The organism is Streptomyces hebeiensis, assembly GCF_052983195.1.
Map to the genome: position 1 here is coordinate 1 of NZ_JBRKBE010000002.1, position 52,743 is coordinate 52,743.

Annotated in this window: 76 protein-coding genes and 3 pseudogenes (1 of these 79 only partly in view); 31 read left to right on the forward strand and 48 right to left on the reverse strand. The window is 69.7% G+C overall.

Translation table 11 applies throughout. The features are described from left to right. The 5 genes and pseudogenes from ACU6P3_RS32315 to ACU6P3_RS32335 form a co-directional block, all read left to right on the forward strand. Window positions 1-519 (forward strand): annotated as a pseudogene (locus ACU6P3_RS32315) (hypothetical protein); the annotation flags it as partial. Further along, complete coding sequence (locus tag ACU6P3_RS32320; protein WP_447198207.1) at window positions 519-722, forward strand: hypothetical protein; 204 nt, start codon at window positions 519-521, stop codon at window positions 720-722. The pseudogene ACU6P3_RS32315 and the gene ACU6P3_RS32320, both read left to right, overlap by 1 nt. 259 nt (window positions 723-981) lie before the next feature. Then, window positions 982-1,395: a hypothetical protein gene (locus ACU6P3_RS32325; RefSeq protein ID WP_447198208.1), complete on the forward strand. Its 414-nt coding sequence runs from the start codon at window positions 982-984 to the stop codon at window positions 1,393-1,395. Then, entirely contained in the window at window positions 1,392-2,924 is a 1,533-nt protein-coding gene (locus ACU6P3_RS32330) for a 3'-5' exonuclease (protein ID WP_447198209.1), read from the forward strand. Before ACU6P3_RS32325 ends, ACU6P3_RS32330 begins: the two co-directional genes overlap by 4 nt. Window positions 2,925-2,934: 10 nt before the next feature. Further along, window positions 2,935-3,231, forward strand: a complete 297-nt coding sequence (locus ACU6P3_RS32335) for a hypothetical protein (RefSeq protein ID WP_447198210.1) — start codon at window positions 2,935-2,937, stop codon at window positions 3,229-3,231. Between the two features lie 71 nt (window positions 3,232-3,302). On the opposite strand, the gene ACU6P3_RS32340 is transcribed toward ACU6P3_RS32335, so the two are convergent. Both ACU6P3_RS32340 and ACU6P3_RS32345 read right to left on the reverse strand, forming a co-directional pair. Then, window positions 3,303-3,524: a hypothetical protein gene (locus ACU6P3_RS32340; RefSeq protein ID WP_447198211.1), complete on the reverse strand. Its 222-nt coding sequence runs from the start codon at window positions 3,522-3,524 to the stop codon at window positions 3,303-3,305. A gap of 164 nt (window positions 3,525-3,688) precedes the next feature. Beyond that, entirely contained in the window at window positions 3,689-3,973 is a 285-nt protein-coding gene (locus ACU6P3_RS32345) for a hypothetical protein (protein WP_447198212.1), read from the reverse strand. 183 nt (window positions 3,974-4,156) lie between these two features. Between ACU6P3_RS32345 and ACU6P3_RS32350 the strand changes: the two genes are divergently transcribed. The 16 genes and pseudogenes from ACU6P3_RS32350 (at window position 4,157) to ACU6P3_RS32425 (ending at window position 13,199) form a co-directional block, all read left to right on the forward strand. Then, window positions 4,157-4,396 (forward strand): hypothetical protein, encoded by a 240-nt coding sequence (locus ACU6P3_RS32350; RefSeq protein ID WP_447198213.1) that lies wholly within the window; start codon window positions 4,157-4,159, stop codon window positions 4,394-4,396. A gap of 253 nt (window positions 4,397-4,649) precedes the next feature. Further along, window positions 4,650-5,104 (forward strand): annotated as a pseudogene (locus ACU6P3_RS32355) (XF1762 family protein); the annotation flags it as partial. A gap of 90 nt (window positions 5,105-5,194) precedes the next feature. Further along, window positions 5,195-5,707, forward strand: coding sequence for a hypothetical protein (locus ACU6P3_RS32360; protein ID WP_447198329.1), 513 nt, complete (start codon window positions 5,195-5,197; stop codon window positions 5,705-5,707). A gap of 74 nt (window positions 5,708-5,781) precedes the next feature. After that, window positions 5,782-6,606, forward strand: coding sequence for a DNA adenine methylase (locus ACU6P3_RS32365; RefSeq protein ID WP_447198214.1), 825 nt, complete (start codon window positions 5,782-5,784; stop codon window positions 6,604-6,606). Window positions 6,607-6,691: 85 nt separating this feature from the next. Continuing rightward, window positions 6,692-7,837: a hypothetical protein gene (locus ACU6P3_RS32370; RefSeq protein WP_447198215.1), complete on the forward strand. Its 1,146-nt coding sequence runs from the start codon at window positions 6,692-6,694 to the stop codon at window positions 7,835-7,837. A gap of 134 nt (window positions 7,838-7,971) precedes the next feature. Continuing rightward, entirely contained in the window at window positions 7,972-8,334 is a 363-nt protein-coding gene (locus tag ACU6P3_RS32375; RefSeq protein ID WP_447198216.1) for a hypothetical protein, read from the forward strand. Next, complete coding sequence (locus ACU6P3_RS32380; protein ID WP_447198217.1) at window positions 8,331-8,597, forward strand: hypothetical protein; 267 nt, start codon at window positions 8,331-8,333, stop codon at window positions 8,595-8,597. Before ACU6P3_RS32375 ends, ACU6P3_RS32380 begins: the two co-directional genes overlap by 4 nt. Then, entirely contained in the window at window positions 8,594-8,986 is a 393-nt protein-coding gene (locus ACU6P3_RS32385; RefSeq protein WP_447198218.1) for a hypothetical protein, read from the forward strand. Before ACU6P3_RS32380 ends, ACU6P3_RS32385 begins: the two co-directional genes overlap by 4 nt. A gap of 126 nt (window positions 8,987-9,112) precedes the next feature. Continuing rightward, window positions 9,113-9,373, forward strand: a complete 261-nt coding sequence (locus ACU6P3_RS32390) for a hypothetical protein (RefSeq protein WP_447198219.1) — start codon at window positions 9,113-9,115, stop codon at window positions 9,371-9,373. A 235-nt stretch (window positions 9,374-9,608) separates the two neighbouring features. Further along, on the forward strand, window positions 9,609-10,022 hold the full coding sequence (locus tag ACU6P3_RS32395; RefSeq protein ID WP_447198220.1) for a hypothetical protein: 414 nt from the start codon (window positions 9,609-9,611) through the stop codon (window positions 10,020-10,022). Continuing rightward, a complete protein-coding gene (locus ACU6P3_RS32400; RefSeq protein WP_447198221.1) occupies window positions 10,019-10,366 on the forward strand; it encodes a hypothetical protein in 348 nt (115 codons plus the stop codon). The genes ACU6P3_RS32395 and ACU6P3_RS32400 overlap by 4 nt, the downstream gene beginning before the upstream one ends. Next, window positions 10,363-10,557 carry a hypothetical protein gene (locus tag ACU6P3_RS32405; RefSeq protein WP_447198222.1) on the forward strand — a complete coding sequence of 65 codons (195 nt, stop codon included), beginning with the start codon at window positions 10,363-10,365 and terminating at the stop codon, window positions 10,555-10,557. The genes ACU6P3_RS32400 and ACU6P3_RS32405 overlap by 4 nt, the downstream gene beginning before the upstream one ends. Before the next feature lie 268 nt (window positions 10,558-10,825). Continuing rightward, a complete protein-coding gene (locus ACU6P3_RS32410) occupies window positions 10,826-11,110 on the forward strand; it encodes a hypothetical protein (RefSeq protein WP_447198223.1) in 285 nt (94 codons plus the stop codon). After that, window positions 11,100-11,330: a hypothetical protein gene (locus tag ACU6P3_RS32415; protein WP_447198224.1), complete on the forward strand. Its 231-nt coding sequence runs from the start codon at window positions 11,100-11,102 to the stop codon at window positions 11,328-11,330. Before ACU6P3_RS32410 ends, ACU6P3_RS32415 begins: the two co-directional genes overlap by 11 nt. Further along, the gene (locus tag ACU6P3_RS32420) at window positions 11,323-11,964 is read left to right on the forward strand and encodes a hypothetical protein (protein WP_447198225.1); all 642 of its coding nucleotides are present in this window, start codon (window positions 11,323-11,325) and stop codon (window positions 11,962-11,964) included. The genes ACU6P3_RS32415 and ACU6P3_RS32420 overlap by 8 nt, the downstream gene beginning before the upstream one ends. 422 nt (window positions 11,965-12,386) lie before the next feature. Next, window positions 12,387-13,199 carry an MmyB family transcriptional regulator gene (locus ACU6P3_RS32425; RefSeq protein WP_447198226.1) on the forward strand — a complete coding sequence of 271 codons (813 nt, stop codon included), beginning with the start codon at window positions 12,387-12,389 and terminating at the stop codon, window positions 13,197-13,199. A 122-nt stretch (window positions 13,200-13,321) separates the two neighbouring features. Here the strand turns inward: ACU6P3_RS32425 and ACU6P3_RS32430 are convergent, their stop codons facing one another. Beyond that, entirely contained in the window at window positions 13,322-13,660 is a 339-nt protein-coding gene (locus ACU6P3_RS32430; protein WP_447198227.1) for a hypothetical protein, read from the reverse strand. 212 nt (window positions 13,661-13,872) lie between these two features. Between ACU6P3_RS32430 and ACU6P3_RS32435 the strand changes: the two genes are divergently transcribed. Beyond that, window positions 13,873-14,916, forward strand: coding sequence for a type III polyketide synthase (locus tag ACU6P3_RS32435; protein ID WP_447198228.1), 1,044 nt, complete (start codon window positions 13,873-13,875; stop codon window positions 14,914-14,916). 249 nt (window positions 14,917-15,165) lie between these two features. Continuing rightward, complete coding sequence (locus ACU6P3_RS32440; RefSeq protein ID WP_447198229.1) at window positions 15,166-15,411, forward strand: hypothetical protein; 246 nt, start codon at window positions 15,166-15,168, stop codon at window positions 15,409-15,411. Window positions 15,412-15,488: 77 nt separating this feature from the next. On the opposite strand, the gene ACU6P3_RS32445 is transcribed toward ACU6P3_RS32440, so the two are convergent. The 36 genes and pseudogenes from ACU6P3_RS32445 to ACU6P3_RS32620 form a co-directional block, all read right to left on the reverse strand. Beyond that, a complete protein-coding gene (locus ACU6P3_RS32445; RefSeq protein ID WP_447198230.1) occupies window positions 15,489-16,145 on the reverse strand; it encodes a nuclease-related domain-containing protein in 657 nt (218 codons plus the stop codon). Beyond that, window positions 16,142-16,576, reverse strand: a complete 435-nt coding sequence (locus ACU6P3_RS32450; RefSeq protein ID WP_447198231.1) for a hypothetical protein — start codon at window positions 16,574-16,576, stop codon at window positions 16,142-16,144. The genes ACU6P3_RS32445 and ACU6P3_RS32450 overlap by 4 nt, the downstream gene beginning before the upstream one ends. Then, window positions 16,573-16,959: a hypothetical protein gene (locus ACU6P3_RS32455; RefSeq protein WP_447198232.1), complete on the reverse strand. Its 387-nt coding sequence runs from the start codon at window positions 16,957-16,959 to the stop codon at window positions 16,573-16,575. Before ACU6P3_RS32455 ends, ACU6P3_RS32450 begins: the two co-directional genes overlap by 4 nt. A 31-nt stretch (window positions 16,960-16,990) precedes the next feature. Next, window positions 16,991-17,353 carry a response regulator transcription factor gene (locus tag ACU6P3_RS32460; protein WP_447198233.1) on the reverse strand — a complete coding sequence of 121 codons (363 nt, stop codon included), beginning with the start codon at window positions 17,351-17,353 and terminating at the stop codon, window positions 16,991-16,993. A gap of 53 nt (window positions 17,354-17,406) precedes the next feature. Further along, on the reverse strand, window positions 17,407-18,063 hold the full coding sequence (locus ACU6P3_RS32465) for a hypothetical protein (RefSeq protein WP_447198234.1): 657 nt from the start codon (window positions 18,061-18,063) through the stop codon (window positions 17,407-17,409). Window positions 18,064-18,211: 148 nt separating this feature from the next. Then, complete coding sequence (locus ACU6P3_RS32470; protein ID WP_447198235.1) at window positions 18,212-18,409, reverse strand: hypothetical protein; 198 nt, start codon at window positions 18,407-18,409, stop codon at window positions 18,212-18,214. Window positions 18,410-18,436: 27 nt separating this feature from the next. Then, entirely contained in the window at window positions 18,437-18,610 is a 174-nt protein-coding gene (locus tag ACU6P3_RS32475; RefSeq protein ID WP_447198236.1) for a hypothetical protein, read from the reverse strand. Window positions 18,611-18,761: 151 nt separating this feature from the next. Beyond that, entirely contained in the window at window positions 18,762-19,268 is a 507-nt protein-coding gene (locus ACU6P3_RS32480) for a single-stranded DNA-binding protein (protein WP_447198237.1), read from the reverse strand. Further along, window positions 19,268-19,870: a hypothetical protein gene (locus tag ACU6P3_RS32485; protein WP_447198238.1), complete on the reverse strand. Its 603-nt coding sequence runs from the start codon at window positions 19,868-19,870 to the stop codon at window positions 19,268-19,270. Before ACU6P3_RS32485 ends, ACU6P3_RS32480 begins: the two co-directional genes overlap by 1 nt. 521 nt (window positions 19,871-20,391) lie before the next feature. Continuing rightward, window positions 20,392-20,640: pseudogene (locus ACU6P3_RS32490) on the reverse strand (WhiB family transcriptional regulator); the annotation flags it as partial. Window positions 20,641-20,684: 44 nt separating this feature from the next. After that, complete coding sequence (locus ACU6P3_RS32495) at window positions 20,685-21,200, reverse strand: RusA family crossover junction endodeoxyribonuclease (RefSeq protein ID WP_447198239.1); 516 nt, start codon at window positions 21,198-21,200, stop codon at window positions 20,685-20,687. After that, a complete protein-coding gene (locus ACU6P3_RS32500; RefSeq protein WP_447198240.1) occupies window positions 21,197-21,421 on the reverse strand; it encodes a coiled-coil domain-containing protein in 225 nt (74 codons plus the stop codon). The genes ACU6P3_RS32495 and ACU6P3_RS32500 overlap by 4 nt, the downstream gene beginning before the upstream one ends. Before the next feature lie 214 nt (window positions 21,422-21,635). Continuing rightward, window positions 21,636-22,640 (reverse strand): DUF5131 family protein, encoded by a 1,005-nt coding sequence (locus ACU6P3_RS32505; RefSeq protein WP_447198241.1) that lies wholly within the window; start codon window positions 22,638-22,640, stop codon window positions 21,636-21,638. Beyond that, on the reverse strand, window positions 22,633-23,253 hold the full coding sequence (locus ACU6P3_RS32510; protein ID WP_447198242.1) for a 3'-5' exonuclease: 621 nt from the start codon (window positions 23,251-23,253) through the stop codon (window positions 22,633-22,635). Before ACU6P3_RS32510 ends, ACU6P3_RS32505 begins: the two co-directional genes overlap by 8 nt. Further along, window positions 23,250-23,747 carry a hypothetical protein gene (locus tag ACU6P3_RS32515; RefSeq protein WP_447198243.1) on the reverse strand — a complete coding sequence of 166 codons (498 nt, stop codon included), beginning with the start codon at window positions 23,745-23,747 and terminating at the stop codon, window positions 23,250-23,252. The genes ACU6P3_RS32510 and ACU6P3_RS32515 overlap by 4 nt, the downstream gene beginning before the upstream one ends. 124 nt (window positions 23,748-23,871) lie before the next feature. Next, window positions 23,872-24,099 (reverse strand): hypothetical protein, encoded by a 228-nt coding sequence (locus ACU6P3_RS32520; RefSeq protein WP_447198244.1) that lies wholly within the window; start codon window positions 24,097-24,099, stop codon window positions 23,872-23,874. Window positions 24,100-24,241: 142 nt separating this feature from the next. Next, window positions 24,242-24,481: a hypothetical protein gene (locus ACU6P3_RS32525; RefSeq protein WP_447198245.1), complete on the reverse strand. Its 240-nt coding sequence runs from the start codon at window positions 24,479-24,481 to the stop codon at window positions 24,242-24,244. Between the two features lie 54 nt (window positions 24,482-24,535). Beyond that, a complete protein-coding gene (locus ACU6P3_RS32530; protein WP_447198246.1) occupies window positions 24,536-24,871 on the reverse strand; it encodes a hypothetical protein in 336 nt (111 codons plus the stop codon). Window positions 24,872-24,933: 62 nt separating this feature from the next. Further along, the gene (locus ACU6P3_RS32535; RefSeq protein ID WP_447198247.1) at window positions 24,934-25,368 is read right to left on the reverse strand and encodes a DUF6197 family protein; all 435 of its coding nucleotides are present in this window, start codon (window positions 25,366-25,368) and stop codon (window positions 24,934-24,936) included. A gap of 110 nt (window positions 25,369-25,478) precedes the next feature. Then, window positions 25,479-25,814, reverse strand: a complete 336-nt coding sequence (locus ACU6P3_RS32540; protein WP_447198248.1) for a hypothetical protein — start codon at window positions 25,812-25,814, stop codon at window positions 25,479-25,481. 183 nt (window positions 25,815-25,997) lie between these two features. Further along, on the reverse strand, window positions 25,998-26,345 hold the full coding sequence (locus tag ACU6P3_RS32545; protein WP_447198249.1) for a hypothetical protein: 348 nt from the start codon (window positions 26,343-26,345) through the stop codon (window positions 25,998-26,000). A 9-nt stretch (window positions 26,346-26,354) separates the two neighbouring features. After that, complete coding sequence (locus tag ACU6P3_RS32550; RefSeq protein ID WP_447198250.1) at window positions 26,355-26,891, reverse strand: hypothetical protein; 537 nt, start codon at window positions 26,889-26,891, stop codon at window positions 26,355-26,357. A 222-nt stretch (window positions 26,892-27,113) separates the two neighbouring features. Then, the gene (locus ACU6P3_RS32555; RefSeq protein WP_447198251.1) at window positions 27,114-27,512 is read right to left on the reverse strand and encodes a hypothetical protein; all 399 of its coding nucleotides are present in this window, start codon (window positions 27,510-27,512) and stop codon (window positions 27,114-27,116) included. Between the two features lie 395 nt (window positions 27,513-27,907). Further along, window positions 27,908-28,987, reverse strand: a complete 1,080-nt coding sequence (locus ACU6P3_RS32560) for a ParB/RepB/Spo0J family partition protein (protein ID WP_447198252.1) — start codon at window positions 28,985-28,987, stop codon at window positions 27,908-27,910. After that, on the reverse strand, window positions 28,984-30,147 hold the full coding sequence (locus ACU6P3_RS32565) for a ParA family protein (RefSeq protein WP_447198253.1): 1,164 nt from the start codon (window positions 30,145-30,147) through the stop codon (window positions 28,984-28,986). The genes ACU6P3_RS32560 and ACU6P3_RS32565 overlap by 4 nt, the downstream gene beginning before the upstream one ends. A gap of 112 nt (window positions 30,148-30,259) precedes the next feature. Beyond that, entirely contained in the window at window positions 30,260-31,060 is an 801-nt protein-coding gene (locus ACU6P3_RS32570; RefSeq protein WP_447198254.1) for a DciA family protein, read from the reverse strand. Further along, window positions 31,053-32,519, reverse strand: coding sequence for a helix-turn-helix domain-containing protein (locus tag ACU6P3_RS32575; RefSeq protein ID WP_447198255.1), 1,467 nt, complete (start codon window positions 32,517-32,519; stop codon window positions 31,053-31,055). Before ACU6P3_RS32575 ends, ACU6P3_RS32570 begins: the two co-directional genes overlap by 8 nt. Window positions 32,520-32,812: 293 nt before the next feature. Further along, window positions 32,813-33,661 carry a DNA adenine methylase gene (locus ACU6P3_RS32580; protein WP_447198256.1) on the reverse strand — a complete coding sequence of 283 codons (849 nt, stop codon included), beginning with the start codon at window positions 33,659-33,661 and terminating at the stop codon, window positions 32,813-32,815. A gap of 423 nt (window positions 33,662-34,084) precedes the next feature. After that, complete coding sequence (locus ACU6P3_RS32585; protein ID WP_447198257.1) at window positions 34,085-34,513, reverse strand: hypothetical protein; 429 nt, start codon at window positions 34,511-34,513, stop codon at window positions 34,085-34,087. Further along, complete coding sequence (locus ACU6P3_RS32590; RefSeq protein WP_447198258.1) at window positions 34,510-34,989, reverse strand: hypothetical protein; 480 nt, start codon at window positions 34,987-34,989, stop codon at window positions 34,510-34,512. The genes ACU6P3_RS32585 and ACU6P3_RS32590 overlap by 4 nt, the downstream gene beginning before the upstream one ends. Beyond that, on the reverse strand, window positions 34,986-35,897 hold the full coding sequence (locus ACU6P3_RS32595; RefSeq protein ID WP_447198259.1) for a WhiB family transcriptional regulator: 912 nt from the start codon (window positions 35,895-35,897) through the stop codon (window positions 34,986-34,988). The genes ACU6P3_RS32590 and ACU6P3_RS32595 overlap by 4 nt, the downstream gene beginning before the upstream one ends. After that, window positions 35,894-36,124: a hypothetical protein gene (locus tag ACU6P3_RS32600; protein ID WP_447198260.1), complete on the reverse strand. Its 231-nt coding sequence runs from the start codon at window positions 36,122-36,124 to the stop codon at window positions 35,894-35,896. The genes ACU6P3_RS32595 and ACU6P3_RS32600 overlap by 4 nt, the downstream gene beginning before the upstream one ends. An 83-nt stretch (window positions 36,125-36,207) precedes the next feature. Further along, window positions 36,208-36,396, reverse strand: coding sequence for a hypothetical protein (locus ACU6P3_RS32605; RefSeq protein ID WP_447198261.1), 189 nt, complete (start codon window positions 36,394-36,396; stop codon window positions 36,208-36,210). A gap of 75 nt (window positions 36,397-36,471) precedes the next feature. Further along, a complete protein-coding gene (locus ACU6P3_RS32610; protein ID WP_447198262.1) occupies window positions 36,472-38,280 on the reverse strand; it encodes a DNA cytosine methyltransferase in 1,809 nt (602 codons plus the stop codon). Continuing rightward, the gene (locus tag ACU6P3_RS32615; protein ID WP_447198263.1) at window positions 38,280-39,341 is read right to left on the reverse strand and encodes a hypothetical protein; all 1,062 of its coding nucleotides are present in this window, start codon (window positions 39,339-39,341) and stop codon (window positions 38,280-38,282) included. The genes ACU6P3_RS32610 and ACU6P3_RS32615 overlap by 1 nt, the downstream gene beginning before the upstream one ends. Window positions 39,342-39,626: 285 nt before the next feature. Continuing rightward, window positions 39,627-40,181, reverse strand: a complete 555-nt coding sequence (locus ACU6P3_RS32620) for a hypothetical protein (RefSeq protein ID WP_447198264.1) — start codon at window positions 40,179-40,181, stop codon at window positions 39,627-39,629. Between the two features lie 225 nt (window positions 40,182-40,406). Here ACU6P3_RS32620 and ACU6P3_RS32625 point away from each other — a divergent pair, with 225 nt between their 5' ends. From ACU6P3_RS32625 to ACU6P3_RS32645, 5 genes are all read left to right on the forward strand, one after another. Continuing rightward, the gene (locus ACU6P3_RS32625) at window positions 40,407-40,790 is read left to right on the forward strand and encodes a WYL domain-containing protein (protein WP_447198265.1); all 384 of its coding nucleotides are present in this window, start codon (window positions 40,407-40,409) and stop codon (window positions 40,788-40,790) included. A gap of 8 nt (window positions 40,791-40,798) precedes the next feature. Continuing rightward, the gene (locus tag ACU6P3_RS32630; RefSeq protein ID WP_447198266.1) at window positions 40,799-41,365 is read left to right on the forward strand and encodes a hypothetical protein; all 567 of its coding nucleotides are present in this window, start codon (window positions 40,799-40,801) and stop codon (window positions 41,363-41,365) included. 104 nt (window positions 41,366-41,469) lie between these two features. After that, complete coding sequence (locus ACU6P3_RS32635; protein ID WP_447198267.1) at window positions 41,470-41,604, forward strand: hypothetical protein; 135 nt, start codon at window positions 41,470-41,472, stop codon at window positions 41,602-41,604. 67 nt (window positions 41,605-41,671) lie between these two features. Continuing rightward, window positions 41,672-42,196: a hypothetical protein gene (locus ACU6P3_RS32640; RefSeq protein WP_447198268.1), complete on the forward strand. Its 525-nt coding sequence runs from the start codon at window positions 41,672-41,674 to the stop codon at window positions 42,194-42,196. Window positions 42,197-42,205: 9 nt separating this feature from the next. Then, window positions 42,206-42,415 carry a DUF6011 domain-containing protein gene (locus ACU6P3_RS32645; RefSeq protein WP_447198328.1) on the forward strand — a complete coding sequence of 70 codons (210 nt, stop codon included), beginning with the start codon at window positions 42,206-42,208 and terminating at the stop codon, window positions 42,413-42,415. 12 nt (window positions 42,416-42,427) lie between these two features. Here ACU6P3_RS32645 and ACU6P3_RS32650 read toward each other — a convergent pair whose 3' ends face one another. From ACU6P3_RS32650 to ACU6P3_RS32660, 3 genes are all read right to left on the reverse strand, one after another. After that, entirely contained in the window at window positions 42,428-43,510 is a 1,083-nt protein-coding gene (locus ACU6P3_RS32650; RefSeq protein WP_447198269.1) for a hypothetical protein, read from the reverse strand. Between the two features lie 2 nt (window positions 43,511-43,512). Beyond that, window positions 43,513-44,661 carry a site-specific integrase gene (locus tag ACU6P3_RS32655; protein ID WP_447198270.1) on the reverse strand — a complete coding sequence of 383 codons (1,149 nt, stop codon included), beginning with the start codon at window positions 44,659-44,661 and terminating at the stop codon, window positions 43,513-43,515. 314 nt (window positions 44,662-44,975) lie between these two features. Next, entirely contained in the window at window positions 44,976-45,251 is a 276-nt protein-coding gene (locus ACU6P3_RS32660; RefSeq protein ID WP_447198271.1) for a hypothetical protein, read from the reverse strand. 172 nt (window positions 45,252-45,423) lie between these two features. On the opposite strand from ACU6P3_RS32660, the gene ACU6P3_RS32665 reads away from it, so the two are divergent. The 3 genes from ACU6P3_RS32665 to ACU6P3_RS32675 are packed head-to-tail and all read left to right on the forward strand — an operon-like array spanning window position 45,424 to window position 46,336. After that, a complete protein-coding gene (locus tag ACU6P3_RS32665; RefSeq protein ID WP_447198272.1) occupies window positions 45,424-45,672 on the forward strand; it encodes a hypothetical protein in 249 nt (82 codons plus the stop codon). Further along, on the forward strand, window positions 45,669-45,971 hold the full coding sequence (locus ACU6P3_RS32670) for a hypothetical protein (RefSeq protein WP_447198273.1): 303 nt from the start codon (window positions 45,669-45,671) through the stop codon (window positions 45,969-45,971). Before ACU6P3_RS32665 ends, ACU6P3_RS32670 begins: the two co-directional genes overlap by 4 nt. Window positions 45,972-45,982: 11 nt before the next feature. Beyond that, window positions 45,983-46,336, forward strand: coding sequence for a DUF6354 family protein (locus ACU6P3_RS32675; RefSeq protein WP_447198274.1), 354 nt, complete (start codon window positions 45,983-45,985; stop codon window positions 46,334-46,336). Between the two features lie 1,085 nt (window positions 46,337-47,421). Here the strand turns inward: ACU6P3_RS32675 and ACU6P3_RS32680 are convergent. The 6 genes from ACU6P3_RS32680 to ACU6P3_RS32705 all read right to left on the reverse strand — a co-directional run. Next, entirely contained in the window at window positions 47,422-47,736 is a 315-nt protein-coding gene (locus tag ACU6P3_RS32680) for a hypothetical protein (protein ID WP_447198275.1), read from the reverse strand. Between the two features lie 30 nt (window positions 47,737-47,766). Continuing rightward, a complete protein-coding gene (locus ACU6P3_RS32685) occupies window positions 47,767-48,132 on the reverse strand; it encodes a hypothetical protein (protein WP_447198276.1) in 366 nt (121 codons plus the stop codon). Window positions 48,133-48,164: 32 nt separating this feature from the next. Further along, entirely contained in the window at window positions 48,165-49,487 is a 1,323-nt protein-coding gene (locus tag ACU6P3_RS32690; RefSeq protein WP_447198277.1) for a peptidoglycan-binding protein, read from the reverse strand. Then, entirely contained in the window at window positions 49,484-50,308 is an 825-nt protein-coding gene (locus ACU6P3_RS32695) for a hypothetical protein (protein ID WP_447198278.1), read from the reverse strand. Before ACU6P3_RS32695 ends, ACU6P3_RS32690 begins: the two co-directional genes overlap by 4 nt. A gap of 153 nt (window positions 50,309-50,461) precedes the next feature. After that, a complete protein-coding gene (locus tag ACU6P3_RS32700; protein WP_447198279.1) occupies window positions 50,462-52,228 on the reverse strand; it encodes a hypothetical protein in 1,767 nt (588 codons plus the stop codon). Then, window positions 52,225-52,743 carry the 3' end of a hypothetical protein gene (locus ACU6P3_RS32705; RefSeq protein WP_447198280.1) on the reverse strand. It continues 585 nt past the right edge of the window, so only the last 519 of its 1,104 coding nucleotides appear in the window; the start codon falls outside the window, past its right edge; the stop codon is at window positions 52,225-52,227. The genes ACU6P3_RS32700 and ACU6P3_RS32705 overlap by 4 nt, the downstream gene beginning before the upstream one ends.

Genomic DNA, 52,743 nt, shown 5'->3' on the forward strand with positions numbered 1-52,743 from the left:
GGGACCGCCGACCCGATGGACGCCTTCCGCGAGGCCGGGATGAAGGTCTTCACGCTCGACGACCTCGACCTGGGCGACGTCGACACCTACCACCTGGCCCCGAACTACGGCGTGACGCTGATGAAGACGACCACGCCCGACGACCAGCCCATGCCGATGCTCGTGCTGTACCCGGAGACCGAGAACGCCGGGATCGAGGACCTAGAGGCCCGCACCGACTGGGAGCACTGGGGCCTGCACGGGATGCCGGACATGGACCCGCACTGGCGGGTGCGCGCCCGGATCGCCGACCGGTCCCTGCAGGGCCTGGTCCACGTCGGCCCGGACGGCGAGGACGACATCGAGCTGTGGCGGGCCGCCGAGACGGTCAGTCTGCCGGAGCACTGGTGGGACCTGCTCGACCGGGCCCAGCACGTCCTGGTCGCCGGACCCGTCAAGGAAACCGACCACCAAGCCCTCCAGGCCGCCGGCGACGCGGGCGAGCTGCTCGCCGTCATCGCCCGAGTGAGCTTCCACTGATGGCCCGCCGTGAACGCCGCCCCCGCCAGCACTTGCCCGGGATCGCCGACATCCGCATCGCGGCCGACGAGGCCACCGTCGCCCTGGTCGTCGAGGCCCTGCGCCGGGAGTTCAGCATCACCGACCCCGAGCCGTACGACAGCGGATACAGCTACCTCCGGGTCGACACCGGCAATACCGCCGCCGACCCGGACGACGACTGACCGCGCCTCATCCCCGGTCGCAAAACAGGAACTTGCCCAGGCCAGAGGCACACAGCCCCGGCACCGCCCAGCGCGCACGCACCCGCACCACGGGAGCGCTGCCCGCGCCGGGCGGTGCCGGGGCCCGGGGGCGGCGAAGCCCCCGGCAGCCACCGGCCCCGGCCCCGGGCGCATCAAGGAGACCCGCAGATGCACCAGGAAGCGAAGCCCCCAGAGTCCCCGCCCGATGCCAGCACCGACGGTGTGGTCTGGCTCCGGCTTGAGTACCAGGGCCTCGAACTGGCAGAAGTGCCACGCGAACTTCCCCCGGCTCGTGCTCCTCACCGGCTCGTTGCACAAGCGGACCAAGTGGGTCGTCGCGACGGAGCTGGTCGACTTCGCCCGCCTCCAGCGCGCGAGGAAGCCCAGGACCGGCCGCAAGAGCCCGCAGCGCCCCGGCGCGCAGATCGCCGTCGAGAAGACGGCGCACTACGAGGAGGTGGTGCGGGCCCTGACCGAGCGAGAGAAGCGCCAGACCCAGGCCCTGGCCCGCACCCGGGCCGCCAAGCGCGCGGTCGGCGAAAGGCTCGCCGAGGCCCGCGCTCGACTCACCGCCGAGATCGACGCCGTCGCCCGGCTCGGCACCCAGAAAGACCACCGCACCACGACCACCGACAAGGAGCACCGCCCGTGACGGACACCATGCAGGACACGACGACCGAGACCGCCACGACCGAGACCACTCCGGTGGTCCCGCAGCAGGAACCGTCTCTGCCCGAGGCCTTGGGCGCCCGCCGGATCGCGAGCCTGCTCGCCGAACACACCGGTGAGCCGGTCACCGCCGCCGACGTCGACGACCTGGTCGCCGAGGAGCACCTGAAGGCGGTCGACCACTACAAGGGCTGGCCGATGTACTCCACGGCGGCCGCGCGCGAACTCGACATCGACCTGGTGCGGTCGGTGGTCGCCGACCGGTTGGCGTGGGAGGCGGCGAGCCTGCCCCGGGACGCGGCGGCCGACCGGATCGGCTGGCACTGGAGCGACCTGGTGCGGATGGGGGAGGAGGGCCGTATCACCACCGGGCGCGGCGGCCGGTATCTGATCGCCGACCTGGACACGATGGCCGCCGAGGCCGACGGCGAGCAGTACGTCACCGCGCAGGCCGCCGCCACGGACGTGCTGGAGATCCGGGCGAGCGACTGGAAGTACGTCGAGGCCGCCGGGTGGATCCGCCCGGCCCTCGTCTACGAGAAGGAAGTCGGCCGCTACCGCACGGTCACCGTCTCGCTCTACCGGCTCGGTGACGTCCGCGCGCTGCTGGAGCTGCCCGGCGTCGACTGGGAGGCGGTCCGCGGACTGCCGAAGGGCACGCCGTCCCCGCTGCGCGAGTACGCCCGGCTCGCCCCGACCCGGGCCGCCGCTGTCCGCGGCTTCGCGCAGGGCCTCGCCGACCGGCACGGCGTGACCGTCTGGGCCTGGCACTCGCCGTACACCGACCGCTGGGAGCTGGACTGGGAGCGGATCGACGGCACGCCCACCGAGGCCACCGTGCGGCGGGAGCTGGCCGAGGACCCCGAGGCGGGCGCCTACGCGGGCGAGATCGAGCTGTGCCCAGCGTGGGGCGAGATCACCCGGGAGGCGCGGGACCTGCTGGAGCCGGGCCGGGCGGTCGTGCTCGACACCGAGACCACCGACCTGTCCGGCTACACCGTCGAGATCGCCGTGATCGACGCGGCCACCGGCAAGAAGCTGATGGACACCCTGGTCAACCCCGGCGACGCCGAGATCAGCGACGGAGCGCGCTGGGTGCACGGCATCAAGGACGAGATGGTCGCCGACAAGCGGCCGTTCGAGAAGGTGCTCCCCCGGCTCCGCAAGGTCACCAAGGGGCGCGTCGTTCTGGCGTACAACGCCGAGTTCGACAGGTCCATCGTCCTCCGCGACATCGCCCGGGCCGGGAAGAAGCCGATGCACCTGGAGCCCTGGGACAGCTGGTACTGCCTGATGAACGCTTACGCCGACTGGCTCGGCTCCCGTCGGTGGCTCCGGCTCGGGGGCAGCCACCGTGCCGCCGGCGACTGCGAGTCCGCCCGACAAGTTCTGATCGAGATGTCGAAAGGCCGCGGCACCACATTCACCCCCAGGCAGCCGACGCCCGGCGATCCGGTTACCGGGCCGCCTCCTGAAACCGTTCTCGCCGGGGCCGGCCTGCCGACTGGATAGGCTGTCCCGCATGGATGGCTTCAAGGTCACGTACACCGTTGAGTGCGCGCGGGCGGTCGAGGAACTGTCCCCCGCGCGCAGGGCGCTCCTCGAGCGCGGCCTCGCCGTCCTCGCACGCGACCCATACCACAAGGCCACAGCGCCGATCGGCACCCACGAGGACAACCGCAAGGCGCAGGTCGCCCCCGGCGTGCTGATCGAGTACGTGGTCGCGCACGCGGTGATGGTCGTCGTCGTCCTGACCGTGTTCGACGAAGACCTCTACCTCCTCGCGGACGACGAGTTCGGCAGCGGCGGAGACGCCTGAAGATGGCGGCCCAGCCCGCGCCAGCGTCCTGAACCCTGTGGGCGCCCTGGGCCAGCCGCCGCCAGAGGCCGTTACGCGGCGCTGCCGTGCCGGTGTGCGGCCTCGTCCGGGTCCCCCAACGGCCGGGTGAGCGTGTCGTCCGACACCGGCGCCCGTTCTGGGATCAGGAAGTCCTCGAGGTGCCGTTCGTGGCACGACTCGCACTGATGGTGGTCGTCATCAATCTCGACCATCGACTCGGTCGGCGCCCGTGCCCCGCAGCTTGTGCAGGCTGTCTCCCTGGTGTCGCCCATGGTTCCGACGGTCCGTCAGCATTCCGGTGGCCGGGAGGGTGCTCGCAAGGGCGCACAGGCGCTGAAACCCGGCGCACCGCCCGTACCGCCTGAAAAGCCCCAGTCGGTGCGGCTCCGTTCGTGCAACTGCCGGACGCCCGGCAAGCCCGAACCGACACCGCTACTCAACGGTCCGCGGTCGCCCACCGGATCCACGCCATCAGCCCCTGCACGGCCGCCGCCTCCCGCGTCGGCCACGTACCGGCCGCCGGGCTCACCCCCAGCCGGTACGTCCACCCCGCCCGCCGGCCACCCCGGTACGCCGGGACGACAACCAGCAGCACCTCACCGTCCCCTGCCACGACGTTCCACGCGCGGGTCTCCGACCACGTGTCCGCTTTGACGAGTTCGGCGGTGTCGGCGATCGCGCGGGCTTTCGCCGCGGACAGTTTCCGGGGGCGGGCAGTCATGCGGGGAAGTCTCCCACCGGCCTCTGCGCGACGTCAGTGCCAGGGCCGAGCCAAGCTCCGTTAATGTATTGCGTCCGCAATACATTAAAGATAGGGTGGAGCCTCCACCGAACCCCACCAGGGGCAAGGTTCGCCCATCCTCGGGCCACGCTGGCATAGCCCCCTCCACACAGGAGCCGCACCATGCCCGACACCACCACGCCCAACACCAGCCCACTGGACCGGCTCCTTGCCGAGGCGATTCCGACCGGCACTTTCGGGGACGCGCAGCCGGCACGGCCCCGCCAACGCGAACGGCGCCGCTGGACAACGGCGGAGCAGGCCCGGCATGTCGCCGAACTCGAGGCCGAACTCGACCTGTACGACGGGCGCGGCACGGGCAAGCCGCAGCGTCACCTCCGTGCTGTCAGCGAGGCGGCGTGACCCGGCCGAGCGACCGGGACCGGCCGACCTCACCACCGCGCTCTCGTGAGTGCCCGCCGGGCCCACACCGGCTCGTAACGGCGCCTCTTGCCCCCGAACTCCCCGGCCCCGCCGCCAATCCCGCACCCCTACCCGAACGGCCGCGAGAAGCCCGCACAGCGATTCCCGACCTGAACCGGCCACCCGCCCCACACATCGACGGCCAGACCGAACTACCCCTGACGAACCACCAGCCGACCCTCTGGAGCCTCTGATGCCCGACCTCCACCTGACTCCCGTGCGAAGTCGTGAGGCGCGTTCCTACTGCGCCATGTGGCATCGCCACCACCCGCCGCCTGTGGGGCAGATCTTCGCCCTCGGGGTTGCCGACGAGCACGGTGTTCTCCGAGGCGTCGCCGTTGTCGGCCGGCCGGTGGCCCGGATGCTCGACAACGGCCAGACCCTGGAAGTCACCCGCACCGCGTGCGACGGCACACCGAACGCGAACTCGATGCTCTACGGAGCGGCGTGGCGGGCGGCTAAGGCGCTCGGCTACACACGGCTGATCACATACACGCAGGCAGGAGAGAGCGGCGCCACCGACCCGGCCGAACGAGTCGATGCCGCCCTGCGCCTCCTCGAAGCTGTCCACCGCGCCCGGGGTCTCGGCTGGCGCACCATCACCGTCGACCGCCTCGTGCGCATCGCCAACGGGGAGGCCACGGCGACGCCGCCGGACCCCGCTATCGCTCCGAAGTCGGCACGCGGCACCTATCACCGCTGACCCACCCCGTGACCACCTCACCGAAGGAGAACCCCATGACCGACACGACACCCACCCCGCTCACCGAGCAGCAGCTCGCCGAGATCGGCACCCGAGCCGCCCACCTCTACGAGTTCGTGCCCCTGCCCACCAAGGCCGACCAGCTCGCCGGGGCGGACGTGCCCGCGCTGCTCGTGGAGGTCCGCCGGCTCCAGCACCAGAAGAAGTTCCTGCTCGGGCAGCTCAAGAAGAAGGACGCCGCGTCCGGCGACGGCGACCGTGCCCTGGCCGAGTTCCTGGGCGCCGAGTCCGACATCGCGGCAGCCGACAACCCCACACCCCTGCGCTGGGGCCTGAACGACGTCCTCTGGGGCGACGACGACAGTGTCACCGTCATGATGTCCGGCCCGGCCGGTGAGCCGTACTGGCTGGAGCTGGACCCGGAGCGCGCCGCCGTGCTCCGCGAGGACCTCGCCGGGCCGCCTGCCGAGGAGACGCACGTCGTCGCCGACGGCAGCGACACCCCGGAGCACGTGGACGACTGCCCCGGCTGCGCCACCGCCCCGTGACACGCCACGCGCCCGCCCCGTTCGACCCGGGGCGGGCGCCCACCCACCGTACCCACCACCAGGAGAGGAACATCGTGAAGTCGCCCGTCCCGTACTTCGGATCCAAGCAGCGCGTCGCCGACTGGATCGTCAACCTGCTGCCCGACCACGAGCACTACGTCGAGCCGTTCGCCGGCGGTCTGTCCGTGCTGTTCGCCAAGCAGCCGTCCCGCATGGAGACCGTCAACGACCTCGACGCCGAGCTTGTCACCTTCTGGCGAGTACTGCGCGACCGGCCCAAGGAGTTGCTTCGTGCCTGCATGCTTACCCCGCACGGTCGCGCCGAGCATGAAGCGACGTGGGAGCAGACTGCGGATGACCTCGAGCTGGCCCGCCGCATCTGGTGCCGTCTCGCTCAGGGCCGCTCTGGAACCCTCCGCAAAACCGGCTGGCGGCACTACATCGACCCCGCTGGATCCTCGACGTCGATGCCTGGCTACCTCGAGGCCTACGCGGTCCGCCTCGCTGCTGCAGCCGAGCGCCTGCACCGCGTATCCCTTGAGGCCCTGCCCGCGCTGACACTCATCGGCAAGTACGGGGCACAGCCGGACGTGTTGCTGTACATCGACCCGCCGTACCTGGGATCGACGCGAGGGTGGGGCCGGAACTACCGGCACGAGATGAAGGCCGCCGAGGAGCACCGCGAACTGGCGGCCGCGCTGGCTGACTGCCGGGCCGCAGTCGTCCTGTCCGGCTACCACTCGCCGCTGTACGCCGATCTGTACGCCGGGTGGCACCGGTACGAAAAGCCAGCCACCACCGGTAACGCCAAGGGCGACCGGAGCCGCACGGAAGTCCTGTGGTCTAACCGGCTGCTCGAGGACCAGCTCGATTTTCTCAGCCTTGCCGACGCCGGGTGACCACCCGCGTGACGGCCGCCCGCTGCTGCGTCTATCAGCGGCGGGCGGCCCACCCCGACCCTTCCACACCACCCTGGAGAAGACCATGAACCTCGGTGACTTGATCACCACCCTGGAAGCCGCCAGCCCCGACCAGCCCGTCGCGCACGGCTTCGGCAACCCGCACTCCTACCGCGGCGACTACATGGACCTCGCCTTCGAGCCCGTTGACGACACGACGGTGGGCGCCATGCTCGCCGCGGCCCGGTCCGCTGTGGACGCCACTTTCCAGGGCTGGAAGGGCGGCGACTTCACGATGAGCACCGACACCTGGTGCTGGCTGTCCGTGCAGGGCGACGTGTCCGGGGAGTCGATCAGCCCGCAGACGCTGGCGTGGATGCTGCACACCCCAGAGCCTGCCGCCGGAGCGCTTGCCGACCGCGCCGCCCTCCGCGACCGCATCGCCGAGGCGCCCGTCGACTGGATCGACGGGCACCCTCAGCTGGAGGCCATCGCCGCCGCCGTGTGGGAGCAGTGCGGGCGTAGCGACAGCGGCGCATGCGTCGAGGACGACCCGCGCACCATCGCCGCTGTGGCGGCGGCCACGATCCGTACCGGCGGCGGGCAGACCGAGCCCGGTGCCGACCGGGCCGCGATCCTCCGCGAGGCCGCCGACCGGCTGTGGTCGTTGGCGAACCGGACCACCGAGCGCGGCGCGGGAGTCCTGTGGGCGGCCGACCAGCTGCGCCGCATGGCCGCCGAGGCGCAGCAGCCCGAAGCCGAGGCAACCGTTGACCGGGCCGCCGTGCTGCTGTGGGGGGCCGACCAGATCGACGCCGCGACCCGGCAGGCGAAGGCGGACGGCGTGCTGGAGTCGGACAAGTTCCGGCCGTGCCGCGACGCATCCGCTCAGCTTCGCGCCCTGGCTGGCTGTGCCGCCTGCGAGGCCGGGGTCGAGCACGACGTGCACTGCCCGATTCCTGAGACGCACAACTGGGGCTGCGGCTGCCCCACCGATCCGGTGCCCGCCGACGGGCCGAGCCCCATGGCCGCCGAGGCGCGCGGGACTCGGTGCGCGCACTGTGGGCTGCAGATCGAGGACCGGGGCGACCCCGGGTTCGGTACGTATACACCGTGTTGGGTCCACATCCCCGGCCGCTACACCGTCTGCTACCCGCAGCAGGGCGGTGCCAGCTCCCGGGCCGAGCCCGCCGCGTCTGCTGTCCCGGCCACACCCGAGACGGAGGCGTGATCATGACTGACTCCACCCCCGACGTCCCGTGCCCCCTGGCAGTCTTGTCTGCGCTCAGCGCCCCACCCCGGCCGCACGCCGGGCACGAATGGGAACCCCAGCCCGGCATGACCCCCGTCCACTGCCCCGGAGTCGTGGATGAAGCCGTCGCCGAGCCTGCCGAGGAGGCGTGGCGGATGGACACCTACGACCCCGGGGCCGACTGCTGGACACCCGGTCTCCCCATGCGTGACCGGGCCAAGGTCGCCCGGCGTCTGGAGCGGCTCGCCGAGGAGCATCCGACGTGGGCGGACGGGCAGCCGGTTCAGCGCTGGCTGGTCCGCGTGACGACGACGTACATGGTGGTCTCCGTCGCCGGGGAGGCGCCCCCGCAGCATGTCGGCAACCGGGTCAACGCGGAGGACTGCCCGGCCTGCTGCGCCTCCGAGGTCCCGCCGCCGTACCCGTGGATCTGCCCCGGCGAGCCGGGGTCCGAGACGGACGGGGAGGAGCAGTGACCGCTGTGCTCACCGTCGCCGCCCTGGCCGCCGGGTACGGCCTCGGCCGCTGGCGGCCCTGGCTACGCCTCGGCGACTGGGCCAACTGGCAGCTCCGTTTCCACCTCAACCGGTGGACCAGCCGCCCCCGTCAGGCCGCCCTGTTCGGGCTGCTGCTGGCCACCGACCCAGCGCACACCATGCGCGCCTGGCGTCGCCGCAACGAGCCGTCCCGACCGCTCGCGCCTGCCATGCGCTTTCGCCCCACTGAGGAGGAACAATGAGCGCCGCTCCCGAACAGGTCGAGTACCTGTATGAACTCTGGGACGCCAACTGGGATGACGGCCCCCTCGGTAACTACCAGATCCTCGCCCACCCGATCACGAAGAAGACCCCTAAGCGGATCTACTTCACGTACCTCAACGGCCGGACCGGGTTCGTGGACCGTCAGAAGATCGAAGCCGACGGGGAGATCTACCACGGCTACACCATGTGCTTACTCCACTTGGCCCGTCCCGAGATTCCGCAGCGCCCCCAGCGCCCGACGCTGGCCGCCCTGAAAGCCGAGATGGCCGCCGCACACCCGGACCGTGGCGGCAGCGACGAAGCGTTCATCGCCGCCCGCCAGCGCTACCAACGCGCCCGCGCATCGGCGGAAGGAGCCGCACGATGACCGCCGTGATCCTGTCCCGGCTCCCGGGCTACCGGGGCGCCGAACTCGCCCTCGACATCGACCCCGCCGAGCACGAGCGACGCCGGCCCTTCCCTCGGCGCCACCCCCCACAAGACAGGAGCCCCCATGTCCCGTCGTACCACCGCCCGCGAAGTCGCCGACGCACTCGCCGGGCACGGCCACGCCGACTCCGTACACCGAACCGCTTGGACCCCTGGCTACCGCACCCAGCAGGCCAGCCCCCGCACCGTCCGTTGCTGGCACGACGGGCCCGACGAGCAGCAGCACCTCGACCAGTACGCCGCGATCCTTCGTACCGCCGGATACGCGGTCACCCCCGAACGCCCGCCCGGGTCCCGGCCGCGGCTGCGGATCACCCACCCCTAAGCGGCAGACTGGCCTCACGCCCAGATCAGGGCCGCTGACATCCGCGCCGCACTCGACGCCTCGGCCGCCGAGCAGCCGCCCCGCCAGCACATCGGCGGACGAGCCAACGCCGAGGACTGCCCCGCCTGGCGCGCGGCACCGGCCGCCCCGGGATCACCCACCGCCTGACTGTCCCGTCCTGTGGCTGGCGGCCCACCCCGCCGCCAGCCACACCACCACCCTTTGGAGGAACCCCGTGTCGTACCCGAACCTGCTCACCCCGGAAGACATGCTCACCACCGCGAAGGAGCGACTGAACATCCCGACGATCGTCTGCATCTGCGGCAGCACCCGCTTCATGGCAGAGATGGCCGATGCCGACCTGGAGGAGACCGCGGCCGGCCGGATCGTCGTCCGCCCCGGCGTCAACATGAAGACCGAGCACCCACTGTGGGCCGACCCGGTCGAAGCCGAAGCGCTCAAGGTCCGCCTGGATGAGTTGCACCGGGCGAAGATCCGGTTGGCCAGCGAGGTCCTCGTCGTCGGGGACTACATCGGCACCTCCACCACGGCCGAAATCCGATATGCGAGGTCGCTTGGCATCCCTGTCCGGTTCACCCACCCCGAGATCGACCCCGACGGTACCCCGGCAGCACAGGAGGCATCGTGAGCATCTACGCCAGCATCGAAGGCATCGGCGACCACGGCGACCCCGCACACCTCGGACAGCTCTGGACGTACAAGGGCAGCCACCTCACCCCCGGCCACGACGACCCCCGCGACGGCAGTATCGGACTCGCCGTCATCCCCTCCCACATCACCGCCGACGGCCGCGACGACCAGCCCGCGGACGGTACCCCCTGGCCGTGGCTGCGGATCTCCCTGCACGTACCCGTGGACGTGTTCGGCGGTGATCCGTGCGCCCTCATCGACCCCACACAGGCCCGACACCTCGCGGCCCAGTTCACAGCGTGGGCCGACCGCGTCGACCCCGACCCAAAGGAGCAGCAGTGACCACCAGCCTCGAAGCACGATGCGCAGCAGCCCTCCGCGCACTCACAGAACGCACCACCCGCGCCCCCGTCGTCAACCCGGCGGCGCGCTTCCCCGGCGAGACCCAGCCCTCCGACGGGCTGCCCGACGACCCGCTCCTCGCCGCCGACATGCACGAAGCCCGCCACGCCACGTTCAGCGACCTGGACTGACCCCGGGCAGCAGAAAGCCCCCGCCCAACCAGGCGGGGGAGGTGAACGGCCGGTACCGAGGCCGCGCGTGATGGCGAGTGTCGGCACCGGCCGTAATCACAACCAGCCGAGCACTGCCCCGGACCCGAGGAGCAGCAGTGACAACGCCCGACACCCCGCCGACCTGCCAATGGTGCAAGCAGCCCGTCCAAGGCGAGCCCACCTGGTGGGACGGGAATCCGCAATGCCGCAACCCATTCACCTGCGACAAACGCATCAAGGAGAACTGATGCCCGACCTCCGTGCCTCCCTCACTCAGGCCCTCGGCTGGCACATTGCCGGACGCCTCGTCACACCCGAACAGCAGACCACCACCCGCAACGCGTTCCAGACCATCGCCACCGCCACGGACCAGAACACCGCCCGCGCGTGGCTGGTCGGCCTCAACCCGCTCCTCGGCAACGTGTCCCCCATCTCCGCGATCCGCGCCGGCCGCCATACCGCCACCCTGACCGCCGCCGAGCACTACGCCCGCCGCACCGACTTCACCGGGGAGCAGCACGATGTCCCCTGAAGAAGAGATCGCTCACCTGGAAGCGCTCTTCGAAGCGCCCGCCTACTGGCGCTGCGCTCACTGCGGCGATCCCATCACCGGAACCGGCTACACGTGGATAGGCCCCCTCCGTCAGCCCGGAGAGAGCATCTGGGACCAGCGCCGATACCACCTCAACCGGCCCGAATGCCGCCAGGTCGGCGAGGGCGCCACCACCACGGAGGAGACCGACCGTGCATGACCCCGCCGACACGGCCGTCACCACCACCGACGGCCCACCGAAGAGGCCCATCGACAACGAGCCGCGCTACACGGCCAGCACGATCACCGACGACGCCTTGCGCAACCTGTACAACGAGAGGGCGCTCCTCCGGCAAGGCGCGGCCGAGAGGTCAGCCCTCCTCGAGGAGGCCCGAGACGCCCTGGAAACAGCTGGCATCCGCGGACCGCACGGCGACCACTGGCCGCGCCTCGCGCCCGGCATCAAGCAGTTGGCATCCAAGCTCACCCATGCTGAGGACGAGCTGGACCGGCTTCACGCCGCCGAGTCCGCCGACGCGGCGGCTGGCTCCTATGCCGGAAGGGTCGAGGAACTGGAGGCCCGAGTGCGCGAGCTGGAGCAGCTACTGGCCGAATCGGACGCCGAGACGGCGGAACTTGCGGACCACTCCGACCGAACGTGCGAGGCCGTAGTCGCCCGCGATCAGGCAGAGGCCACCATTGCCCGCGTGCGCGTCGAACTGGACGCCATCGACCGAGACGTACACGGCAAAAGCCCCGTCGCGCTCGCCGGGCTGCGGACCGCTACCTCCCGCATCCGCGCCGCACTCGACCAGCCGGCCACCGAGCATTCAACCCTTGCGCAGGAGAACTGATCCACGCGACAGGGGCCTCCGTGGCAGGGCAGCCGGTACCGAGGCCGCGCGTAGTGGGGAGTGTCGGTACCGGCCGCAGCCTGGCGTGTGACACGGCTTTGGTGGGTGGGGGCGAGAGCCGCGCTGCGAAATCCAGGCTCCCCTGGATCGCGGCCGTCGCCCCACCGCACCTTCTGTCACGGTATCCATCCCGAAAGCAGCCTGACTAACGTTCAAAACGTGCATTCCGAACGCGTCGGGACAATTACCTCCCGGGTCGAGCATCAAGGCCACCGATAATCGAACTTGGCAGGTCAGCGGCCCAGCACGATCATCCTGGCCCAACCCGCCCCACATATCTCCGAACCATTTTTCCACCCAAAACCCGCATGAATATTTACACTCCACAAGCCGATAGATTCACCCTGCACGGGAGAGGGAACGTGAAGCCGGACTCGCTGCGCCAACTCCTCAACACATGCCGCGCCGCCATCGAACCCGAAACACACGGCCTGACCCGCCCCACCGGCCAAGGCCGCCGCGCCGCCGGCCTCTCCCAACACCAAGTCGACCAACTCACCGACCGCGCCATCAACACCTACCAGCGCCTCGAATCCGGGAACTACCCCAACCCGCCCCTCGACTACCTCCGCGACATCGCCCACCTGTTCGGCATGAACGAACACCAGTGGATCGCCCTCCACCGCTACGCCCGCGGCGAAGACCCGCCCGGCCCCCTCCGCGCCGACTCCGGCTACCACGTCGCCGGATCCTGGCGACACGCCGTCGACTCCATCAGCGAAATGGCCTACCTCACCGACGCCTCGTGGAACATGCTCACTGCGAACACCCGCTGCGCCGGCCTGTTCCCCGAAGGCCGCGTCCCCGACAACACGATGCGGTGGATGCTCCTCAACCCCGACGCCCGGCACGTCCTGACCGACTGGGAAACGGCGTGGGCCCCGCTCGTCCTCCCCCAGCTCCGGGCCGCGCTCGCCACCCGCCAGGACGACACCCTCCGAGCCATCGAACACGACGTCCGCGCCGACCCCGTCACCCGCCGGCTGTACGACGAACAAGGCGTCTACGTCCACCCCGACGGCGACCAGAGGCCCCTCCACCACTCCCTGCTCGGCCCCGGCTGGGTCACCATGTGCTCCGCCCAACCCGACGGATCCCCATACGCCCGCCTGATGATCCTCCTGTTCCAGCCCGGGCCCCGCCAGCCGCGCCCACACGCCCCGCTCCGCGCCTGACCGTGCGGCCTTGGATGAACGGTTGGCCCCGGGGGCGCAGAGGACCGTTTCCGCGCCCCCGGAGGGCCATCACCGTTCCGCTCGATGGCGCCGCCGCTTCACGGCCCTGTACACCAGGGGTTCTACCGCTCGCGCAGCTCGTACGGGCTGATCTCCTCGTATCGGTCGTCGGACTCATCCCGGCCGAAGCTTTCTTCCCAGCGCTCCGGCCAGTTCGCCGGGCCGCCAACACGGAACCGATCGTCTGCCCATCGAGGTTCCCCCACGCAGAAGGCGTGCACCTGGGGCTGGTCATCGCCGCTCCGGCGGACGAACTCCTCGTCGTAGATGAGGAAGTGGCCCATGTCGTCGCGGTCCTCACGAACCTCTTCCGGCAGCGTAACCACACGAGTCACCTTGTCGTGGTCAACATCGACCTCGACCATCACCGGCACCACGTACCGAACCCACCGCTTCGCCACCGCTCCGCCCCTTCTGCCAGGTCTCTCAGCTGCAAGGTATCGAGCGGAGCCCCATCAGAGAGAGCAGACCCCAAAGCGTCACTCTCCGCTACTTGTCACTTCACCGCAGCTTCGGGAGTGCAGGGCCCTCACCGGAGGCAGCATTTCCTCCGCCCCGGCATACCGTTTGGGTTACCCCCCGCCCGCAGACCCACCCCTGCCGGAGGACACCCATGCCCGCCTACGTGACCGCCCCGCACATCACCCTCCCCCCGCACAAAATCACCACCGCCGAGATCCTCGACGACATCCGCACCCGGCACGCCGACCACCCGCGCCTGCCCGTCATCCTCCGCGCCATCGGCAACTGCGGCGTCACCACCCGGCACTTCACCCGCCCGCTCGACGCGCCCACCGTCTCCGGGACCGCCGACGTCCACGAACGAACCGCCGCCGCGTTCAACGACTGCCTCACCATGGCCACGGCCGCCGCCCGCCGGGCGCTCGAGAACGCGGGCCTCACCGCGTCGGATGTCACCGCGGTCGTCACCTCCCACGCGACCGGCTGGTCCGTCCCCAACCTCGACGTGCACCTCATCGACCAGCTCGGGCTACCGGCGACGACCCGACGCCTCCCCATGACGACCCTCGCCTGCGCCGGCGGCGCACACGCCCTCATACGGGCCACCGAACACGTCGCCGCCCACCCCGGCGCCCGGGTCCTCGTCGTAGCCACCGAGGCCCTCTCCACCTCGTACAACCACGCCGACACCGGCATTCCGTCGATGATCTATAAGGCGCTGTTCGCCGACAGCGCCGCCGCAACCATCGTCACCGCCGAACCCCTCGGCCCCGGCCTCCGGATCGACGACACCCTCGAGTACTGGCTCCCCGAAAGTCTCGACCGCTACCAGGGCCGCCTCGACACCGCGGGCCTGCACTTCGACTCCACCCGCCGGGCCCCGGCCGCCGCCGGCGAGTCCATGCTTGCCCTCCTCGACTGGCTCGCCCCCCACCCGCCGGTCGACTGGGCCGTCATCCACCCCGGCGGCCCGTCCATCATCCGCGACGTCGCCAACGCCCTCAGCCTCACCGACCACGATGTACGGCACGCGCACGACTCCCTCGCCGAGTGCGGCAACCTCGGCGGCGCCGCCGTCCTCGACGTCCTCGCCCGCACCCACACCACACCCCCCGCCCCCGGCAGCACCGGCGTGATGGCCGCGTTCGGCCCCGGCTTCACCATGAGCGCCATCCGCAGCACCTGGCATGCGTGACAGGGGCTTCCTGCTGACGGATAGGCCATGTAAGGATCCGCCTATGACTCAGGCCACGCTCTCGCTCAGTGCCCGCTTCGCGTCATCCGCCCGGAGGGATCTCGGCTGGGGGTAGCCGAACAGCAGGCTGGCCCGCGCCAGAAGAGTCTGGGCGGGCCGAGCAAGGGAATCCGAGTCAGATGCGGATGGTGAGCGTGGGGAAGCCGTCGGGGATCTCGACGCCGACATAGGGCGGTGGAGCCACGACACGTGGAAGCCGAGGACAAGCAGACTGACAGCGGGCAGGTCGACGAATTCACCGCCGCCCGCATCCGGAAAGCGAAACAGCAACTCCTCGATCATCCCGCTGGGGAGCCGCTCCGGGCGTCGGAGATCGCACCGTTCCTCCGAGACCCCAGCGACATGAAGGGCGCGGAGGCGGTCGCGGAGTCGCTGAACCGGTGCCTGGACCAGCTCGAATCCGACCTCAACGGCGGTGGCCCGCGCGGGGCATGACCGACAACACGAGAAACGGCCCGCCCCCGATGTGGGAGCGGGCCGTATGCCTCCAAGGGCTCTCGTACTGTACGCGTCTACCCGGCCTCGGCGTAAGGCCGCAGGACCGCATCGACACGCCGGGCCAGGGCCGCCGCACGGCGCGCGTCCCGCGTTCTCGGGGCGGCCTCCAGGACCGGCAGCAGCCAGCCCGTGCCCAGCACGTGCACCGGCCCCGGCCACCCCGGCATGCGGGCCTCGAGCCGCCCGCCGGCAACCGTCGAGCCGTGCACGACGAGGAGCGGCCACACCGTCACCCCCGGCATGCCGAGCGCCGCCTGGACCGCTTGCGCGTACCCGGCGACTTTCTCGACCTGGTCGTGCCGGTCCTCGAGCCCGCAGTGCACCCGGCCCCGTACGAGGGTTGTGGGCCGGCCGCGGTGCCAGGCTTTCGTGTCAAGCACCACGACGGCGGTCCCGCAAGGGGATGCGAGGGCGTGGTCAATGTTGAAGCGGCGGCCCTGTAATCGGAGGTCGTGCCGTACGGTCCAGCCCTGCGCCTCGAGCTGGCGGAGCATCCGGGCGGTGGCCGTTTCGCCGGCCGCGCCGTGCACCCACCGTGCTGCTTCGGTATCAGCGCGCCGTACAGCGTGTCCGCGGAGCCCGAGCCACGCCAGGACCCGCCGCCACAGCCCACGCCGGGCCCGGGCCCGGATCGCGGCCGCGCGGGCCACCGCCGAGTCTCCTGCGCTCATCCTCGGGCCGCGTTCAGTCGGTCCAGAATCCACTGGGCATCGGACTCAGCGACGTGCGCGCCGCCCGCGCGGGCAATGTGAATTGTCGTGGGCTGCCCGTCTCCGTCACGGTCGGACGCAAGGTATGCGCCCCAGGGCTGCCCGTGGTCGGGCGGGGTGTGGCCGTCGGGGCAGTGCGGGCAGTTCATGTCAGCGTTGCCCCAGCCGACGGGCTCAGGGTCGTCCCAGACGATGACCGTGTGGCCGCCGTGTCCGTGAATGACCTCAGCGTCCTCAATGCGGTCCCAGTTGACGGTGGAGGCGCGGTCACCACGCCAGCGGAGCGAGGCGGTTCCGTCGGGCCAGAGAACGCCGTCGGCGACACGGCCGACGCCGGAGGCCCCGGTGACGTCGTGGTTGCGCTGGAGGTGGAAGCGGCGGGGCATGGTCATGACGGGTTTCCTAGCTGGCCGGTGAAGGCGTCGGTGTCGAGTAGGTGTTGGAGGCGGTCGGTGAACCGTTCGCCGAACTCGGGGCCGATACGGTGCGCGAGGGCGAGGAGTTCCGTGACGAGGGCCGCGGCGCCATCCTCGTTCATCAGGTAGAGGTTCCGGGCGCGTTCGGTGGTCTTGTTGATGCGGCCTTCGAGGAGCATGGCGAGGACGGTCTGCCCGCCGCGCGTCTCGACGAGGGTCACCGTGGTGTGGTCCAGGAGGACGGCGGTCCGATCGTCGAGGATCACGCCGTGCCGGTCGTGCGGGCCGCCGGGGCCGACGATGTCGCCGCCGGTCTTGCGGGGGTCGCCGCTGATACGGCGACTGTTCCTCTTACTCATTGACAGATCTCCTTGTGACGGTGGGTTACGTTCAGGCGGGTTGTACTGGCGGGTGCGGGTCTTCGGCCCGCATTCCGGCCATAGTTTGATCAAGCGGCCGTGACCGAGCGTCGCCATACCCTCGGTTTGCTCCCTCCGGCACGGCCACCTCGTCCGAGCCCAGAAGGCCGATCCGCAGGGCGACAGCGACCGCGTGCGTCCGGTCGCGCACCCGAAGCTTCCGTATCGCAGACCGCATCCTCGAGTTGACGGCCTCCGTACTGACGCCCAGGTGTCGGCCGATCTGCTGGTTGGAGTTGCCGTTCGCAGCCAGGCGCAGCACCTCGAGCTCGCGGGCGGTGATGTACGTACGGGGAACGGAAGGACGGCGCGCATGGTGCCGGGCCGGGTGCATGGACGAGGCGGGCCCGCCACCGGAAGGTGGCGGGCCCGCAGGAACGGCCGTGGTCACGACGTGCCGCCCGACTCGGTGTCGAGTTCGGCTTCGGGATCGCGCTTGGGGTCAGCGGGCACGGTGTCCCTGCCCCAGTTCGGGGCCCAGCCCGACTCGACAGCGTCCGTCAGCGTCCGCAGCAGGCCCTTGTAGGCGGTCAGCTTCTGCATGCACGCTTCCCGGTCCTGGCGCTCCCGTTCCGCGGTCTCCGGCTGCTCGGTCTTCCAGCGGGCGATGCTGCGTTCGGCGACATAGATGAGGCGGGTGTACGTGTCGATCCGCTCGCCGACTTGGCCCAACAGTGCACCGGGCGTCGCCCACTCATCCAGTACCAGAGAGGCACCCAACTCGGCGACCTCGCATGCGTGGCCGCCCGGGGCGAGAACGGTGACATGCGGTTCAACTGAGATAGCACGGTTGGCGACGAGCGAGTCCAAGGTGACGTGGTGCGTCCAGGACACGCCGATTCGCGCTCGGCCGTGCTGGTCCAGGATCCGGCCCGGAACGCCCCGCTCCTCGCCCATATCGGTGGTCCATCCGGGCGGCAGTTCGGCGTTCAGCAGGTCGGGGCGGTCGGGCCGTAACTCGCCGATGCTTGCTCCAATCTGTGTCAGGCAGGTGATGTGCTCGGCGGGGAAGCCAATGCGGGTCCTGGCCTTGGTGTTCGTCATGGCTGGTGCCTCCTGGTTGGTTACCGTGAAGGGGCCCGCCGCCCCGCGCCCGTCAGTGGTCACGGGCGTCGGGGCGGCGGTCATCGGCCAGCCGGTGGCCGGCCGGGTGTGCCACGCCGCTTGAGGCGGTCGCAGCGGCTTGGGGGGGCTACTGGTCGTGCGGGCCGCGTAGGGATGACTCACGTACGCGGCCCAGCCGGACGCCCCATACCGGGTCGCGCAGCTCGTAGTAGGGCTGTGTTCCGGTGGAGGTGTCGACGGCGATGATGTCGAACAGCCAGCTTTGGAAACGCGCGATGCTGCCCTTGTACTGGACCATTTCGTTGCGCTGGAATCGGGGCTTCATGCTGACTCCTGAAGAGAGGTGGGACTGTCAGGCGACGCGGTAGTTGCGCGGGTCGTATCCGAAGTCGGCCCACTGGGCGGCGTGCTGGGGTGCGATCTCGGTCAGGAGGTGCTCACGGACCTTGTCGGCGGTGTCGTCGGTGACGGTTTGTGTGGTGTCCGGGACGGTGTAGCCGTTGGGGTCGATGAGGCGAAGTTCCATGGGGTGTTCCCCTTTCGGGGTCTCCGGCCCGTTGTGCGGGTCGTTGTCGGCTGTGCCAGCCTAACCCATAATGTATTGCACGCGCAATACATTTACACCTTGGGGTGCCACCCAAAACCAAAGAGCCCGGCCCCGAAGGACCGCACCCTCTCTACCAACCCACGCCCATCAGAACGGCGGGAGGCTCCTCCCCGCTCCCCCAACCACCACCCCCGGCCGACTGCTGCCACGGATCCTCCACAGACGCCCGCCCCTGCGCCCGCCGCGCCTCCTCAACCACAGGCGGCACCTTCCCAGCCACCCGCGACACCACCGCCGTCGCACGCAACAACGACGGCCCCACCTCCTCCACCTCCAACTCGACCACCGTCCGCTTCACACCCGCACGATCCTCGAACGACCGCTGCCGCAGCCGGCCCTGCACGATGACCCGCATGCCCTTGGCCAACGACTCGGCAACATGCTCCGCAGCCTGACGCCACACCGAGCACGACAGGAACAGACCCTCCCCGTCCTTCCACTCCCGGGACTGCTTGTCGAACACCCGCGGGGTCGACGCCACCGTGAACTTCGCGACCGCCATACCAGCCGGCGTGTATCGAAGCTCCGGGTCCGCAGTCAGATTCCCCACCACGGTGATCACGGTCTCGCCTGCCATCAGGCTGCACTCCTCACATCGTCACGACCCATGCTCTTCTCGCGCGCCGGCGCCACATACACGCGGCGCCACGGCACCGGCCCACCTTCCTGGCGCGCACGAGCCTTGATCCGCTCCCACGCCCTCACCGCTGAATCCCCCGACATGTCCAGCCGGGCCCCGATCTCCTCCGCAGACAATGCCGTCCACTCCATCAAATGCCGGAGAGCCTCCCTGCGGCCTTCCTTGTCGAGGACCACCGACTCGCCCAGCAGGAACCGATCCACCACGTTCGCGCCCTCCGTGTACTCGGGCGGGACCGCGTCCGTCTGCGGCACCGCATCCGGGTCGTCGATCGTGTCGTCATCCCACGCCAGAGGCGGAACCCACCCCTTCCGCTCAGCCCACCGGCGGGTCTTCCATGAGCCGCCGACCGTCATTCCCAACCGGTCGTACGCGCGCCGAATCGACACGTCCCGCTCCACAGCCAGCGACAACCAATTCCCGGCAGCCAAGTCACTGACGAAATCCCTGGACAGGCCGCACGCGCTTGCGATCTCGTACTGGAAGTGCCCCAGCGCATACAAGGCACGGATCCGGCGCACCGCGCCGACCGACGACACGCACCCACGCGTGACCGGCTGCGACCCGCGAACCCCCAAAATGCTCTCCGCGGTCCCCCGCAGCGACGTCTTCCGAAGCCCCGACGCCAGGCCCGCAACCGTAGTCTCACTGACCCCCGCAGCGGCAGCGATCTGCCCATTACTCAACCCGGCGCTCTGAAGCGCAAGAACATGCTCCCGAACCGGTTCGGCAGGAACCGACCGCGGACGGCCCGCCATCCGGTCAAGGCGCCTCTCCGTATCCGCCCGGGTAGCGGCCTTCGTACACGGGACACAGCGGCACCCGTACGCGTACCGGTTCGAGGTGCCGACGTGGCCGGCCTCGAGACTCCTCATGCCGCCACCCCCATGCCCAGACGGGCCTCTTCCTGCCTCTTCTCCAGCACCGCGGCCACGTTGTTCACCGTCTGCACGTTCGTCGCCAGCTTCCGCGCGATCCGTCCCGGCGGCAGGCCGGCCGCCAGCGCCGCCTCGAACTCCGCGAGCTGCGTCGTCAGGATCCGCCCCACGGCACTCATCACCCGCGATTCCCGACGGTGCGCGCGACGCCGCTCCCACTCCGCCATACCGCCCCACACCCCCGAGTCCTGCCGCGTCTCCATCGCCCACGCCAAGCACTCCGCCATCACCGGGCAGCGCCGGCACACGGCCTTCGCCTCCTCGGCCTGGGCCTTCGCCCGGTCGGACATGCCGACAGGGAAGAACAGCTCGGGGTCTGCATCCCGGCAGATACCGCTGGTGCGCCAGTCTTCGGCGGCCGTCCCGGTCAGGGCGGGCGCGGCGGCACGTCTCGTGGGACGGCCCGTTCGGGTGGTCATGAGGGGTCTCCGTTCAGGGTGTAGAGGCGGATGAGCGCGCCGGGTCGGTCGAGGGCGTCGGGGTGCTCGCCGGGGTAGACCTTGCGGTTGTGGTTCTCGATGACGGCCCCGTCGTCCTTCCACGCCCGGGCTTTGGTGATCGCGTCGTATGTCGAGCGCTCGAGCTTGTCGATGTCGGGGGTGACGGCGGGGTAGGAGCGGCGCCGCTTCGGAGCCTTGATGGGCTTGGGCATGGTGAAGGTGATGTCGGCGCGTACGGGTCCAGCGAGGTACCGGGCGTCTCCGGCAAGGAGGGCGGCTTCGATGGCGGCTTGGACCTTGTCGCGCCAGGGCTTGACCTTGGTGGAGGACTCCCTCATGAGGGGGATGGTTCGGCCGGTCTTTCTGCTGCGTCCGTATCCGACGGCGGTCTTGCTTCCTTGGGGTCCTGCGATGCCGTAGACGTCGATGTTGATGCAGGGGGTGGGGTCCCATACGTATGGGCTGGTGAATTCGAGTGGGGTGGTGGTCACAGGCGGGCTTCCAGTTCGGCGAGGCGGGCTTCGAGAGCGGCGATGCGGGCGTTGGCGGAGTCTTCGGCGGGGAGTTCGCGGTTGGCGGAGCAGGTGCACCGGGTGAGGAGTCGGGCGGTGGCGTCTGTGCCTTGGTTGGAGGCGGTGCCCATGCAGCCGGGCATGACGTCGTCGTCGAGGTCGGGGCATCGGTGGCAGTGGGGTGGGCTCCGGTGGCTCATGCGGCGTACTCCTGTATGTGGATGGGGCCGTGGGGTCCGGCGCGGAGGTGGGTGGCGTGCCCGGGCGGGTGGCCGAGGTGGACGGTGTGGCAGTACCGGCAGCGGTAGGCGTGGAGGCGGGGGCCGCCTTCGCCTCGTATTTGTCGGGCTCGGCGGCGGGCTGCCCGGCGGCTGGGGAATCGGGTTTTGCCGTGGCAGCCCGCCAGGTAGCCGTTCATGGGGTGTTCGGGAACTCGTCCCAGGTGCGGCCGTCGAGTTCGCGGCCGGCCTTGCCCTTGCCGACGCGGCGCATCTCCCAGCGGTGGCCGAGGTCGTCGATGGGGTCGCCGACGTGTACGTGGCCCTTCTTGTGGGCGCCGATCGCCATGTAGCTGGTCGGGGCGTACTCTCCCCACTGCTTGAAGAGGTAGGGGACGCCTGCGTTCTGGCACTGGTCGCGGAGGGAGCGGGCCCAGTCGGGGCTCATCGGGCGGGCGCCGTGGCCGGACTCGCCTCCGACAACGACCCAGTTGAGTCGGGGCCCGGTGACGAGCGGGTGCATCTGGAGATCGGTGGCCGTCGTCCTGGGCTCGCCGAGGCCGGGGCGGCCGGTGAGCCAGTAGGTGAGCTTGGGGCGTCCGCGTCCGGGGATGATCGGGCCGTTGAGGTCGATGGGGCCGAGGAGGGGTTCGGCGCTGATCCAGCGGACGGCAGCGGCAGTGTCGAGGAGGGCGGGGATGCGGATGTCTGCCCAGTGCTGATTCTCGACGCTCACCCCGAGGTGCACGTTGGGGAGAGGCCAGAAGGCGTCGTACAGGGCCTGCGCGGTTTCCTCGTCGGATGCGGCTTCGAGGAGGTTCTGCCCGCCGTCGATGTGGCTTCCGAGCAGCGACCGCATTCGCCCGTGCCGCTTCGTCAGGATCTGATACGTGTGCTGCGGCGTGCGAGCCATGGTCGCGAAGACGCGGGCGATGTACTCGTCGGGGATGTCCTTGTGGAACAGGTCGGACATACTGTTTACGAAGACGCGCTTGGGCTTGTGCCATTTGAAGGGAAGGTCGAGTCGCTCGGGGCGGAGGGTGATGTCGAAGCCGTTCTCGAAGTGGTGCCCCTTGGTGCCGCGCCAGCGCTCGGCGAACGTCTCTGCGTAACACTTCTCGCAGCCGGGCGAGACCTTGTCGCATCCGGTGACGACGTTCCAGGTCGCATCCGTCCACTCGATGGTGCTGGTGTCAGCCATTGCGGTTCTCCTTTGTGATGGCGTCGTAGACGTCGCGGGCCCAGCGGGCGTCGCCGAGGGCGGTGTGGGCGGTGTCGGGGCCGGGGGGTTCGACGCCGACGGCCCGGGAGAGGCGGCGTGAGGAGTACGGCAGTGCCACAGTCGAGTCGGACCCCGGGTACTGGGTGGTGTCGGTCGCGCCGTGGATGTAGCCGGCGGCCAGAGTGGCGATGTCGACTGGCCGGTAGTGCCACTGTGCGGAGCCGGGGCCGAGGAGCTTGCGGAGGAAGCGGTCGTCGAAGCCGGGGTTGGAGCCGACGAGGACGGCACCGGAGAGGACGTTGCGGATGGCATCCGTGACGGCGAGACGGGTCATGGGCAGGACGGGCCCGTCCTCGTAGCCGGTCCACGCGGCTTCGGCGTTCGGCGGGACCGCGAACCTCTCCAGGTAGCGGCCAACCTCCAGCGCTTCCTTGTCGGCGGTGGCGAGGTTGGAGCGGATCTGCCACAGGTACTCGGTGTCGGCAGGCTCGTTGTCGTCGAAGCTGCGGAGGATGACGGCGACTTCCCAAGCGTCTCCGAGGTCGACGCTCAGGTGGGTGGTCTCGGTGTCGACGAAGGCGAGATTGATCACGGGTGGGGGTGCTCCTTGGGCTGGTCGTTGCTGAGGTCGGTGGAATCGAGGGGTTGGGTGTCTTCGGCGAGGCGTACTGCGGTGGCGAGGGGGTGGATGCGGTGCCGGCCGTGGCGGGCGGTGCACGTGGCGACGAGGTTCTGGATGCCGTGGAGGTCGTGGCCGGTGGTGATGGGGTTGTCGTGGTGGGCTCCGGCGGGGCAGGGGGTGAGGGCCCGGAACGGGGTGGGGCCGGTGGGGGTGTGGATGAGGTGGGTGCCGTCGTGGAGGTGCGCGCGGAGGGTTCCGTCGGGTTGGGGGGTCCAGGCGGTGACGGGTATGTGGGGGAGGTCGGCGAGCCGGGCCGTGTAGGCGGCGGTCATCTGTTGGACGGTGATGAAGTCGGGGGTGACGGGTCGTACGGGCAGGGCGGGGGTCGGCGTGGGGCGGGTCGTGGTGGCGGCGGGCTTGGGGCGGCGGGTGCGGGTGGTCTTGCCGGTCCGGGTCTTGCTCACGGCTGTTCTCCGTCCTGCGGCGGGTCCTTCGGGGTGGTGTTGCGGGTGCCGAGGCCGTGCTGGGAGGCGTAGATCATGGCGGCGGCTACGACTCCGAGCACGGCGGCGATTCCTTCGGGCCAGGTCACGGGGCGCTGATCGGCTCGGGCTCGGGCTGGTCCTCGCGGAGGCCGGTGAAGTGGTAGCGGCGGATCGTCGCGGAGGCGGCGTCGGCGGTCTCGCGAAGAACCTGGGTGCGGTGAGCCGCGTCGTGCTCGGCAAGGTACGACCGGGCGTCCTCCGGGTACATGGCCGCGGCTTCGATCAGTGCCCCCACGATGTACTGGCGACGTACCTCGTTACGGGAGTTCATCGAGCACCGCTCGTGGGCTTGGGGGCGGTTTTCGGTGTCGGCTGAAACCGCTTGGCGCGGGCATGCTCGTTTCGCAGGTCAATCTCGCGCGCCTTCTCTTCTGGCGTCAGTACGGGGGGCTTCGGCCTCGGCTTCATGTTCTTCATCGGGTCTGCCCCTGCTTCGGGTTGTGTGCGCCGTTGACGGCGGTGGTGTGGAGGTAGCCGTCCCAGTAGCCGGCGGCGTAGAGCGGGTCGTGGTCGTCGGCCATTTCGGCGCGGGCCCGGGCGCGGCGTTCGGTGAGGCCGGTGATGGCGGCGAGTTCGCCGTCGGTGTAGCCGGCCTCCCAGCGGTCGTCGGCGTTGTCGCCGGTTCCGGCGGGGGCGATGGTCATGGTGGTCATGGCGTGGTCCGTTCCGGGGCGGGGCCCGGGGCAGCACGCCCCGGGCCGGGGTGGTCAGGCGGAGTCGGTAACGCCGCGGTCGGGCGCGGGCCGATTGGTGGAGCAGGGGGCGCAGGCCGGGACGCCGCAGTCGCGGCCGTTGGCATGCTCGGTGTGGACGGTCCACGCGTAGCCGTGGTGGAGGACGACGGCGTAGGTGACCGGGTCGTGCTCGCTGGTTGAGTTGAAGTGGAGCTGGGCGAAGGTGGCGTTCAGTTCGTTCGCCCGGTTCAGGGCGCCGCCGAGGGTCTCCATGTCGTAGATCTCGTCCATGCCGGAGACCCAGACGGACCATTCCTGGTCCTTGTATCCGAGGCGGGTGGGCTGGTTTCCGAAGAGGTTGGTGGGCATCAGGTGGCGCTCCGTTCGGTGGTCATGGCGTGGGGTCTCCGGTTGCGGTGGAGGAGCGGGGTTCAGGCGGCGGCGCGGTGCGTGGGGATGTCGGTGAGGGTGTCGGCGGTCTGGGCGGCGCGGTGGAGTGCGCCGATGGCCTCGGACACGGTCGGGGCGGGCCAGCCGCGGTCGGGGTTGGGGGCGTATGAGGCCCACCAGGCGAGGTGTTCGATGTGGTTGTCGAGTCCGGTCTCGTCGTCGGTGGGCGGTTCGGTGGGGAGGACGGCGGACAGCATGCGGATGGCGTCCATGGCGGGCTCGTTGGTGGTGATGAGGAGCAGGGCCTGGTCGTCGTCGGTGAGGAAGGCGTTGGGGGTTTTGCCGGTGACGGCGCGGAAGATCGCGGCGTTGAGGTCGAGCTGGCCGGTGTTGGAGGCGAAGTGGTCGCCGGTGTGGAGGCCGTGGTAGTTGAGGAGTTGGGCGGCGGTGCGGAGGATCGTGCCGGTGCTGGACATGGGTGTCTCCCGGGTACGGCGGCGTGCTGCGAGGTGGGGGTGTCACCCGGCCCGGGGAGCTACTGCGCACTGTGGGTGTGGTGCTCGACCCGGGTCGGGGGCTGAGAGGGCTATTCGGCGTGCCCAGTGGGGTGGTCGTCGGTGCACTGGGGGCACTGGAGGCGGCCGAGGTTGTAGCCCTGGGGGTCTTCGACGGTGTGGAGGCCGGGGGCGTCGGCGTCGAAGATGAGTCCGCAGTCGCAGGGGCAGGCGCACTTGAGGATTTCGTTGTAGCGGACGCCGGTGATGCCGGTGATGGCGATGAGCGCGGTCATGAGGGCTTCGTATTCGGCGGCGTTGGCGGTGTGGTCGGCCTGTTCCATGAGCCGGTCGAAGGCGCTCTGGGTGTTGGCGGGGAGGGTGTTGTAGTCGACCGTGGTGGTCCGGGCAGGGCTGATCACGCTCATGGCGGAGCTCCTGGGTGGGGTTACTCGACCAGCCCCTGTTTGTGGGGGTCTGGCCTTGTCGGCTCTGCCAGCATAAGCCTAAATGTATTGCACGCGCAATACATTTGATGGTGTGAGTGTGAGGAAGCCCCCGCCCCGGGGGTAGTGGGCGAGGGCTTCCTCGGTCTCAACGCAGCGCGGGGCTCAGCCGCTGCGCGCGATCATGTCGCGGTGGATCTGCTGCATCTCCGTCCAGGACACCGCCGTCTTCCCTCCGATCCGGTCCGTCATCAGACGGTTCTTCCGTATCCACCGGCGCAGCGTGGACTCCCCCTTGGGGTGTCCCGTCTCCGCGAAGAGGGCTACACACTCCTCGACGGTGACCATGTCGACGTACGGGCTGAGACTGTAGACGGCCACGGGGCTGTCTCCCATCGACTCGACGGCCACAGTTCGCAGCTGACGGCGGCCGATTCGGCGGGCGGGGCCTTCCTGCCAGGGGGCCCGGGGCTTCATGGTGCTGGTGGTGCGGTTGTGATGCTTGGTAGACACCCCAACCTGTCAGACGGTTGCCCTCTCCGCCGCGTTTTTCTGCCGGGTGATGTGCTCGTGCGCAAGTCGGCTGAGCCCCCAGGTGCTCGTCATGCCGTCCGCGTCGAGGCAGTCGAGGTTGGAACAGGCGGCGCGGCGGGCCGTGGCACGCCAGAAAAGGCCCCAGCATCCGCAGGCGGGGCACGGGTGGCGGCGGATCACCTTGTAGTCGCCCATGGCGATGGCGTGCTCGAGCGCCTGCCGGTAGATGACGGTTTCGCGGGCCTGCCGTTTCTCGGCGTCGAGGTGGCGGGTGTTGTTCCGCCACCAGGCGTAGATGCCGTCGGGGAGGGTGGGGGCCGGCTCGGCGTCGGGGGCGTCACGCTCGGCGTGCTCGAGGACTTCGGCTCGGCAGGCGGCCATGTGGTTGATGATGCCGAGGTTGAGAGGGGCCCGGCCTTCGGGCGAGGACACTCCGCGGCCGGCGGGCCCGGTGCGGACGGGTTCGATGTAGTGCTCGGCGAGGGTGCGCAGTCTGCTGGCGGCGGTGTCGTCTCCCGTATCCATGGTGTCCCCGTCCCCTAGGCGGCCCCCCTTGGGGGCGCAGCGGTACGGACCGGGTTGGTTCGGGGCGTGCGCCGGGGAGCCGGAAGCGTTTCCGGTGGATTCCGGACGCCCCACTATGGCACGCGCATGGCCGAAGTTGAACAGACTGTCGCTATTGATCAGCAGGTAGCTACCGCACCCTGTCGGTTCGTCACGCCTGAACCCGTTTTGGGGTGGTCGGATTCAGACACGGCCGGGCGCGTCACGCATGCCGTGAATCATCCCGGCCAGCGCCCGGTGCTGGACGGCCTCGATGACACCTTCGACTTGGGCGCCCTCGAGCATGAGGAGCACGGCATCGAGGGTGGCCGTGTACACGGTGCTGGTGGCCGTGTCGGCCAGGGTGAACCCGCGGCTGATGAGGATGGCTTCGATCGTCTCGGCGAGCTGCTGCTCCGGACTCGGCCCGTCACCCAGGCCGTCGGGGCCGGCCGGGGTTCCGGCGTCGCCTCGGGCGTCGGCGGACGCCGGCCGGGGCGCGCGGGCGGTGCGCCGGTCGTCGAGACGGATGACGTCACCGGGCATGCTGCCGGGCTTGTCGGGTGTGGCAGATGTGGGGTCTGCCGCAGGCATGGAGGACATGGGGGTGTCTCCGCTCTCCGGCAGAGGGAAGGGTGCAAGCACAGTCGCCCTGGTCCTGCCCGGGCCCGGGTCTCTGTTCCTGGGGCTGCCGCCGGACCAGACCCAGGGGTGTCACTGTGGCAGCAATCCGGCCCGGCGGGTAAGGGTGTCCTGAGTATTGATACGACTCTGCCGGTTGGTCCAGGCCACGCCCTGCCACGGCCGGCCGGGTATGAGGAAGCCCCCGCGGGCCTTCGGGGCGGAGTTTTGCCGACAACACCCGTCGGGCCCTGCGGGGGCTCGAGACCTCACGAGCGCGTGCCCGTCAGATGACGGCGATTGTAGTCCGCCGGACAGCCACGCAGGTAGCCACCCCGCAGATCCTGCTCCTTCTGCATGGCTGGCTTGAAGCTCAGCTACGCCTGCCTGTCGTTAAGGATCTTCGCGAGAGCCGCGAAGTTCTCTGGCGTCATCCATTCTTGAGCAATGTTGGCGACTTCCTCCGGGTCGCCCCACGGGATGGCGCCCTTTGTGACCAGGGTGGGCAGGGCCGGTTTCGTCGTAGCAGCCGGAGTACGGGGTTCTGACCTGGTCGCCGGCTCCGGCATGGAGGACTCGGCGTTGCTCGAGGAGCCCTGGCGTTCCGCCGAGGACATTGCCGGCGCCGTTGGTTGGGCTTGGCCAGCCAGAGGGCTCGGGTTCCCCGGGATTATCACGCCGTGATAATCGCTCCCCGATTCTGCGGACGCCGTCGGTGGAACCGTTTTGGTTTGAGGTGCTGACCGCCGGGCCGCAGATACTGCACGCTCGTCCGCCTTCTGCTTCTGCTCCTCCGGAGACAGCTTGCCCAGGTTGCGTACGTGCTCCACCTTCCGCGTTCCGGTCAGCAAGTCGGCCTGAAGTTCCGGACTGAGCTTCAGCAGTGACAGCTTGGTGGACAGTGTCCCCTGCGGGATGCCGAGCCGTTTGGCGGCCTTCGTCTGGCTTCCGTAGAAGTCAACGAGTTGCTGAAGTGCTGTGGCCTCTTCGAGGTCAGTCATGTCGTCGCGGTGGTAGTTCGCGACGAACGCGGCCTCGAGGAGTGCTTCGTCTGTGGCAACGCGTGCGTCATCAACTCGGACCGGAATGGTGGCGTGCCCGACTTGGCGGGCGGCTTCAAGCCTTCGGTGTCCGTCAACGACGAGGTACTGGGATCCGTCCTCAAGTTCGGCGGCCCTGCCGGGGCGCTTCGCCAAGTAGGCATCGACGGTGGCAACAACGATTGGGAGAAGAACGCCGACTTCGCGGACACTCTGTACCGTCTCCTCCAGGTTGCGGAGGTGGTCGCGGGGGTTGTCGGGGTTGTCGCTGATGACGGTGACCGGTAGTTCGGTGATGGCCGCTGTGGCTGCGGTGGCGCCTCCCACGGTGTTCTCGATAGCGCTGCGCCGTGAACTGCGTGCTGTCCGAGCCCTTCCGAAGGCGGAGGAGCCGCCGAGGGTGTCGGCCTTGCTCATCGTGATGCCCCCTTGGCGATCAGCCTCATGGCCTTGGCCTGTTCGCTGTGCGGTGCGTACGACAGCAGGGGCTTGCGTACTCGGACAGCTTCGCGCTGCTCTTTGAGGTCGTTGATGACGACCAGGACGGGCGGGTCTCCGAGGGCCTTCCAGTCGGCCAGGGAGGATGTGGCGACGTAGCCGCGGCGGCTGTCGTAAAGGTTGACGACCAATCCGAGGTAGTCGACGTCGAGGCTTAGGTCGTCGCGGAGGTCTTCGATCTGCTGGGCGAGCATTTCGTAGGCGGTCGCGGAAGAGTCTTCAGCGAGGACCGGGATGATGACACCGGATCGTCCAGGCTTTTCCCCGCGGCGGCGCCGGCCGTAGTACAGGGCGGCGTCCATGGCGATACCGAGGCTGGGGGGGCAGTCGATGATGACGACGTCGTAGTTTCCTTCGACGGGGCGGAGCGCAAGTTCGAGGGCTGCTTCCTTCTGGAAGCCGCGTTTCTGGGTCGCGACGACTGCAATACGCGGGTCCAGGAGGAACCCGTCGAAGCAGGCGGGCAGAAGGTGGAGGCGCTTCTCGAAGCGTGGATCGTCTATGACGACGATGGCATCAGCAAGGTCTCCTTCGCCTTCGCCACACATGTGGGAGACGAGGCTGTCGTGACCGGGTTGGATCTGAGGGATAGCGAGTTGCTCACTGAGGTGTCCTTGCGGGTCGTAGTCGACCAGAAGGACTCGTTTACCTTCCTCGGCGTACGCCTGGGCGATGCCGGCGGACACGGCGGTCTTCCCGACTCCGCCCTTCTGGTTCCCAACGATTTTCCGTTCGGGCTCGGTTTCCGTAGTGCCGTGCCGAGGAGAGGGGTGGTCTTGAAGCCACCGATGGACGGCTTGGGCCAGGCCCTGGATGTAGGAGATGTCTCGGTCTCCGCATGTCGCCTTGAATTCGTCGTACAGGCCGGCGGGGAGCCAGGTGCTGAAAGATTCGGCACCTGTGGTCTCTACTGAGGCCGCTCCTTCAGCGTGCTCCCGCCACGTGACGATGGCGGTGGTGACGGCGTCTTGGATGTCCAAGCTGAGTTCAGCGGCGCGGATCTTGAGCGTCTGACGGAGCGCGGGGGGCAGCTTGGACGCCACCTTTTCCCGCTCTCCCTGGGGGTATGGAGAGGCCATGACGTCACCTTACTGACCTCTGGGGTGTAAGTGTCACCTGGTTCGCCGTTGATGACCCAGTTTCATCCAGCCGGGCTCGTGATTATCACGGCGTGATAATTGCCCTCCTGGATCACGCGGTCTCGAAGAGTCGGCGTACGGGCTGAACGTCCCCGGAGCGTTCGCGGGCGGCCCTGGCTCGGGCGGCTCGCAGCGAGGCGTCCAGGCTGTCGTCCGGTTGCCCAACCGTCAGTTTCTCCGCAGCGGCGATGGCGTCGGTGAACGCGGTTTCGGGTTCGCGGTGGGCGGGGTCTGCGAGTGCGTGGTCGCTGGCCTGGATGGCGGCGCGGAGGTGCGGGTTGGTGGGGCCGGGGTCGGGCTTGTGCTCAAGGTGGGCGGCGAGGGCGAGGTGGTAGCCGGGGGAGGCGGTGTCGCGGGTCCGGACGGGTGCCAGGCTGATGGGCGTGGTTGGCTGCTCGGGCACGGATGCGGTTCTGGGCTGGGTGATGGGGCCGATGGGCAGGACGCGGATGGAGCGGACGACGGTCCGGCCGAGCTTGTCGTTGATCTGCTTGGCGAGCTGTCCGCCGAGGAGCCGGAGCTGTGTTGCGTAGGCGGGGGTGGAGGGCCGGAGGTCGAGCCGGCCGCGGTCTGGGTCGAAGCCCTCGGCGGCGATGAGCCCGTCGTACTGCGGGCACAGGACCGTCCACTGGTCGAGGATGCTGCCGCCGTGCAGGCCGACTTCCCAGCCCTGTTCGGCGTTGATGCGGCTGATCGCGGTGGCGAGGGTGATCGGGTCGCGGCCGCCGGGCCGGTTGCGGCGGATCCGGGCGGTCTTGCGTGGGGTGGTGGGACGGGTGCCGGCGGTGGCCTTGTAGGCGGCGAGGGCCTGGCGGGCGAGGTCAGCGCCGGACCCGGCGGGGTGGTCAGGCATAGGTGGTGGCCTCCTGCCAGGGCTGGGTGATGCGGGCGTTGGTGGAGTGCGCGGCGAGGGCGCGGTCGACGAGCCGGTTGGTGTAGAGGCGGCGGGCAGCTGCTTCGCCCATGACGGGGATCGCTTCCCGGATGAGGTGGAGGTTGGCTTCGGCGGCGGCCCGCAGGTCGATGACGTCGGCCGGGTCGATGGCCTCGATGTCGACGTGGTGCGTCTCGTCGCAGTGGTACTCGACGGCGTCGTCCAGGTCGGCGGGGCTGGGCTGCGGGCGGCTCCGGGTGACGGCTTCGCGGAGGATCCGCTGGACGGAGGCGCGGGCGGGCCTTTCGCCGAGGGTTTCGTAGCCGCTGTGACGGGCGTGCTCGGCGGCCCGGGACTCCTGCCAGGCCAGAACTGCGGTACGGCGCTTGCCGGGGGTGTTGTACAGCAGGTGGGCGCCCTTGAGGCGGTGGGCGAGGATCCCGGACGGGCGGCGCACCTGCTGGCGGGTCAGGGGCATGGCTTCGGCGACGGCCTGGACCTCGAGGACGGTCCATCCGGCGTCGGCTACGTGCCGGGCGATCCACGCGATGCGGTCCCGTGACGCGCCGGCGAGCCACGGCACCTGGGTGATGAGTTCGCGGGCGAGCTGCTTACGCCGCCCGACCTGGTTCAGCTTCCTCGCCACGGGGGTGGCGCGCTTGGGCTGCTGGGGGGTGGGGGAATCGTGGTCCCCGCTTGCGAGATCTGTGTCAGAGGGAAGCGAAGTAGTACCGGTAGTTGTCCCCGCTGAGGTACCACCCTGCATTGGGGTGCAAAGCGACCCTGCGGATCGGGTGCGCTTCCGGGGCCGGCGGCGGGTCTTCCGGGCGGCCTTCTTCGCGAGCTTCCCGATCAGGGCCCGGCCCTTCTCGGCGATCCCGACCGGGACCCGGGTGTAGGCGGGGGCGGTCTCGTCGCGCTGGATGGTACGGATCCCGAGGGCCTCGTCGAAGGCGACGGGGATGATCCGCTCGAAGACGCTGGCCCGGTTGACGCCCCGACTGATGCGGGTGCCCTTGCTGCGGTATGCAAGGAGCCCGGCCTCCCGGAGCATCCCGAGGTGGTACTGCACGGTCCTCTCGGAGATTTTCAGCTTCCGCGCGAGGTAGGCGACGGACGGCCGGCACTCGCCGAGGGCGGAGATCTCCTTGGCAATGAGGATGGTGGTGGGCCCCCAGCCGGGACCGTGGGTGCGGGACGGCTTGTAGAGGCCGCTGCCGCCGACCCAGTGGACGGACTGCATCCAGGAGTGGGGGCAGGTGGCGATGCGTCCGCTGGTGGTGTCGATCCACTGGTCGCCAGGGGCGACACGGAGGGCATCGGGGGCCGTCGAGTGGTGGTTCTTCTGGCACGGGATGCCGCCGTTGGCGGGGGAAATAGTTCGCGAATCGCCCGTGCGGGCGCGCGGAAGCTGACAAGAGGCGTCGGCGTACGGCACTATGTACCCGTCCTGTTCTGGGAAGAGTGGGGACAGCGAAGAGCCCCGGTGGGGACTTCGCGGGGTTCGCGCAGAACCTGTAGGTCGCTCGAACACTCGGGCCCGGTCGCCAAACCGGATCTGAAGTTCGGGCCTTAGCTCGGTCGCCAAACCGAGCCGTCGGATACGGCCGCGCACGGTGCGCCAACACCAGCGGCCAGCGGTAGAGGAAGTGCCCCCGCCAAGGGGCCCAGGACCTCCCGCTCGTACGGGCTACGTCATCTGATTCCTCTCATGAGGTTCGATGCGGCTGGTCACGAGACTTCCTCGAAGAGGGAGACCTGTCGGCTCAGTGGCCGGTTGGACCAGACCACTTCGGTTCCCCGCGGAACGTCGGTGCGTCCCCGGGAGTTCGTGGCGGCGCGGTGCACCGCAATCTCCAACCGATCCCATCCCGCGTACAGCTCGCTGTACAGCTCCGAGGGGTATCCGGACAGCAGGACGAGGCCCTGCACGCTGTGGAGGGCCTCAGCGAGGGAACGGTGGAAGATTTCACTGTCCGCTTCGTGCGCGTAGTCGCGGGCGCACTGCCGGGTGCCGGACAGGTAGGGCGGGTCGAGATAGAAGACGGTGTCGGGCGAGTCATGCGCGGCCACCACCTCCAAGGCGTCACGGTTGTCGACCACGACCGTACGGAGGCGCTCGGCAAGCCGGTCCAGCCGCTCGACCAGGTTCACGGTCGCCGTGGCGTCGGTGTGCCGAGCCCTTATGCCGTTCGACCACCCGGCGCGGCCCCCGGAACCAGCTGCGTTGTGCCCCTGAGTGGTGCGCACGAAGAAGCGCCGGGCGCGCTCGAGATCCGTGATGCCTTCCTCGGACAGGTCCGCGGCCGCGAACTCGTCCCGCGCGTACGGGGTCAGGCGCAGGACGCGGAGGAGATCTGCTTCCTGGTCGCGGAGGACACGGAAGAACGTGGTCACGTTACGGTCCAGGTCGTTGATGACCTCGACGGGCGCCGCAGGCTTGGCGAAGAGCACGGCGGCCGAGCCGGCGAACGGCTCGACGTAGACGCGGTGGTCGGGGATGAGGTCGACGATCTGGCCAGCGAGTCGGCCCTTCGCTCCGTAGTAGGGGAAGGGCGGCCGCAGACCGGCGCGGCTCACAGGAGCGGCTTAGTGGAAGTGACAGGGCCCGTACTCGATGGCGGTGGTGTGATGTTCACGCCAGAGTTCCGGGTCTGCCTGTCTGACGGGGAATGACCCCGGGTAAGCTTTGCCATGTCGGCACCTTCGGTCAGGTTGCGTGTCGACCTGGTCCCGCTCCTTGGTGGTCGCACACCTTGGAATTCAGCGGGGCCAGACCTATGTCTGGGGTGGTACCAGCCGGACCGTCCCTCTGAGTGGTCGTCTGGCGCCAGGCTCAGCCTACCAATTCGCGGTGCCACTGTCCCCACCTCTTACGGATCGTGTCGGATCCCCCGACTTGTCGTCAGATCTGCCGCTCACCGGCCGGGCCGGCGGGCCCGCCCCGTGTCCAATAAAAACCGGAACTAAATAACGCGATCATGCTCCCCTGGCCGCCCCCTCCTACGAGGCTCTGGCCAGCGAAAAGGAAGGGGGGATTTCCCCGCGTTCCGGCAGTCCGACCACCTCCCCCTGCGAACGCCCGGTCTTCGGGTGGGTGCTGGGCTGTCCGCGTCGTGCGGCCCGTCCGGCGGCGGCCGCGCTCTTGCAGGTGCGGCAGCGGCAGCCCTGGTTGTTGTAGCGGGCCTCATCGTGCGGGGCCCGCTCCTGCCGGACCTTCCGGCCCAGGGCTTTCGCCTCGGCGAGTTGCGCGGCGAAGTCGGGGTCTTTGCGTGCGTGGCCGCGGGGGACTTCGGGGACGACGCCAGCGTGCGCGGCGGCGGGGGCGAGGAGCATGCCCTCGGTGACGGCTTGGAGGAAGCGGGCGCGCGCCGCGTTGTTGAACACGGTCGGCCGACCGCGGCCGTGGGCGGGGCGGGGGCGGTTGGTCACGGGCGTTCGCCTCCGTGGCGGGCCGCGCCGGCGTGGGTGTCGCGGTCGGCGGGGTGCGGGCTGGGCTGGTGGACGGACAGGGTGCGGGCGACGTGCCGGGCCATCCGCTGGTAGCCGGCCTCCCGCAGGGCGCCCCGGGCCCGGTCGAGGCCGTCGGCGGTCCACTCTGGGCGGGCAGCGCGTTGTCCGGCGCGGTAGCCGGTGGCGAGCCCGGCCTCCCACACCTGCCTGACGAGGGCGGGGTCGGCGGCCGGCCACAGCAGCTCGGGAAGCCGGGCGGGCTGCCCGACGTGGTCGAGCATGGCGGTCGCGATGAGCCCGGCGAGGTACTGGCCGGAGTTCGCGCACCGCACGGCCAGGGCCAGGTCGGCGTCTACGGCCGGCCCGTCGGTCACCGCGCCGAGCCCGGCCGCCGCGGCGGACTCCTTCTCGGCCAGAGCCTCGGTCGGGGCTGGGTGTTCGGTCGGGCGGCTCACGCGGCAGCCTCCAACACCGGCACAGCACCCGTCGGGCCGTGGGCGGACTGGATCGGCGGGAGGGGCAGGAGCAGCGGGCGCGCGTCTGGCCGGACGATGCGCAGCAGGTGCGCGCGGCCCCGGCCGCCGTCGGCCGTGCTCGTACGGCCCCCGGCTCGGGCGGGGGAGGGGTGGCGGCGCATGTCCTCCATGCCGGGCAGCACCAACTGGACCGGCCGTCCTCGGCTGATGCGGCGCTGCCGGATCCCGTCCATGGTCGGGGCCGCCGCCACCGGCCACCGCCCGTCCGGCACGATCCGCACCGAGCGCGGCAGCAGACCGTGCTCCACCGCCGCGGCGAGCAGCTGGTCGCGGGTGGCGCGTTCCCGGTCCAGACCGAGGATCCCCACCAGCGCCGACCGGTGCCAGTTCGCCGCCTGCATCGTCATGCCGACCCGGTGGGCGACCAGTTCCGCGTCCGTCTCCCGGGCCAGGGCCCGCAGCAGCGCGCGCCGCTGCGGGGTACGCGCGGCCGACACGTCCCGCACCGCCGGGCCGTCCGTGACGGTCGCGGCGTGACGGCGGGCGATCAGCGCCCGGTGCCGGGCCAGCGCCAGTTCCCCGCCGAGGATCCCCTCCGGCTCCGTAAGGTGCTCGACCCCGTCCTCGTCCCGCACCGTCGTGTTCGCATATATGCGGCATACGGTCAGGACGGGGCAGCGCCCGCAGATCGCGCGGGCGGCCTTCTCCCGGGCGTGGCGGTCTGCTTGCGGCTCGGCGCCGTCCCCGGTGTACGGGCCCCAGGCGTCGACCGGCACGTCCGGGTCGGCGGCCGACATGCGCGGCTGGTCGGGGTCGGGGGCGCACCCGCGGTAGCGGTAGTGCGGGTGGTCGACGAGGTTCTGACGGGCGCTGATCGGATCGGTCATGATGATCCTCCCTCCTGGTGAGCGGCGGGCAGGGCTTCTCCCGGCCCGCGGGTACGGTCGGCCGGGCCCGAGTTCGGGCCGGCGGTGACGCGCGGGGCCTCGGTGTGGTCGAGTTGGGCCTGGAGTACGGACAGGTCCCGCTGGTACAAGCCGTCCGCCAGGCGGGCGCGCGCATGCTCCACGGCCAAGGCCCGGCGGGCGGCACGGAGCCGATGCCAGCCGGTCACGATCAACACGGTGAGTGGGGCGGCGGTCAACGCCACCACAGTGGTCCAGTGCACAGGCGGCCACCTCCCAGGGAAGCCAGACATCAGAAACGGTCAGAACAGTCGGCCCGGTTGAGAGCCCGCTCGTCGAGTTCGGCGTACCGGTCGGCGTGGTGCGGCCACACGTCCGGGTCGTAGCCGCGACGCCGCACCAGACGGCCGTGCACCGCCGGGTAGATGAAGCCGGCCATCAGCAGGGCGGCCAGGAACAGGGACAGCAGGACATCGCCCACAACGGGCCTCCCAGGGTGGAGAAGAGTCCGGCCGGCCCCAGAAATGGGACCGGCCGGTGAGGGGCGGACGGGGTGTCAGGCGGCGGTAGCCAACTCGGGGGCGACGTGCCGGTCCAGTTCCTCGCCCGTGATCGCCTCCACGAGGGCACACAGGATGACCTCGGCGGCATTCGGCGTGACAGCGTTCCCGTACTGGCGGACACGCTCGCGCTTGGAGCCGAGGACGATGTACCGGTCGGCGAAGCTCATGGCTCGCCCGATCTCGTGCGGCTCCAGCATGCGGAACAGAACGTCGTTGATGTCGACATCGCCGGAGACCAGGGCGTACCGGTCGCGAGTGGAGAGCGTGCCCACGGGCTCGGCAACGTTCTTCGCGGTGCCGTTGCCGTAGTACGGCACGAGCAGGTGTTCCCAGGTCACCAGGGACTGGTGTCCAGCCGCCGTCAGCGTACGAACCGGCTCGTCGACCGGCGTGCACATCTGAGCCGCGTTGCCCCGCGGAGTGTTGTTCCGCATCACCATGGCAGGCACGTTCGGGGTGACGAGCCCGTGGTGGTTCCCGTTCGCGGATACCGTGCCGAGTGCCTCGCCGATGGAGCGTCCACGGAGCTGGTCTCCTCCGCCGCGCATGGTGACCATGAAGGGGAGCCAGGCCAGGCCGGTTTCGTTCCGTGCGGTCTGGGTGCGGAGAGGGTTGTTCGCGGAGGCGGGTTCCTTGCCGTCCCGGCCCTCGACGGGGATGAGGAGCGGAGGGATCGCGAGCCCGTCGTTCTCCCGGGTGGTGCGGCACGGCATGACGTCGGAGACGGCGGTAGGAGCGTTTCGCCATGTGCCGCCGGCCGGGACCATGAACGGTTCGTAGGCCATGGCCTTCGTCGCGCTCGTAGTCTGCGTGGTGAGCGGCGAGTCCACGGGCCAGGTCCGCACGCCGGGCCGCCGCTCGAAGGTGTTACCCGCCGCTTCGAGCGTGATCGGTCGGGCGAACTTGTCGAGGCCGGCCTGGATACGGGCGAGGGTCTTGTCGGCGAGCGGCCGGGCCCGCTCGCCGATTCGCTGACCGGGCAGAGTCCAGTCGATGGCGACGGCAGCGGGCAGGACATCAGGCTCGACGATCTGGTTGCGGCACTTCGTCTGCGGGCACCGGTATACGTACTGCTGGCGGTAACGGCCCATGTCCCGGCCAGGTGTCTTGAACCGCTGGACGGCCCGCACCCACTCCTCGCAGCCAGTGCACCAGGCGCGCGGACGGAGCCACTTGTCCCAGTCCGGGGTCCGGCTGAGGGTCTCGTGCCAGTAGCCGACGTACAGCCGGTCACGGGACTGAGGAGCCTTCTCGACGGCGCGAGGGTCGGCGTGCATGGAGTTCAGGGCGATGACGCGGGTGCGGTATCCGAGCTTGTGGAGCTCGCCGAGCCACCGGTCCCACTGATCCCAGGCCCGGACGTCCACGACGTTCTCGACGACGCCGGCCTTCACCAGGCCACCGCGCTCCTGGACGCCGCGCAGGTACAGCGGCACCTCCTCCATGAGGGCCCGGCTCCGCTCGACTTCCTCCGACGGAGCGAAGGTGTCGTCGAACAGGTCGCCCTGGAGGCTGGTCGCGAAGTCCCGCTTCTTGCCGCGGGCGTTGGACCACTGCGGGCACTCGGGCGAGGCCCAGAAGATGTCAGTGACGGGCCACTTGTCGACGGGGGCTTCGCGGATGTCGCCGCGGTAGTGGTCGACGGCGGGGAAGTTCGCGGCGTGGGACTCGATGGCGCGCTCCCAGTGGTTCGCGGCACGCTCGACCCGCACGCCGGGGATGGCGTGGGCGCCCTGGGAGGAACCGCCTGCGCCACAGAACCAGTCCATGACGGTGAGCGCGTCGTTGTCGTTGCGGTACATCAGGCGGTGTTCCTCTCCGTGTCGCCGCCGGGCGCGGCCTTCCTCGCGGTCTCGTTCAGCTCGGCGATACGGCCGTCCAGCAGCTTCCGCATCGGTAGCCACGCCCTGTCCGGGCCCTGCACCTGCCGGTCCAGGACACCGTGCTTGTCCGCGTCGCCCTTGATCTGCACCAGAGTGAACGGATTGCTCCAGCAGTGGTCGTTGGCGATCTGCCCGATGAGACGCTGGACGTGTCCGTCCGCTACGTCGTCGTCTTCGGGCGGTGAGGAAGCGGCTGAGCCGGAAGCGTTCGCCGAGCCGCCGGAGGCGGTGTTCTCGCCGTCGCCCGTGGACAACTCGGCCAGGCGGTCCGTCAACAGATCCTCGATCCGTGTGGGGACCTTGTCCTTACCGGCAGGGACCAGATGGTCCAGCAGCTGCTTCTCGCGGGCTTCAGTCAGGTGCTTCTCAACGGCGGCCCGCTCGTCCCAGCCCTTACGGACCCGGCTGAGGAACTGCTCCCTCTTCTGGCTGTCCAGCAGGCCCCGGATCCGGTCGTCGATCAGCTCACCGAACAGGCGAAGCGTTCCCTCCGCGTCACGGACCTGGGACTCGTGGAAGTTCTCCTCGCCGACCTGGACCTTTACCGCTCGGAGCCCTTCCAGATGCCCCCAGCGCTTCTGCATCAGCGAATACAGGTCGTCCAGCCGGTCCTCGCGGGACGGCTCGGCGGACAGCTGTTCCTTCTCGGCGGCGGCCTTGGCCATGTCGGTCTTGGACCACAGGTCCAGGGCCGCGCCGAACCGCATGCCGGCGTTCCTGAGCGCGTCGCCGATGGCTTCCTTCACGGCTTTCGGCCCGGTCTTGCCGTCCGAGTCGCCGTAGCCGATCCGGGTGTGACCGGCAACGGTCAGGCGGATCCACAGGCCCCCGACCTGGTCAAACTTGGGCAGGCCGTCAGCGTCGAAGGCCATGGGCTCCCACGTCCACAGCGGGTCGGCTTCCAGGAGCCGGCCGGTCAGCTCGGCGTGCCCGACGTAGTCCAGGTGAATGTGCGCGGTCGTCAGGCTGCTGGCGCACACGTCGCACCGCGTGCGGGTGTGTTTGTCGCACACCTTGAACGGGGCCTTGTTGCAGCTGCTACACGCGATCTTGGGGAGCTTGGAGATCTGGCTGGGCTGGAACGGTTTCCGCAGGATCTCCAGGGCGTCCAACTGGTTTTGGGTGTGCGAGGTGGGACCCTCCGCCGTGCTGCTGGCGGGGGCCTCAACGGCCGTGGCCATGAGGTCTCTCCTATGTGATCCGATACAAGGTGCGCGGAGTGCGGGTCTGGTTGTCGGCGTCCGGACCCGCCCCCGACGGCCGGCCTACTCGGGCCGGTCGGTGTCCGGCGCGTACGGGCCGATCTGGAAGTACGCGTACAGGCAGTGCGCGGCCACCGTCGTCGGATACACCGCCCCGGTCTGTCCGGTGCCCGCCCGCTCCGCCCGGACCCGCTCGCACTTCGCGGCGACCGTGTCCTGAAGGTCCTGGTGCGGGCGGATGTTCACGATGCCGCTCGTCGGGGCCGAGCCCCGCTTGGCGCGGGGTTCGAGACGGAGTTCGAACTTGCCGGTCAGCCAGTCACGGAAGCCGTTCTCGACGACCTCCGTCAGGTTCACGCCGTCCTTCCGGCCCTGCTGGAGGACCTTCAGCCGGTCCTCCGGGATCCGGATGGGCATGTTGTCCGGCTGTTCGGTCTTCGGCCCGCCCGCGTCGGCCTCGCCGTGCTTGCGGAGCCTGTTGACGAACAGGGCGCCGTCCGGGGAGAGGACGTAGTCGATGTCGTCGGCCAGGTCGGCGTGCTCCGGGGTGGAGCGCAGGACTTGTGCGGCCTTGACCAGGTTGTCGCGGCGCTGTCGGTCCCGGGGGTTGAGGGGCACGGCGTGGCGTCCTTCCGATGGGCGCCGGCCGGTCCGGGGGCGGTTGGGCGGGCGCGTAGTGGGGGTGTTGGCCACGCCAGTGTCCTCCGTTCTGTAGTGCAGCCGCAATACATTGATCTTGCGGTGCTGGTGGGGTGCTCTGGGAACCAGAATACACAAATGTATTGCGCGTGCAATACATTTAGGGCTAGTGTGGGACCCACACCACAACCCCGGGGGTCCCCAATGAAACTGACCAGCAAGCAGACCAGCACCAAGACCCTCGCCGACCTCTACCGCGCCCTCGACCGCCAGCACGCCGTCACCATCACCTACCTCGACCAGGACGGCACCGAGACGATCCGCACGATCGAACCCCACGACATCCGCACCACCAAGACCGGACGGATCGAGATCCGCGCCATGTGCCGCCTCCGGGGCGACGCACGCGGCTTCCTCCTCCACCGAATCGTGTCCTACACCTGCCACCGCATCGGCTTCATCCTCGACCGACCGGAGGCAACAACCCCCGCTGGAAAGGGCATCGTGGCGCGCAGCGAGAAGCAGCTCATCGCCCGCGAACTCGGACGCGACTACTTCCCTCGCACCACCACCGCACTCGCCGCCTAGGAGAACCCATGGGCACATTCACTAACCTCATCGCCCGCCATGCGCTGTTTACCTCCTACCGCAAGAACATCTACAACATTGACCCCAACATCAGGGGCGCCGCTATGACTCTCTCCCCCATGTCCGAGGCCACAGAGCTGGTGCGCCAGCACGTCGCTGCCTACGGTGGGCCGAGAGCCATCGGGGCCGAACCATACGGCGCGGTAACCATGTCCCAGGGCGACACCCGAATCCGGATGGAGCCCGGCATGGATGCCCGTCCCAGCCTCCTCACCAGGCGACAAGCCGACGACTTGCTGCTGCTCGCTTATTCCGCCACCGGTGCGAGGGTTGCGCACGAACAGGCGAAAGGATGGACCATTCACGCCGGGTTCTCCCGCATCCCACCAGCAGCCACGGAAAACCTCGTCAAACACGGTTGGGTGGTTACCACCGGCACCGACGGCGCCTCCGTTACCGTCTCACTCGCCGGAATCGTCGCCCTTACCTGGCGGCACTGCAAGACCGCAAAGATCCCCAACTCTCAATGGGGCGACGCGATCGCCGAATCCGTCTACGACGCCTTCTCCGCATGACGAAGGCCACCATCCCCGAACCGGGTGGTGGCCTGAAGTCATACTGAACGCGCACACGCAGTGTAGCCCCAGCTGGAGTCACTCCACCAGCCACAGCAGGAATCATGGACCGACGCCGCACCAGCCAAGACCCGTACGCCGCCACCGTCTGGGCTCTCGGACTCCAGGCCCCGACCAGCTACCCGCCGGAGACCCGCAGCCTGCACCTGGCCAGCCGGAAACTCAGGCTCTGGGATTGACCTTCTACCCCACCCCGGGACCTCGCCACCGATCAAGGCCCGCACGCAACCAGGAAGAATGCACCGCATGGATACGTCCGTCGTCGATGAGGCCAGCATGCTGGGAGCCCACCGCCTTCAGGGCAACAACGACGCGGCACGGTGCGTCTCCTGCGGCGTCCACGTCTGGCGCCGCACCACGCCCGTCACGAAGCCTGGCCCCCGTACCTGGTTGCAGTGGTACGCGCCCGACGGGCGGGAGTGGTCATCCTTCCCTGAGGGCGGCGGCTGGGTGACCTACCCGGACGTCGCTCCCTCCTGCCCGCCGCAGGAGGTCGAGGCCCGCTGCCCGTGGGACGAAGGCGCGCGCCGTTACGGCCACGCATGGGGCGACGTCCAGTTGGAGACTGCGCAACGGACCTGGTGCGGTCGGCACGAGATGGCGGTGGCCGACTGCCCCGAGCCCGGACCGCTGTGCCGGGGAGCGGACGGCGACTGCATGTGGGGTGCGGATCGGTGCACGGGCCTGGAGGACACCTGCCGCTGCATGTGCCCGGTATGTGTCGGCGATGACCCCGAGGCGTGGGGCTACGACAGACCCCACATAGCGTGATCCCACAGCCTGAAGAGGGGCCCACCAAGCCCCTCACAAGTCCCCCATCCGGGCTTTAACGAACCCTCGGGCACACGTCGCTACTGCCGCAAATGCGGCCGGCCCCTCACCCGCCCCGAATCCCGCTCCACCGGATACGGACCCCACTGCGACCCCGAGAACCGGCCCGGCCCCGCCACCCAGCACCACGTCGACCAAGACACCCTCCCCGGAACATAGAGCGCTCCCGGGCTACCCCCTGGCCCGGTCTTCCAGCGGCTCGACGTCCACCGCCCGGCGCAGCTGCTCCAACTTCGCCGGCATCGGAGACCACCCGTACTGGCCGGCCATCAGCATGTTCAGAGCCGTCATCCCCCGCGCATACGCCATCCGGATCCCCTGCGCCCGCATCCGAATCCCCGGCGGACCGGCCTTCGACGGGGCGATCGTCACCCACAGAGCATCCCGGCCGCCCTCCAGCGAGCCCACCAGATCCTCCCGCAGACGCAGCCACCGCCGCACCGCCACCCGCGACCCCTCCCGCAACGGGTACGTCTCCACCCTCGGCGACGCGTCCCACCGCGCGGCCGCCGCCTCCACCCGCTGCCACGTCGCCGTCGACACCACCGCCCGGTACGCCTCATTACCCGACAAGACCTTCGACACCGTCGACCGCGGCAACTCCAGCGCGTACGCCACATCCTCATGCCGCACCCCGGAACGGTTCTGCGGCCGGCGCACCACCCGCACCGTCGCCAGATCCTCCCCCAGATCCGCGACGTTCATCGCCTCCAGTTCCCCCGCCCGCGGCGCCGCATCCAGCATCACCGCCACCAGAGCCAGCAGCCGCGTCCGGTCCTCCAGCGACAACCCGGCCCCGCCCCGCTGAAGCGGCCCCTCATGCGCCAAATCGACCAGCTCCCGGTACAGCGCAGGCAACTGCCGCTCCGGAACCGTCTCCTTCAACTCGACCTGGTCCAGTACCGGCAACGGCAACCGCTTCCCGGGCACCACCTCCGCGCCCAGCATCACCAGGCAGTCCCGCACGATCCGCTGCGTCGCCAACGGCAACTCCCGCCCGCGGTCCGCCTCCCGGGCCCGCAACTCCCCGGCCACCGCCAGCCACCAGAACGCCCGCAGCGCCGGCCCGGAGAACAACTGCCGGGCACCCCGGACAGCGCGCCCCGGCATCTCCTCCCGGCCGACGGCCCGGTCCCACATGCCCACGATCATCCGCAGCTGCCGGAGCCGCTCCGCCGACACCGAGCCGGCCATCCCGTCCACCACGCCGGCGAGCTGCCGCACCGACAACGCGCTGTACCTCTGGTCGGGCACGACTACCCCTCCCTCTCGCGTTCAGCTGCCGCCGCACGTCCGATCTGCGCCAGTGGATTGCTCTCCCCCTGGGCGTCATCCTCGTCCACGTAGCCGATCAGCGCCTTGGACTTGTCATCCCAGCCCCCATGACGGCCGATCTGAACGATGTCCACGCCGGCCTTCCGGGCCGACTTCACGAAGCCGCGGCGAGAGGAGTGCGAGCGCCACCGGCCCGGAAGCCCGGTTCGCTCGATGGATCGCTGAACGATGTCGGAGGCCGCCTCGATCGTCATGCGGCCCTCGGGGTCGCCGATCGGTTTACCGTGGCGGGTCATGGGCGGCGCGAGGAACCCCCACTGATCCATGCGTAGGAACAAGGCCCCCTCGCAGTGCCCCTCCAAGGCCAGAGCCGTGGCGAGGGCACGGACCGCGCGGACAGCGCACAGATCGGGCTCAGGATCCAGGACCACAGAAACGTTCTGCCACACCTTCCGCTTCTTCCGGAATACCCGGACCTTGAACCCTCCGTCCGGCTGCTCGGTGAAGCTGGCCGGCCAGTCCAGCGGCACCAACTCACTGCCCCGGGAGGCGAGGGCATGGCCGAGGAGCATGAGTGCGGCATCCCGCTTCCCCGCCAGCGTGCTCCGGTCGAGTTTGGCGAGCGCTGCCCGCAGCACCGCACGGTCCGCAGGGCTGGCCTTCTGTACCTGCGCGGCCGGATCGTTGGACGCGGCGAGCTGAGCACGGTACCCGGCCACGACCTTCCGCGCGCCCATCGTGTCCGGCGGCTTGAAGCCGGCGGCCCGGTGAGACGAACGGATGGAGGCGATGATCCGGTCCATAGAGTTCGGACCGTACGGACGCCCGGTCTTCTCCCGCGGCGTGCGCTTCAGATGGGACATGTACGCGGTCACGGTCTGCGGCGCGGCGGGCATCACCCGGCGGCCGACGACCTCGCACCACTCGGCGAAGCGCCGCATATCGCCCTCGTACGCATTCGACGTCGTCTCGGGGATGCCGGCCTGAACGTCCTCCTGGGCCTCGGGAGGCAGCCACGCGTCCGGATCCTCATCTGCCAGAGGAACGGCGGGAGTTCGGTCCTCGGGGATCGCGGGAAGCCGGCCGTCCTCGACCAGCTCCGCGTCGACCACCATGTCGTCGTCGGTCACCGCCCGCTTCCGTTCTTCACGCCCGAACGCCGACCTGGGCCATGGCGCCGTCAGCAGTACCGCAGGGCCATGCCGTTTCGCATCCGGGCGCAGTGCACTGCGGGTGTTCTCCGTCCGAGGGAGCATGCTCGGTCAGAAGTTTGTGGTTGACGGCGAAGAACCCTTCGGAGCGTGGCCCGGCCTGGGCGGCGAAGGAGCCTTCAACGGCGCGGCGGTACCGGTTCTCGTGTGCGGTCTCGGGCATGGCTTGCTCCCCTGATCATGTACCTCTACAGAAGGAACATTATCTGGAGCCAGGCGTAGGGATGCCTCTGCTACACCACGGCCCAGTGGCCGTCGTCGTTGAGGACCATCGACCGGCCGCACCCGGAGCAGATGCCGTTCGTGACCGCCTGGCCCAGGGTGGTGGTCTCAACGGGCTTGTGCGTGAAGCACGTGCCGGTACTGCGCAGGCCGATCGCGAGTGCGGCCGCCGTACCGGGCTGCGGCTGGATGCCGAACAGGTCGTGTTCCAGGACCGCGATGGTCGTGTAGTTGGGGCGTGGGGCGACCGCAGGCTGCTCTCGGCGCCGCTTCCAGGGCAGTCGCATCAGAACCTCCGTGGGAAGACGCATGTGAGCTTATCGCGCCTCACAGACCGTCAGTTTCTTCGTCAGGAGCGATTCTCCGCTCAGGCTGCCTCGAGGACTTGCGGGGAGGCCACCTTTCAGAGGTCTTGACATTCTTTCTTGACTTACACCCTTGGCTTGATACCTTGGATGCATGACGAACGCTCAGAACGGCACGGCACGCGAGGACCTGTTCCGTCGCGTTGCCGGATCCTTCGTTGACGAGACACGCGCAAACGCGCTGATCGACGCCTACCGACTCGACGTCCTGGCCGAGGCGGTTGATGCAGCACGCGGCGAGTACCTGCACGACCAGACCGGGACGCCCGAGGATGAGGCTTACAACCGAGCCGTGTCCGACGTCGTGGCGGCGATCGCGCTGCTGGCGGAGGAGAAGAAGTGAGCGAGCGCCTGATCCCGAACGGTTACTGCTGGTGCGGCTGCGGTCGCGAGGTCGGGCTCGGCAAGTTCTTCGCCGCCGGCCACGACAAGACCGCCGAAGCCGCCTTCCTCGCCATCCACCACGACGGCACCGTTGCCCAGATGCTCCACGCCCACGGCTACGGCCCCGACGCCGAGCACTCCGTCACCAAGGCCGCCGTGGACAAGGGACTCTGGCAGGAGTGCCCGCGCGGCTGCGGCTACCGGGGCGCCCGCGAAAGCATCAACAACCACGTCAACCGGCACCACCGCGAGAAGTGAGGACACCGACCATGGCCACCGCCGTCCGTACAGTCGTTGAAGGACAGCTCTACCGCGACCTCGCCCCGGACATGAAGTCCCGAGACCGGCGCCTCCGCGTCAGCGCTGTCGGAGACGTACAAGCAGAACTGATCGTCGAGCACGACCTCGGCGGGTCGACTGGGAAGAAGACGCGAGCAAGCCTGAAGAGGCTCCGCTCGACCGCGTTCGAGCTCATTGAAGACCCCACCGACAGCGACCCGCTCTACCTGGCTCTGCTGGAGGCTGTCGCCGCGGTTCACCGACCTGGAGCTACTCCCGCCGACTACGCTCGCGCCGCACTGCACGCCTGCGCTGCCGAGGGCCAACGCGCGCTCGGAACGTGACGTCCGTACCTGGACCGAGACCGGTGCCCCGCCCAGGGAAAGTGGGCGGGGCACCGGCGCGTTGAGCCTACATGGCCTCGTGCTGCTGCTCTTTGCGAGTGAAACGCGAGGTCAGAGGGGTAGCGAAGCGAAGTCGCGGATGCCTTGGAGTAGCAAGATCGCGTTATTTAGTTCCGGTTTTTATTGGACACCGTCCGGGTCAACCGGGATCCCGTCCAGAGGCGGCTCGGTAGGTACCTCCTCCGGAACGTCACCCACCCCCGGGAACACCGGCGGAACCACCGGACCGACCACAGGGTCCTCCAACGGGACTTCCTCTTCGGCCATCACGCTCTCCAATCAGTCACGGCGACGGTCAGACAACAACTTCAACGGCAACAGCCCCGACGGCGTATTACTCGGCGTCGGCTGGGGCAGTGCCGGCGTAGACTCCGGCGGCGATGGCTCCGGCACGGTCGGGTCGGAGCCATCGGCCGACGTGCAGGTGTAGCGTGGGTCGTCCGGATCGAACCCGGACTCCGGAGCACAGGTGTAGGTGACACCCTGCGGGTCGGTGTACGTCCACCCCGACGGCGGGGCCCCGTCGCTACCGCTCGGGCCAGCCGGACCGGGCTGGCCGTCAACCCCGTCCCTACCGTCAGCACCGTTCTGGCCGTCCCGTCCCGGCGCTCCGGTCGCGTCGATCCCGGGAGGCCCGGGGACCGTGGAGTCAGAACCGGGAACACCAGCCTGGCCGACAGGCCCAGTCGGGCCTGGAGATCCTGCCGGTCCGGGACGCGGCGTCAGCGTCGGAGCCGGCTTCCCGCTCTCCCCCGCCGACCCCGGAGGCCCAGCCGGCCCCGGGGGCCCCGCCACGGACTTGCCGCGCGAACCAGGAGGGCCGGCCACCGGCTTCTCCCCCAACCCCTGCACCTGCCTGGCCAGAGCATCCCGGGCCTGGTTCGCCGCATCCAGCTCGCCAGAGAGGACAACGAACGCGGTGACCACCACGCCCATCACCAGCGCGGCAAACAGAGCAGCGGCGGCGGCCGCGTAGTTGCCCCGCTTCCGCTGACGTCGGGCCTCGACCCGAGTGTGTGGTCTCATCACGCCTTGCCTTCCATCAGGAAGAACACGATCGGGATGATGAGGCCAAGGACAGGGACGACGACGGACGCGAACAGCCACCGACGGGTCTGAGTGACCCTCTCGGCGTCCGTCAGCCGCTGAGTCTGCATGCCCTCCACGTCCTTCTTCAGGTCGGCTATCTCCCGCTCCAGCGCCGCCTTCTCCACCCCGTACACGTCGGTGGACACCATGCGGTCCAGGCGGGCGTTGATCTGCGCCATGTCGTCGCGAATGTCGCCACGCATGAGCTGGATGAGCCGCCCCAGCTCTCCCAGAGACGGCTCATCGGCCATGCGGTGCTCCGGATAAGGGGAAAGGGGTGGTCAGGAGACCGGGGTGACGGTCGGCTTGTTGACCGCGGAGGCGGGTACGGGCGCGGTGACCTGGGTGCGGTCCCACATGCCGACTACCAGCGTCACCGCTGTCAGCACCACGGCCTGCTGTTCGGCGCTCCAGTGCAGGCCGAGTCCGAGCGCGAGAGCCAGCGCGGCCTGCGCGAAGCCGACGATCGCGGCTCCCAGCCCGTCCCGGGTGACGGCGGCGATGAATACGCCCATGAATGCGGCGGCCACCGCGTTGATGGACGCCTGCACGTCGGCCGACACGTCCAGGCCGAACGCGGCCGCGAGCTTCACGAGGATGGCGAACAGGGCCAGCACTGCGGCCGGCTCCCTACCGAAGATCTTCACGACAGGTCTCTCCTTGATGATGAACAGGGTGGTCAGAGGGACTTGGGGACGCGGAGCTTGTCCCACGAGGTCTTGCCAGGGATGCCGTCCGCGGCGGCACCGGTGTAGCCGAGCTTGCGCTGCCACGCGGCGTAGCTCGCCTTGTCGGCGAGCGTCCAGTTCGGGCCGGGCCCGGACTTGTACTTGCCGCAGCCCTCGGCGACGAGGCGGCGGCCCATGGCGGTGACGATCTGGCTGGTGCGGCCGGTGTGGAAGAACGCCGCTCCCGGGAACGGTTCATGCTGGGCGGCGGGGGTGCTGGCCGCTCCGGGCAGGGTGAGTTTCTGCCCGACGGTGAGCTTGTCGGGGTTCTTCAGCCCGTTCAGGGACACGAGCTTGGCCACGGTGGTGCCGTGCTTCTTGGCGATGGCGGACAGGGTGTCGCCCTTCTTCACCGTGTACGTGCTGCTCGAGCCGGCGTTGCCGCCGGGCGGGGTGCCGCTGTCGGAGGTCGCCTTGCCGGGGACGATGCCCGTGTCGATCGCGCCCGGGTCCCAGTGATCGTTGCCCGGGACTTGGGCGTGCGCGTAGTGGCCGCCCTTCGACTGCCACGTCGTACGGGACCGGGCCCCGGACCCGGCGAGCGCTGCGGTCGCCGGGGGCTTCCCGGCCGGCCAGACGTCGGGGATGCCGTGCGCGCGCATCGCGGCGATCAGGCGACGGAAGTTCGGCTTCGAGGCCGGGTCGAAGCCCTTCGTCCACGGGGAGGCGGCGCGGCCGAGGACCTCGACCTGAATGTTGACCTTGCCCTCGCGGTTGGTGCGGCGGGTACCGTCGTTCTTCAGCGCGCGGGCGCTCGAGGTGAGCGGCCCCAACTGGCCGATCCTGTCGGTTACGGGGTCGTAGATGACCTGCGGTTCCGCGCCGACCCGCATCAGGTAGGCGGCAATGGAGGTGAAGTAGCTGCCGCCGGCCGGAGACTCGGTGGTGTGCCAGGTGGCGCGCGGCGGGTTACCCGGGGTGTCCATGGCTCCGCCGATGGACTGAGAGCCGAACCGTACGGCGCCGTCGATGTACGCCGGGCCGGAGGCGCCGCGCGGCATGACTTGCAGGCTCTTGGCATCCGGGTCCGGCTCGTACACCCGGTACTCGGCGGCGTCGACCGGTACGTACACGTCCAGGTCGCCGTCGTCGCGGAGCACCATGAACGCGCCGTCCAGGCGCGGGTGCTCCTTGACGTGCCGCTCGGTGTCGGGGAGGGCCGCGATGGCGCGCATCTCGTCGGCGTGGGCCTGGCCGCAGGTGCCGAGGTAGGTGCTGGTGGTCTCGAGGGTGTCGGGGTCTATGTGGTCGACGGCGACGTGGTAGCTGGTCACAGGGGCACTCCGTCTCGGCGGGGCTGGATGAGGTCGGTCTGTGTGCGGAGGGCTCGGTAGGTGGACAGGCGCATGCGGCCGTCTCCGTGGTCGCCCCAGATGGTTCCCCAGGAGTTCCTGAACCGAATGGTGGTGTAGTCGGGGAGCAGCGTGCCGTTGTCTGTCGCGACTGTTTCGAGGGCGGTGACGCATACCTCGTGGCCGCCTTCGAGGGGGGACGCCGCCCAGTTCGGGTCGTCGTCGAGGAGGCCGTCCGGGCCGGCCTGGGTGAACGCGGCATGCCAGGGCATGCCCATAAGGACGGGCCCGGTCTGGAGGAGCATGCAGAGTTCTTCGGCGGTGGTGGCGTGCCCGTACTGGTCGATGAGGCCGCGGTCACGGAGGGCTTTCGCGGCGCCGAGGCCGGAGGAGCCGGCGTCTTGGGCAGGCCATGCGGCGTCGGTCCACTGGTCGTGGGCGGTCGCGTCGGCGTAGAGGCCGATCGCGAAGTGCTCGGCGGCCGTGGCGTCGTCCGTGTCCAGGCCGGCCGCGCGGGCCTCCGTCTTGGACAGCAAGACGGACAGGAGCGTGGTGGCGGCGTTGCCGGTGCAGGAGGACAGGGCGTCCAGGTCGGTGTCGAGGCCGTACTGGACGGAGGTGCGGATGCCCTGCGCGACGAGGTTGCGCTGGTCGAGGACGGGGAGGCGGGGTTCCCACTCGGTGGTCCGCAGTGGTTGCCCGTCGTAGGGGCGGCGGTAGGCGAGGCTGCGCGGGTCCAGCACCTGGTGACGCCCGAGGTGGTCGGGCGTGTCGTAGGTGCGCACTGTGAGGTTGGTGGGCATTCGCCCGTGCTCCTGCACTCCCCGCGCAGAGCTGGTGACGGTTTGTCTGTTCCGGCCGGGCCGGTGGCAGTCCCTCGGGGGTGGTGCGGGGGCGGAGGGTCGCCCTTGTGGTTCAGCGTAAAGGTGTGTGGGCCGGGTGTTGCCTCTGGTGGGTCAGGTGAGGGGGGTGCCGGGCCAGTCGGTGGCGAGACCGAGGTCGGTGACCGTGACGTAGGCCGGAGTGGCCGGGGACGCGGAGAACTGTCCCGTGCCGGCGGCGATGGATACCGTGACGGTGATCGCGGTCGTGATGTCGGCTCCGGTCGTGTTGGACACGTTGATCGTGAACTCGTGGTGGGTGTTCGCGGTGCCGGCGACGGGTATGCGGATCTGGCCGCGGATGACGGTCCCGGCTGCGGTGGTGCCCTTGGCGATCTGGTAGAGGGCGTAGGTGTTCGCTGTGGTGGAGTTCATCAGGCCGACGAGGTGGACGCTGTAGGTGCGGCCGTCGCGCCAGGTCATGGACGGGGTCGTCATCAGGGCCATGTTGGTGGTGCTGATGCTGAGCAGGTTGGCGGTGCGGGTGACGGAGGTGATGAGGCCGAGGCCGGCGTCCTTCCCGGCGACGGTGAGCGTGCCCGCGGTGACGCTGCCGGATGCGGTGAAGTTGACGGCGCTGACGGTGCCGGCGGTGGAGACGATGAACCGGTCGGTGTCGGCGAACCGGGCCCGGAGCAGGGGGCCGGTGTGGGCGGCGTCTGCGGTGAGGTAGATGCCGCTGTTGCTGCTGGGGGGCGCGTCGATGTAGAGGCGGGCGGAGGCGAGGGTGGCCTGGCCGAGGGAGACGGTGAATGTGGATGCGGCGCCGGCCGTCGTGCTGTCCCTGAATCCGAGCCGGGACTGTACGGGTGTCAGGTCGAAGTAGCCGCCCTTGGTGACGTTGGTGTCGCTGTTGCGGACCCGTTTCGTGGTCCAGCCGTTGGTCACGCCGTCGGAGCCGAGCACGGTGACCCACCGCCAGTCGGTGACGGCGCCGTCGGTGAAGGCTCCGCTGCTGATGTTCAGGGCGGGCTTGTCGTTGTCGCCGGTGCCGTTGATGGCTCCGGCGACTTTGCTGTTGCCGTCGATGACTCCGATCACGCTGTAGATCTGGGTGGGGTCGATCAGGATGCGCCAGCCGTTCGGCGCGGTTGAGATGACCTTGCCGGAGGAGATGTCGACCAGCCCTCCGGCGCCGTCGTCGGAGTGGAACTCGGCGCCGTTGATGGTGCCGCCCGTGATGGTTTTGCCGGTGATCGCGTCGGCTTTCAGGGCGGTCGCATCGACAGCGCCCGCGGCGAGGAGCGCCGTGGTGATCGCGTTCGCGTACACCTTGGGAGTGGTGATAGCGCCGTCCGCGATGAGGGTTTCGGTGATCTGTCCGATGCCGATGTCGCCGGCGACCGGCCGCGGCGCGTACGGGCCGACGGTGATGGTGGGGGCGGATGCGGTGCCGGAGGTGTTCCGGGCGACGAGCCGAACGTACAGCGGACCGGTGGCCGGGATGTAGACGTTGCCGCCCTGCGCGGTCTCGATCGTCGCCTGGAGGGTCTCCGGGCTGGGGGTGAAGTCGGCTGCCGGGTCGGCGTGGACTTCGACGCGCGCCCAGTCCAGGGGGATGACCGCGCCGTCGGCGAAGGCGCCGTCCCAGGCGGCGGCGATCCCGCCGAGGGCCGGGCCGGCGGTCGGGGTCGACGGGGTGGGGGGTGGGCCGCCGTTGACGATGTTCACGGCGGTCGTGCCGTCGCCCTGCTGACCGACGATGGCCCGCAGGCCCCCATTTCTGTCCCGGACCTGCAAGGCGGTGTCGTCCAGGGACGCGGAGGAGAGCCGGGACTGGCGCTCCACTGCGGCGAGGCGCTTCTCGAGTTGGACTAGGAGCCGGCCGATGTCGGCGGTCACTGGACGCCTCCGTACTGGTAGGAGTCGGCGGGCTGGAGGGAGATCGTCGCGCGGGGCCCGCCAGGGGCGTCGGGCTGGATCGTCCAGCCGGTGATGCGGCGCCAGCCGGCGTAGTCGGTCCACGCGTTGTGGATCCGGGTGTACACGTCGTCGCCGACCTGCCATGAGCCGAACGGGGCGGCGGGGGTGTCGCGGATGGTGATCTGGTCGATGCCGCCGAGGTTCTGCCGCGAGGTGCGTTCCGCGGCGGCGCGGGCGGCGAGGATGTCGGTGCCGCTGATGTCGGGGTAGTCGGCGACGTGCTCGAGGCGGAGCCGGCCGTTGCGTATCGCGTTGATGGAGCGGCGTTTCGCGGATCCGTCCCCGGACCCGAGCGCGATGACGACCTGGGCGTAGTCGTCTCCGGCGAGTTCGACTTCGGGGTCCTCGATGATGTTCACGCCGGAGGAGAAGGAGAGGTCTCTGCGGCGTGCGCCCAGGCGCGGCCAGCCGAGGCGGATCCGGCGCACGGGTGC

Bases quoted from the DNA above. Each gene is read 5' to 3' on its own strand.
- ACU6P3_RS32320 (WP_447198207.1), top strand. From the start codon at position 519: ATGGCCCGCCGTGAACGCCGCCCCCGCCAGCACTTGCCCGGGATCGCC.
- ACU6P3_RS32335 (WP_447198210.1), top strand. From the start codon at position 2,935: ATGGATGGCTTCAAGGTCACGTACACCGTTGAGTGCGCGCGGGCGGTC.
- ACU6P3_RS32340 (WP_447198211.1), bottom strand. From the start codon at position 3,524: ATGGGCGACACCAGGGAGACAGCCTGCACAAGCTGCGGGGCACGGGCG.
- ACU6P3_RS32345 (WP_447198212.1), bottom strand. From the start codon at position 3,973: ATGACTGCCCGCCCCCGGAAACTGTCCGCGGCGAAAGCCCGCGCGATC.
- ACU6P3_RS32350 (WP_447198213.1), top strand. From the start codon at position 4,157: ATGCCCGACACCACCACGCCCAACACCAGCCCACTGGACCGGCTCCTT.
- ACU6P3_RS32360 (WP_447198329.1), top strand. From the start codon at position 5,195: ATGACCGACACGACACCCACCCCGCTCACCGAGCAGCAGCTCGCCGAG.
- ACU6P3_RS32370 (WP_447198215.1), top strand. From the start codon at position 6,692: ATGAACCTCGGTGACTTGATCACCACCCTGGAAGCCGCCAGCCCCGAC.
- ACU6P3_RS32385 (WP_447198218.1), top strand. From the start codon at position 8,594: ATGAGCGCCGCTCCCGAACAGGTCGAGTACCTGTATGAACTCTGGGAC.
- ACU6P3_RS32390 (WP_447198219.1), top strand. From the start codon at position 9,113: ATGTCCCGTCGTACCACCGCCCGCGAAGTCGCCGACGCACTCGCCGGG.
- ACU6P3_RS32410 (WP_447198223.1), top strand. From the start codon at position 10,826: ATGCCCGACCTCCGTGCCTCCCTCACTCAGGCCCTCGGCTGGCACATT.
- ACU6P3_RS32415 (WP_447198224.1), top strand. From the start codon at position 11,100: ATGTCCCCTGAAGAAGAGATCGCTCACCTGGAAGCGCTCTTCGAAGCG.
- ACU6P3_RS32435 (WP_447198228.1), top strand. From the start codon at position 13,873: ATGCCCGCCTACGTGACCGCCCCGCACATCACCCTCCCCCCGCACAAA.
- ACU6P3_RS32445 (WP_447198230.1), bottom strand. From the start codon at position 16,145: ATGAGCGCAGGAGACTCGGCGGTGGCCCGCGCGGCCGCGATCCGGGCC.
- ACU6P3_RS32450 (WP_447198231.1), bottom strand. From the start codon at position 16,576: ATGACCATGCCCCGCCGCTTCCACCTCCAGCGCAACCACGACGTCACC.
- ACU6P3_RS32455 (WP_447198232.1), bottom strand. From the start codon at position 16,959: ATGAGTAAGAGGAACAGTCGCCGTATCAGCGGCGACCCCCGCAAGACC.
- ACU6P3_RS32460 (WP_447198233.1), bottom strand. From the start codon at position 17,353: ATGCACCCGGCCCGGCACCATGCGCGCCGTCCTTCCGTTCCCCGTACG.
- ACU6P3_RS32465 (WP_447198234.1), bottom strand. From the start codon at position 18,063: ATGACGAACACCAAGGCCAGGACCCGCATTGGCTTCCCCGCCGAGCAC.
- ACU6P3_RS32470 (WP_447198235.1), bottom strand. From the start codon at position 18,409: ATGAAGCCCCGATTCCAGCGCAACGAAATGGTCCAGTACAAGGGCAGC.
- ACU6P3_RS32475 (WP_447198236.1), bottom strand. From the start codon at position 18,610: ATGGAACTTCGCCTCATCGACCCCAACGGCTACACCGTCCCGGACACC.
- ACU6P3_RS32480 (WP_447198237.1), bottom strand. From the start codon at position 19,268: ATGGCAGGCGAGACCGTGATCACCGTGGTGGGGAATCTGACTGCGGAC.
- ACU6P3_RS32500 (WP_447198240.1), bottom strand. From the start codon at position 21,421: ATGAGCCACCGGAGCCCACCCCACTGCCACCGATGCCCCGACCTCGAC.
- ACU6P3_RS32505 (WP_447198241.1), bottom strand. From the start codon at position 22,640: ATGGCTGACACCAGCACCATCGAGTGGACGGATGCGACCTGGAACGTC.
- ACU6P3_RS32520 (WP_447198244.1), bottom strand. From the start codon at position 24,099: ATGAACTCCCGTAACGAGGTACGTCGCCAGTACATCGTGGGGGCACTG.
- ACU6P3_RS32525 (WP_447198245.1), bottom strand. From the start codon at position 24,481: ATGACCACCATGACCATCGCCCCCGCCGGAACCGGCGACAACGCCGAC.
- ACU6P3_RS32530 (WP_447198246.1), bottom strand. From the start codon at position 24,871: ATGCCCACCAACCTCTTCGGAAACCAGCCCACCCGCCTCGGATACAAG.
- ACU6P3_RS32535 (WP_447198247.1), bottom strand. From the start codon at position 25,368: ATGTCCAGCACCGGCACGATCCTCCGCACCGCCGCCCAACTCCTCAAC.
- ACU6P3_RS32540 (WP_447198248.1), bottom strand. From the start codon at position 25,814: ATGAGCGTGATCAGCCCTGCCCGGACCACCACGGTCGACTACAACACC.
- ACU6P3_RS32550 (WP_447198250.1), bottom strand. From the start codon at position 26,891: ATGGATACGGGAGACGACACCGCCGCCAGCAGACTGCGCACCCTCGCC.
- ACU6P3_RS32555 (WP_447198251.1), bottom strand. From the start codon at position 27,512: ATGTCCTCCATGCCTGCGGCAGACCCCACATCTGCCACACCCGACAAG.
- ACU6P3_RS32560 (WP_447198252.1), bottom strand. From the start codon at position 28,987: ATGAGCAAGGCCGACACCCTCGGCGGCTCCTCCGCCTTCGGAAGGGCT.
- ACU6P3_RS32565 (WP_447198253.1), bottom strand. From the start codon at position 30,147: ATGGCCTCTCCATACCCCCAGGGAGAGCGGGAAAAGGTGGCGTCCAAG.
- ACU6P3_RS32570 (WP_447198254.1), bottom strand. From the start codon at position 31,060: ATGCCTGACCACCCCGCCGGGTCCGGCGCTGACCTCGCCCGCCAGGCC.
- ACU6P3_RS32595 (WP_447198259.1), bottom strand. From the start codon at position 35,897: ATGACCGATCCGATCAGCGCCCGTCAGAACCTCGTCGACCACCCGCAC.
- ACU6P3_RS32610 (WP_447198262.1), bottom strand. From the start codon at position 38,280: ATGTACCGCAACGACAACGACGCGCTCACCGTCATGGACTGGTTCTGT.
- ACU6P3_RS32625 (WP_447198265.1), top strand. From the start codon at position 40,407: ATGAAACTGACCAGCAAGCAGACCAGCACCAAGACCCTCGCCGACCTC.
- ACU6P3_RS32630 (WP_447198266.1), top strand. From the start codon at position 40,799: ATGGGCACATTCACTAACCTCATCGCCCGCCATGCGCTGTTTACCTCC.
- ACU6P3_RS32635 (WP_447198267.1), top strand. From the start codon at position 41,470: ATGGACCGACGCCGCACCAGCCAAGACCCGTACGCCGCCACCGTCTGG.
- ACU6P3_RS32640 (WP_447198268.1), top strand. From the start codon at position 41,672: ATGGATACGTCCGTCGTCGATGAGGCCAGCATGCTGGGAGCCCACCGC.
- ACU6P3_RS32660 (WP_447198271.1), bottom strand. From the start codon at position 45,251: ATGCGACTGCCCTGGAAGCGGCGCCGAGAGCAGCCTGCGGTCGCCCCA.
- ACU6P3_RS32665 (WP_447198272.1), top strand. From the start codon at position 45,424: ATGACGAACGCTCAGAACGGCACGGCACGCGAGGACCTGTTCCGTCGC.
- ACU6P3_RS32675 (WP_447198274.1), top strand. From the start codon at position 45,983: ATGGCCACCGCCGTCCGTACAGTCGTTGAAGGACAGCTCTACCGCGAC.
- ACU6P3_RS32680 (WP_447198275.1), bottom strand. From the start codon at position 47,736: ATGGCCGATGAGCCGTCTCTGGGAGAGCTGGGGCGGCTCATCCAGCTC.
- ACU6P3_RS32695 (WP_447198278.1), bottom strand. From the start codon at position 50,308: ATGCCCACCAACCTCACAGTGCGCACCTACGACACGCCCGACCACCTC.